General features: G+C 63.3%; 47 protein-coding genes (1 of these 47 cut by a window edge). 26 read left to right on the top strand and 21 right to left on the bottom strand.

Annotated elements, in window-relative coordinates:
* The 7 genes from rimM to MUN81_RS06480 all read right to left on the bottom strand — a co-directional run.
* A protein-coding gene (gene rimM / locus MUN81_RS06450; RefSeq protein WP_245116071.1) for a ribosome maturation factor RimM crosses the window boundary here: on the bottom strand, positions 1-47 show its start. 535 nt of this gene lie to the left of the window's left edge; only the first 47 of its 582 coding nucleotides appear in the window; the start codon lies at positions 45-47; its stop codon lies off the left edge, out of view.
* Positions 48-143: 96 nt separating this feature from the next.
* Positions 144-689: a 30S ribosomal protein S16 gene (locus MUN81_RS06455; RefSeq protein WP_245116073.1), complete on the bottom strand. Its 546-nt coding sequence runs from the start codon at positions 687-689 to the stop codon at positions 144-146.
* A gap of 156 nt (positions 690-845) precedes the next feature.
* Positions 846-1,634 carry an acyl-CoA desaturase gene (locus MUN81_RS06460; RefSeq protein WP_245116075.1) on the bottom strand — a complete coding sequence of 263 codons (789 nt, stop codon included), beginning with the start codon at positions 1,632-1,634 and terminating at the stop codon, positions 846-848.
* Positions 1,635-1,789: 155 nt separating this feature from the next.
* Positions 1,790-2,500: an RluA family pseudouridine synthase gene (locus MUN81_RS06465; RefSeq protein ID WP_245116077.1), complete on the bottom strand. Its 711-nt coding sequence runs from the start codon at positions 2,498-2,500 to the stop codon at positions 1,790-1,792.
* A gap of 269 nt (positions 2,501-2,769) precedes the next feature.
* Positions 2,770-3,585, bottom strand: a complete 816-nt coding sequence (gene panB / locus MUN81_RS06470) for a 3-methyl-2-oxobutanoate hydroxymethyltransferase (RefSeq protein WP_245116079.1) — start codon at positions 3,583-3,585, stop codon at positions 2,770-2,772.
* A gap of 162 nt (positions 3,586-3,747) precedes the next feature.
* Positions 3,748-4,134: a hypothetical protein gene (locus MUN81_RS06475; RefSeq protein WP_245116081.1), complete on the bottom strand. Its 387-nt coding sequence runs from the start codon at positions 4,132-4,134 to the stop codon at positions 3,748-3,750.
* A 125-nt stretch (positions 4,135-4,259) separates the two neighbouring features.
* Positions 4,260-7,031 carry a putative LPS assembly protein LptD gene (locus MUN81_RS06480; RefSeq protein WP_245116083.1) on the bottom strand — a complete coding sequence of 924 codons (2,772 nt, stop codon included), beginning with the start codon at positions 7,029-7,031 and terminating at the stop codon, positions 4,260-4,262.
* 608 nt (positions 7,032-7,639) lie between these two features.
* On the opposite strand from MUN81_RS06480, the gene MUN81_RS06485 reads away from it, so the two are divergent.
* The 4 genes from MUN81_RS06485 to MUN81_RS06500 all read left to right on the top strand — a co-directional run bounded on the left by MUN81_RS06485 (position 7,640) and on the right by MUN81_RS06500 (position 11,667).
* The gene (locus tag MUN81_RS06485) at positions 7,640-8,386 is read left to right on the top strand and encodes an N-acetylmuramoyl-L-alanine amidase (protein WP_245117367.1); all 747 of its coding nucleotides are present in this window, start codon (positions 7,640-7,642) and stop codon (positions 8,384-8,386) included.
* A gap of 118 nt (positions 8,387-8,504) precedes the next feature.
* Positions 8,505-9,500 carry an MlaD family protein gene (locus MUN81_RS06490; protein WP_245116085.1) on the top strand — a complete coding sequence of 332 codons (996 nt, stop codon included), beginning with the start codon at positions 8,505-8,507 and terminating at the stop codon, positions 9,498-9,500.
* Positions 9,501-9,688: 188 nt separating this feature from the next.
* Positions 9,689-11,317: an acyl-CoA carboxylase subunit beta gene (locus MUN81_RS06495; RefSeq protein ID WP_245116087.1), complete on the top strand. Its 1,629-nt coding sequence runs from the start codon at positions 9,689-9,691 to the stop codon at positions 11,315-11,317.
* Positions 11,318-11,364: 47 nt separating this feature from the next.
* Entirely contained in the window at positions 11,365-11,667 is a 303-nt protein-coding gene (locus MUN81_RS06500) for a hypothetical protein (RefSeq protein WP_245116089.1), read from the top strand.
* Between the two features lie 64 nt (positions 11,668-11,731).
* Here MUN81_RS06500 and MUN81_RS06505 read toward each other — a convergent pair whose 3' ends face one another.
* Positions 11,732-12,487 carry a hypothetical protein gene (locus tag MUN81_RS06505; RefSeq protein ID WP_245116091.1) on the bottom strand — a complete coding sequence of 252 codons (756 nt, stop codon included), beginning with the start codon at positions 12,485-12,487 and terminating at the stop codon, positions 11,732-11,734.
* Between the two features lie 230 nt (positions 12,488-12,717).
* Between MUN81_RS06505 and MUN81_RS06510 the strand changes: the two genes are divergently transcribed.
* From MUN81_RS06510 to MUN81_RS06545, 8 genes are all read left to right on the top strand, one after another.
* Positions 12,718-13,134: a hypothetical protein gene (locus MUN81_RS06510; protein WP_245116093.1), complete on the top strand. Its 417-nt coding sequence runs from the start codon at positions 12,718-12,720 to the stop codon at positions 13,132-13,134.
* 16 nt (positions 13,135-13,150) lie between these two features.
* Positions 13,151-13,312, top strand: coding sequence for a hypothetical protein (locus MUN81_RS06515; RefSeq protein ID WP_245116095.1), 162 nt, complete (start codon positions 13,151-13,153; stop codon positions 13,310-13,312).
* Between the two features lie 143 nt (positions 13,313-13,455).
* Positions 13,456-14,313, top strand: a complete 858-nt coding sequence (locus MUN81_RS06520) for an ABC transporter ATP-binding protein (RefSeq protein WP_245116097.1) — start codon at positions 13,456-13,458, stop codon at positions 14,311-14,313.
* On the top strand, positions 14,297-15,076 hold the full coding sequence (locus tag MUN81_RS06525) for a hypothetical protein (protein WP_245116099.1): 780 nt from the start codon (positions 14,297-14,299) through the stop codon (positions 15,074-15,076). The genes MUN81_RS06520 and MUN81_RS06525 overlap by 17 nt, the downstream gene beginning before the upstream one ends.
* 15 nt (positions 15,077-15,091) lie before the next feature.
* Positions 15,092-15,484: a GntR family transcriptional regulator gene (locus tag MUN81_RS06530; RefSeq protein WP_245116101.1), complete on the top strand. Its 393-nt coding sequence runs from the start codon at positions 15,092-15,094 to the stop codon at positions 15,482-15,484.
* A complete protein-coding gene (locus MUN81_RS06535) occupies positions 15,471-16,178 on the top strand; it encodes a hypothetical protein (protein ID WP_245116103.1) in 708 nt (235 codons plus the stop codon). Before MUN81_RS06530 ends, MUN81_RS06535 begins: the two co-directional genes overlap by 14 nt.
* Before the next feature lie 156 nt (positions 16,179-16,334).
* Positions 16,335-18,062: a ubiquinone-dependent pyruvate dehydrogenase gene (poxB, locus tag MUN81_RS06540; RefSeq protein ID WP_245116105.1), complete on the top strand. Its 1,728-nt coding sequence runs from the start codon at positions 16,335-16,337 to the stop codon at positions 18,060-18,062.
* A 141-nt stretch (positions 18,063-18,203) separates the two neighbouring features.
* A complete protein-coding gene (locus MUN81_RS06545) occupies positions 18,204-19,037 on the top strand; it encodes a transglutaminase-like domain-containing protein (protein ID WP_245116107.1) in 834 nt (277 codons plus the stop codon).
* A gap of 171 nt (positions 19,038-19,208) precedes the next feature.
* Here the strand turns inward: MUN81_RS06545 and MUN81_RS06550 are convergent, their stop codons facing one another.
* Together MUN81_RS06550 and MUN81_RS06555 are read right to left on the bottom strand one after the other, a co-directional pair.
* Positions 19,209-19,790: a redoxin domain-containing protein gene (locus tag MUN81_RS06550; protein ID WP_245116109.1), complete on the bottom strand. Its 582-nt coding sequence runs from the start codon at positions 19,788-19,790 to the stop codon at positions 19,209-19,211.
* A gap of 39 nt (positions 19,791-19,829) precedes the next feature.
* Complete coding sequence (locus MUN81_RS06555; RefSeq protein ID WP_245116111.1) at positions 19,830-20,516, bottom strand: 4'-phosphopantetheinyl transferase superfamily protein; 687 nt, start codon at positions 20,514-20,516, stop codon at positions 19,830-19,832.
* 56 nt (positions 20,517-20,572) lie between these two features.
* Between MUN81_RS06555 and MUN81_RS06560 the strand changes: the two genes are divergently transcribed.
* The 6 genes from MUN81_RS06560 to MUN81_RS06585 all read left to right on the top strand — a co-directional run bounded on the left by MUN81_RS06560 (position 20,573) and on the right by MUN81_RS06585 (position 29,371).
* Complete coding sequence (locus MUN81_RS06560; protein ID WP_245116113.1) at positions 20,573-21,511, top strand: WD40 repeat domain-containing protein; 939 nt, start codon at positions 20,573-20,575, stop codon at positions 21,509-21,511.
* 80 nt (positions 21,512-21,591) lie between these two features.
* Complete coding sequence (locus tag MUN81_RS06565; protein WP_245116115.1) at positions 21,592-22,650, top strand: DivIVA domain-containing protein; 1,059 nt, start codon at positions 21,592-21,594, stop codon at positions 22,648-22,650.
* Positions 22,651-22,827: 177 nt separating this feature from the next.
* Entirely contained in the window at positions 22,828-23,205 is a 378-nt protein-coding gene (gene folB / locus MUN81_RS06570) for a dihydroneopterin aldolase (protein ID WP_245116117.1), read from the top strand.
* Between the two features lie 193 nt (positions 23,206-23,398).
* The gene (locus tag MUN81_RS06575) at positions 23,399-23,824 is read left to right on the top strand and encodes a BlaI/MecI/CopY family transcriptional regulator (protein ID WP_245116119.1); all 426 of its coding nucleotides are present in this window, start codon (positions 23,399-23,401) and stop codon (positions 23,822-23,824) included.
* Entirely contained in the window at positions 23,811-26,612 is a 2,802-nt protein-coding gene (locus MUN81_RS06580; protein ID WP_245116121.1) for a M56 family metallopeptidase, read from the top strand. Before MUN81_RS06575 ends, MUN81_RS06580 begins: the two co-directional genes overlap by 14 nt.
* 161 nt (positions 26,613-26,773) lie before the next feature.
* Entirely contained in the window at positions 26,774-29,371 is a 2,598-nt protein-coding gene (locus tag MUN81_RS06585) for a DUF5916 domain-containing protein (protein WP_245116123.1), read from the top strand.
* A gap of 40 nt (positions 29,372-29,411) precedes the next feature.
* Here MUN81_RS06585 and MUN81_RS06590 read toward each other — a convergent pair whose 3' ends face one another.
* The gene (locus MUN81_RS06590) at positions 29,412-31,037 is read right to left on the bottom strand and encodes a S8 family serine peptidase (RefSeq protein WP_245116125.1); all 1,626 of its coding nucleotides are present in this window, start codon (positions 31,035-31,037) and stop codon (positions 29,412-29,414) included.
* A 438-nt stretch (positions 31,038-31,475) separates the two neighbouring features.
* Between MUN81_RS06590 and MUN81_RS06595 the strand changes: the two genes are divergently transcribed.
* Positions 31,476-31,949 (top strand): hypothetical protein, encoded by a 474-nt coding sequence (locus MUN81_RS06595; RefSeq protein ID WP_245116127.1) that lies wholly within the window; start codon positions 31,476-31,478, stop codon positions 31,947-31,949.
* Here the strand turns inward: MUN81_RS06595 and meaB are convergent.
* A complete protein-coding gene (gene meaB / locus MUN81_RS06600; protein WP_245116129.1) occupies positions 31,933-32,946 on the bottom strand; it encodes a methylmalonyl Co-A mutase-associated GTPase MeaB in 1,014 nt (337 codons plus the stop codon). The two genes, MUN81_RS06595 and meaB, sit on opposite strands and share 17 nt — an antisense overlap.
* A 192-nt stretch (positions 32,947-33,138) precedes the next feature.
* Between meaB and MUN81_RS06605 the strand changes: the two genes are divergently transcribed.
* A complete protein-coding gene (locus MUN81_RS06605) occupies positions 33,139-34,584 on the top strand; it encodes a DUF5723 family protein (RefSeq protein ID WP_245116131.1) in 1,446 nt (481 codons plus the stop codon).
* Positions 34,585-34,719: 135 nt separating this feature from the next.
* Here MUN81_RS06605 and MUN81_RS06610 read toward each other — a convergent pair whose 3' ends face one another.
* On the bottom strand, positions 34,720-35,808 hold the full coding sequence (locus tag MUN81_RS06610) for a hypothetical protein (protein WP_245116133.1): 1,089 nt from the start codon (positions 35,806-35,808) through the stop codon (positions 34,720-34,722).
* Between the two features lie 170 nt (positions 35,809-35,978).
* Complete coding sequence (locus MUN81_RS06615) at positions 35,979-36,758, bottom strand: hypothetical protein (RefSeq protein ID WP_245116135.1); 780 nt, start codon at positions 36,756-36,758, stop codon at positions 35,979-35,981.
* Between the two features lie 203 nt (positions 36,759-36,961).
* On the opposite strand from MUN81_RS06615, the gene MUN81_RS06620 reads away from it, so the two are divergent.
* Both MUN81_RS06620 and MUN81_RS06625 read left to right on the top strand, forming a co-directional pair.
* The gene (locus MUN81_RS06620) at positions 36,962-39,433 is read left to right on the top strand and encodes a bifunctional YncE family protein/alkaline phosphatase family protein (RefSeq protein ID WP_245116137.1); all 2,472 of its coding nucleotides are present in this window, start codon (positions 36,962-36,964) and stop codon (positions 39,431-39,433) included.
* Positions 39,434-39,555: 122 nt separating this feature from the next.
* The gene (locus MUN81_RS06625; protein WP_245116139.1) at positions 39,556-40,221 is read left to right on the top strand and encodes a DUF2461 domain-containing protein; all 666 of its coding nucleotides are present in this window, start codon (positions 39,556-39,558) and stop codon (positions 40,219-40,221) included.
* Positions 40,222-40,302: 81 nt separating this feature from the next.
* Here MUN81_RS06625 and MUN81_RS06630 read toward each other — a convergent pair whose 3' ends face one another.
* From MUN81_RS06630 to MUN81_RS06650, 5 genes are all read right to left on the bottom strand, one after another.
* Entirely contained in the window at positions 40,303-40,806 is a 504-nt protein-coding gene (locus MUN81_RS06630) for a DUF6702 family protein (protein ID WP_245116141.1), read from the bottom strand.
* 151 nt (positions 40,807-40,957) lie between these two features.
* Positions 40,958-42,289, bottom strand: coding sequence for an RIP metalloprotease RseP (rseP, locus tag MUN81_RS06635; protein WP_245116143.1), 1,332 nt, complete (start codon positions 42,287-42,289; stop codon positions 40,958-40,960).
* Between the two features lie 145 nt (positions 42,290-42,434).
* Positions 42,435-43,601: a 1-deoxy-D-xylulose-5-phosphate reductoisomerase gene (locus MUN81_RS06640; protein WP_245116145.1), complete on the bottom strand. Its 1,167-nt coding sequence runs from the start codon at positions 43,599-43,601 to the stop codon at positions 42,435-42,437.
* A gap of 48 nt (positions 43,602-43,649) precedes the next feature.
* Positions 43,650-44,360 (bottom strand): GAF domain-containing protein, encoded by a 711-nt coding sequence (locus MUN81_RS06645; RefSeq protein WP_245116147.1) that lies wholly within the window; start codon positions 44,358-44,360, stop codon positions 43,650-43,652.
* A 149-nt stretch (positions 44,361-44,509) separates the two neighbouring features.
* On the bottom strand, positions 44,510-45,220 hold the full coding sequence (locus MUN81_RS06650; protein ID WP_245116149.1) for a GAF domain-containing protein: 711 nt from the start codon (positions 45,218-45,220) through the stop codon (positions 44,510-44,512).
* Positions 45,221-45,327: 107 nt separating this feature from the next.
* Between MUN81_RS06650 and MUN81_RS06655 the strand changes: the two genes are divergently transcribed.
* The 3 genes from MUN81_RS06655 to MUN81_RS06665 all read left to right on the top strand — a co-directional run bounded on the left by MUN81_RS06655 (position 45,328) and on the right by MUN81_RS06665 (position 49,466).
* Positions 45,328-46,494, top strand: a complete 1,167-nt coding sequence (locus MUN81_RS06655; RefSeq protein WP_245116151.1) for a geranylgeranyl reductase family protein — start codon at positions 45,328-45,330, stop codon at positions 46,492-46,494.
* 147 nt (positions 46,495-46,641) lie between these two features.
* Positions 46,642-47,649 carry an SMP-30/gluconolactonase/LRE family protein gene (locus MUN81_RS06660; RefSeq protein ID WP_245116153.1) on the top strand — a complete coding sequence of 336 codons (1,008 nt, stop codon included), beginning with the start codon at positions 46,642-46,644 and terminating at the stop codon, positions 47,647-47,649.
* Positions 47,650-47,921: 272 nt separating this feature from the next.
* On the top strand, positions 47,922-49,466 hold the full coding sequence (locus MUN81_RS06665) for a SulP family inorganic anion transporter (protein WP_245116155.1): 1,545 nt from the start codon (positions 47,922-47,924) through the stop codon (positions 49,464-49,466).
* Positions 49,467-50,256: 790 nt separating this feature from the next.
* Here the strand turns inward: MUN81_RS06665 and MUN81_RS06670 are convergent.
* Together MUN81_RS06670 and gltB are read right to left on the bottom strand one after the other, a co-directional pair.
* Positions 50,257-51,726: a glutamate synthase subunit beta gene (locus MUN81_RS06670; protein ID WP_245116157.1), complete on the bottom strand. Its 1,470-nt coding sequence runs from the start codon at positions 51,724-51,726 to the stop codon at positions 50,257-50,259.
* 233 nt (positions 51,727-51,959) lie between these two features.
* Entirely contained in the window at positions 51,960-56,501 is a 4,542-nt protein-coding gene (gene gltB, locus MUN81_RS06675) for a glutamate synthase large subunit (protein WP_245116159.1), read from the bottom strand.
* A 440-nt stretch (positions 56,502-56,941) separates the two neighbouring features.
* Between gltB and MUN81_RS06680 the strand changes: the two genes are divergently transcribed.
* Positions 56,942-57,502, top strand: coding sequence for an urease accessory protein (locus MUN81_RS06680; RefSeq protein ID WP_245116161.1), 561 nt, complete (start codon positions 56,942-56,944; stop codon positions 57,500-57,502).
* The last annotated feature ends 169 nt before the right edge of the window (positions 57,503-57,671 follow it).

The following is a 57,671-nucleotide window of genomic DNA, read 5'->3' on the forward strand; positions in this document are numbered from 1 at the left end:
TGGGTTTTGAGGATGTAGCCGAGCTGATAGGTTTCGTCGAGGGTCATGGCGAGTGGGAGAGGGGAAACGAAAAAGAGTTTGGGGGTTGCCAGCCGGTCCGGCTCACAACTCCCAAACTCTTACGGTTTTCAGTTGCCTAAAAACTACTCGGCAGCTTCGGCAGCAGCCTCTTCGGCCGGAGCCTCGGTGGCTTCTTCGGCAGCCGGAGCGGGGGCGTTAGCAGCCAGCAAGGCAGCCTGCTTCTGACGCAGCGCTTCGGCGCGAGCCTCTTTCACCTTGGTTTCGGCGGCGAAAGCAGCTTTGCGGGCTTCTTCCTTCGCATCCACCAGGCCAGTGCGCTTGCCTTCGATTTTGGCGTCTTTCTCCGACTTCCAGGCGTCGAAACGCTGGTCGGCCACCTCTTGGGTGATGGCGCCTTTGTCGACACCCAGCTGCAGGTGACGACGGTAGAGCACGCCGCGGTAGCTGAGCATGGCCCGAACGGTGTCGGTGGGCTGAGCACCGGTCATCATCCAGTAGAACGCGCGGTCGGCGTCGTAGTTGATGGTGGCGGGGTTGGTGTTGGGGTTGTAGGTGCCGAGTTTCTCGATGAAACGGCCGTCGCGGGGCGAGCGGCTGTCAGCTACTACGATGTCGTAAGTCGCGGCCTTTTTGCGGCCACGGCGGGCGAGGCGGATTTTAACTGCCATAAACCGGTGGGGTTGTGCGACGCAGCTCGTGCGTCTGATGAAGATTTCCCGAAATTGGGAGTGCAAAGGTAACGCTTGGTCAGCGGATTAGCTAGCAGAGTAACGAAAAAAGCCCTGGCGGTAAGACCAGAGCTTCTTTCGTTACTCTTGTTGAATCTACGCCGCCATGGCTTCGCGCTTGGGCTTGGCCAGCTTCGACATGGTGTTCAGGTTCATGTTTTTGCGCTTCACCTTGATGATGCCCACTTTATTCAGGCCCCAGATGGCCACGTAGGTGGGGTCGAACTCCCACCACTTCACGCCGAAGTTGACGCGCATGGGCAACTTGTGGTGGTTGTTCTGGAACAGCTCGCCGAAAGCCAGAAAGTCCAGCGCCAGGGTGTTCATCGACTTGTCGTTGTTGTCGAAGTTCTGGTAGCCGTATTTGTGGCCGCCCCAGTTCACAATGGCGCCGTGGATAGGACCCATCAGGAAGTGAATGGGCAGCAGCAGGTACTGCCACCACGCCGTGGCGAAATTGATGTAGAACAGCACGTAGGCCGTGCCCCAGCCCACCCGCGAGTACACGGTGCCGCCGAATTTGTCGAGCCAGTTCCATTCCGGAATGTCGCCCTCGAAGCGTTTGGCACCTTCGTGGTTGTTGTTCACCACGTCGTTGTAAATCACCTTGGTCTTCCACATCATGTCGAACGCGTTGTTCGAGAAGTGGGGCGAGTGCGGGTCCAGCTCGGTGTCGGAGTAGGCGTGGTGCATGCGGTGCAGCAGCGCATACGCCCGCGGCGAGAGGAAGCTGCTGCCTTGGCAGAGGTAGGTGAAGGCAAAGAAGAACTTCTCCCAAAACTTGTTCATCGTAAACATCTTGTGCGCCGCGTAGCGGTGCAGGTAAAACGTCTGCGTGAACAGCGATAAATAGTAGTGGGCAACGAAGAAAATGAGGATAGCCATAAGGTGTTCTAAAGCTGAACTGCACGCACAAGCAAAATACCCGCGCTTAGGTTCAGTGGAGGTGACGCAAAATTACGGCCACCGCCAGGGCAGGGGAGGATTCGGTGCCAGAAGGCCAAAATCTTGCACGTAGCGCGAACGGCTCCGTGCGCGGGTTACTTATAGTACTCCCGGGCAGCGTCCCAGTGCGGGGCATCGGGCAGGGGGGCAATCAGCGTCATCGCCTCTTTCGTGACCGGATGCTGCAATTGCAGCTGGCGGGCGTGCAGGGCAATGCTCACGTCGGGCAGCGGGGCAATGAAGCCGTACTTCACGTCGCCCACGATGGGCGTGCCCAGGCCGGTGGCCAGCTGGGTCCGAATCTGGTGGGGGCGGCCCGTCACCGGGTTCACCTGCAGCAGGAAGCGGTTGCCGGCCGGGCCCAGCAACTCATAGCTCAGCTCGGAGCGCAGGCCCTGGCCGTGGGCCGTGGGGTAGGCCTTGGTTACGTTGCGCACGGTGTCTTTCACCAGCCAGTGAATGAGCGTACCGCTTTCGGGCACCGGAGGCTTGCCGGTGAGGGCCCAGTAGGTTTTATGGATTTTGTCGTCCCGAAACATTTCGTTCAGCCGGCTCAAAGCCTTGCTGGTTTTGGCCAGGATGACGATGCCCGACACGGGCCGGTCGATGCGGTGGCACACCCCCACAAAGGCTTCGCCCGGCTTCTTGTATTTGAAGCGCAGGTATTCGGCGGCTTTTTTGGAGAGGGGCTCGTCGCCGGTGGCGTCGCCCTGCACGAGGAGGCCGGCGGGCTTATTGATGACGAGAAGATGATTGTCTTCGAACAGAATTTCTCTGCCTTCGGACCAGAGGTTGGGACGATTCACGCGGCGGGAAGCGGGGGCGGGCGGTTGGGTTTCGCAGGAGCGGGCCGGGGCCCACACGGGGGCTTCCGCACGTCATCAGACCACACTCGCCCGGCGCTCCGCTCTTGCTGAATTATGCGGCGAAGATACGAAGCTCAGCGGGAGTACGCCCGGGTTTCATGCGGGGCACGCTTGGTCTGAAGGCCGTGAAGGACCTTGTCACGTCCGAATAGGTCGGGGCAACGTGATAAGGTCCTTCACGGCGTTCAGGATGACAGACAATAGTCGTTTTAGTACCCTTCTTCCTTGCTTGGAAACTCGCGGCTTTTCACGTCGGCCACGTAGTGCTGCACCGCCTCGGTCATCACGTCGTGCAGCTCGGCATAGCGGCGCAGGAAACGGGGCTTAAACTCTTTGGTGAGGCCCAGCATGTCGTGCACCACCAGCACCTGCCCGTCCACGTCGGGGCCGGCACCGATGCCGATGACGGGAATGGTGAGCTCCTCGGCCACCTGTTTGGCCAGCGAGGCGGGGATTTTCTCCAGCACCAGGCCGAAGCAGCCGATTTCCTGCAGCAGGCGGGCGTCTTCGAGCAGCTTCTGGGCCTCGGCTTCTTCTTTGGCGCGCACGGTGTAGGTGCCGAATTTGTAGATGCTCTGGGGCGTGAGGCCAAGGTGGCCCATCACCGGAATGCCGGCCGTGAGAATGCGAATGATGCTGTCCTTCACCTCGGCGCCGCCTTCCAGCTTCACGCCGTGGCCGCCGCTTTCTTTCATGATGCGGATGGCCGAGCGCAGGGCCTCCGACGAATTACCCTGGTAGGAGCCAAAAGGCATATCCACCACCACAAAGGCGCGCTTCACAGCGCGCACCACGCTTTGGGCGTGGTAAATCATTTGGTCGAGGGTGATGGGCAGGGTGGTTTCGTGGCCGGCCATCACGTTGGAAGCCGAGTCGCCGACGAGCAGGACGTCGACGCCGGCGCCGTCGAGGATTTGGGCCATCGAGTAATCGTAGGCCGTGAGCATGGAGATTTTTTCCCCCCGCTGCTTCATGGCGAGCATCTGGTGGGTGGTGACGAGCTTGACTTCCTTGTGCTGGGACATGGGGGTGGCCGGCCGGGGCCGGGTTGACAGGGGAGGTGAACTGCCGTTTGGCGGGGCAAAGCTGGCAACAATTTCGTTATCCGGCGGCGGCGGCCCAGCAAAAAGCCCCTGGCCGGGGCGCAGGGGCTGAAAAGATGGAGTGCAGATGAAGACGGGCAGCCGCTACTCGGCTTCGTCGAGGGCGGCGGGGTCGGGCGTCAGGTCGGGCTGGGGCAGCGACGACGCTTCCGAGTGCTGGGGCCAGGCCGGAGCCTGCAGCGCGAGCAGGCCCGGCAGGTCGGCCGGGTCCTGCACCATGAGGACGGGCGTGGGGGCCAGCACCTGCTGCTCGAGGGCTTCGGCCAGGGCCACGCCGTCCATGGTGCCCTGCAGGGGGCCGCTGAGTACAATGAGGTCGGGGTGCACGAGGCGGGCAGCCTTGAGGGCGGCGTCGCCGCGGGCTTCGACGCGCACCACTTCGTGGCCGGCGTCGTGCAGGTGGTGCTCAAGGGCAGCGGCTTGTTCGAGGGAATCGGCGGCGAGCAGAACGCGCAGAAAAAAGGGATTCATGGCAGCGGCAGAAAACGGGCAGGAGTCCAAAGCACGCCCTGCCACCTTTCCGGCGCCGCCAATAACGTTCAATCCCAGCCCGGGCCCCGCAAACAGCGGCAATCCCTATCCGAACGAAAACGGGCCTATTGGAACTGCACCGTGCGGTTGCGATTAATCTTTAAATCCTGCAATAAACTGCTCTTGGCCGCAATGGTGAAATTGTAGCCTTTGTATTGCCCAAACGGAATCCAGGTGCCGTTTATCTGCCAGCAGTGCAAATCCCGGAAGAAACTCACGGTGGGGAACGTGACGGCCTGGCTGGTGAAGTCGTAGCCGAAGCTGGTGGTGAGGCGCAGGTTTTCGGTGAGCTTCACCGAGCCATCGGCCCGAATGGTGTTGACGGCCAAAATGGGTGGCCGGCCGTTGGCCCGGATGTATTCCTGCGTGAGCGGGGTGAAGGCCGTGGTGTAGCCGGCGTTGTAGCTCATATTGAGCTCCCACGGAATGTCGAAATCGACGTAGTCGGCGTAGTAGTTGGGCGGGCCCACCGTGCCCAGCGAAGGCGTGTTGGACGGCGCCACGGCCCGCGGCACGGCGCTTTTCTTCTTGCCCGAAGCCGGGTTGAAGGCGTAGTTGGTGGAAAAAACGGCCGACTCCAGGCGCAGCAGCCGGCGCGGGTTGGCCTCGAAGAGGTACTTGTTGATGGTGCGGCCCGAGGCGGTGCGCTGGTAGGGGTCGAAGACGAAGCTGCTGTTGAAGGCGAGCTTTTTGGCCAGCTGGGTGCGGAAGCTCACGCCCAGCTTGGACAGGCGCTGGGTGTCGGCCGCGAAGTTGTAGCTGAGATTCAAATCGAGCCCTTCGATGAGGCTGACCTTGCGGAAGGGGTTGAGGCCGGTGGTGTCGTTTTCATCCCGGATTTTAAGCTCTACCGCGTTCTGCAGCTGAAACGACAGCAGGCTTTGGCGGTTGCTGGTGGGCGCCCCAAACAGGAAGTTGTCGTAGGAATTGAAGGTGTAAGCGTTGAGCGCCCGCGGGTCCGTCACCACGCGGCCAAACTGGTCCACGAAGCCGGTGAGGACGTCCTGCCCCTGCAGGTACACCGGCACGCCCTGCGGAAAATTCTTGTCGCGCCCCAGCGCCGGGGCGTAGGTGTAGGTAAGGCTGGGCGTCACCTTGTGGCGCAGGGCCTGAATCTTGTGGGTGCCTTTGCGCACAATGGTGCCGTAGAACGTGGTGTTGAGGCTGGCCCCGCCCGAGTAGGTGCTCACGCGGTTGAAGCCGTATACCGTGTCGATGCGCACGGCCTGGGCCACGGGGCTGTAGCGGTAGCGCAGGCTCTGGGCGTACCACACCTCGCCGTAGTTCACGGTGGGGCTCAGCTTGAAGTACGGCCCCAGGTTGTAGGAGCCCAGCCCGATGCCGAACTGGTGCTGCACGCCGTTGCGGGAGTTGCGCAGCAGCTTGCCCACGTTGCTGAAGCTAAACGGAATGCGGCTGACGTCGGTGGTGCCGCCCAGCAGGGGCAGGCCGTTGCTCAGCGAGCGGGCGCTCACTTGGTTGCTCAGCTCGTTGCGGGCAATGAGGTTGTAGCTCAGCGTGAACTGCTCGTAGGAGCTGGCGCCGAACTTGCCGCCCGCGCCGGGCTTGATGCCGAACCACTGATAAGGGTATTGCCGGGCCACGCCCACGCTGATGTCGGGCAGCGTGAAGGTCATGGTGCCGTCGGTGCCCTGGCTCTGGCTCAGGCGCACGTCGTAGTTGATAGGCGAGTTCCGAATCTGCTTCGAGTAGCTGATGGTGGAGCTGAACTGCGTCGACACGTTGCGCCGCACGTCGAGGCTGTTGATGCGGTTGTAGCTGCTGGTGCCCGCGTTCACGCTGGCCGAGAAGCGCCCGCCGCCGGGCTTGGGCACCGGCGTGTGGTTCCAGGTAATCCAGAAGGAGTTTTCGGACGGCGGCTTGATGTACTCGGGGCCGGTGCTGAGAGAGCCCGGGTCCAGTATCTGGGCCGTGGGGCGGGTGGTGAAGCGGAAGTTGAAGTTGCCCTGGTACGTGTAGCGCTTCAGGTACGTCACGTCGGCGGTGGCGCCCCAACCGCCGAAGGTTTGGGCATTGCCGGCGTACACGTCGCCCGTGAGGCGCACCCCGATGTAGTCATTCGGGGCGAAGTAGTAGCCCCCGTTGGTGAGGTAGTAGCCGCGGTCGGCCGCCTGCCCAAAGGTGGGAATGAGCACGCCCGAGCCGCGGCTCTTGTTGGGCGTGGGAAAGAAGCCGAACAAAAAGCCCAGCGGCGTGGGCACGTCGCCAATCACCAGGTTGAATGGGCCGGTCACCACCTTGTCGCCCGGAATCACCTTCATTTTCTTGGCCTGAATGTAGAAGTGCGGGTGCTCCAGGTTGCAGGTGGTGTAGCGCCCCATCAGGCCGTTGATGTCGCCGTTGGGCAGGCGCTTGATGACCTGGGCGCCCACGTAGCCTTCGCCCTGCGTGGTCACGGCTTCGGTCACCTTGGCCTTGCGGCTTTTGAAGTTGTAGGCAATGCTGCGGGCCTCGTACTTCTGGCCGTTGTCGGTGAGCAGCGGCCGGCCCACCAGCTTGTTCTTCACCGTGTCCTGCTTGCCTTCGGCCTGCATGGTGTTGTTGCCGTAATTCACCGTGATGAGGGCCGCCTTGAGGTCGGTTTTGCCATACACCACGCTGGCGTTGTCGTAGAGCCGCGCCACCTTCTTGGTCACGTCGAACTGAATGGAGTCTTGGGCCTTGTAGTTGATGGTGGTTTCAATTTGGCCCTTGCGCTTGGCCGCCAGTTGCAAAGAGTCGCCGGAGCGGCTCACCCCGTTCACCAGGCCGGTGGTATCGGTAGGGGTGAGGCCGGGGCGGCGGGTGGTGCCGCCGGGCGCCAGCGTGTCGGGCACGGGCTTGTGCGAGGCCCCGGGAATGCGCGACTGGCCGGCGTTGACGGCGCCGGGTGGGGCGGGCCCACGGGGTCGCGCGGGTCGGGCGAAATGTTGCGCACCGGTGGGGTGGGGGCGCTGCCGGGCCGCTGGCCGGGCTTGGCCTTCGGAATGGGCCGGGCCGGCACCACGGGGGGCGGTCGGGGGTAGCCGGCGTGGCCAGGATGGCCTTGCGCCGGTCTTTGCGAGCTTGAATCTTGGCCTTGCGGGGCGTTTGTGTCTTAGGTGCGGCCGGCGTCACGGTTTGGCTGTGGGCTGGCTCAACTGCACCAAACACCAGCACCGCCAGCAGGGCCCGAAACCAAAAAAGGCGCACCCGTGCACCTTGAAAAAGGGACGGCTGTGCCCGAAAATAGGCGGCGGCAGGGAGGCCAAACCAGGAAGGCAAAGTATAGTAGCGGTTAATTCGTTTACTTTTGGGGCTTCTACAAAGGTAGCAGGTCGCTACCGCCCCTTCAACGAACGACGTGCGGATTATTGTCATCCTGGCCAGTGCCGCCCTCTTGCTGCTGGGCGCCGCAAGTGGGGAGTGGAAAGCAGAGGCCCAGACCACGGCCGACTCCACCCGCGTGGCGCCCGACTCGGCGGCGCTGCCCGACGCCAACGCCCCCTACCGCTACCGCCTGCGCACCGTGGTGCTCGACGCCGGCCACGGCGGCAAAGACCGGGGCTGCGCCGGCGCCAGCGCCCGCGAGGCCGACGTGGCCTTGGGCCTCATCCTGGCCCTGGGCAAGCAGATAGAGCAGAACATGCCCGAGGTGAAGGTGATTTACACCCGCAAAACCAACGTCTTCATTGAACTCGACGAGCGGGCCGCCATTGCCAACCGCAACCACGCCGACCTGTTTATTTCCATTCACTGCAACGCCGGGCCCAGCCAAAGCCACGGCACCGAGGTGTGGACCATGGGCCTGCACAAAACCACCGCCAACCTGGGCGTGGCCCAGCGCGAAAACTCGGTTATTCTGCAGGAAAAGAACTACCAGACGCGCTACAACGGCTTCGACCCTAGCTCGCCGCAGTCGCACATCATGTTTTCGCTGTTTCAGTCGGCCTACATTACCAACAGCCTGCGCTTTGCCCAGCGCGTGGACCGGCAGCTGCGCACCACCGTCAGTCGCCCCAGCCGCGGCGTGAAGCAGGCCGGTTTTCTGGTGCTGTGGAAGTCGACCATGCCCTCGGTGCTCATCGAGTCGGGCTTCCTGACCAACCCCGCCGAGGAGCGGTACCTCAACGACAAAGCCAATCAGTCGTATATGGCCGCGGGCATCTACCGCGCGTTCCGCGAATACAAGCGCGAGCTGGAAGGCGGATAGCGCCCAGGCTACGGTTGAGGTTGGTTTTTGCCCGCCCGTCCGTCCCTGGAGCATCCGGTTCTCGTACGTGACCAAAGTATAGTCCTGTTCCTCAATTCATCACTCAATACCTCTACACGTGTCTAAAGAAATCAAAGTGGCGCTGCTCACCATCGTCGCTGTCGTCGCTCTGGTGTTCGGCTATAATTTCCTGCGGGGCAGCAACCTGCTGTCGAACGACCGCACCTATTATGCCTCCTACCCCAACGCCGAAGGCCTCAACGTGGGCGCCGTGGTGCTGCTCAACGGCATCAAAGTGGGCCAGGTGAAAAACCTGGAGCTCATGCCCGAGCGCGGCAACATTGTGCGCGCCACCCTGGAACTAGTGAAGGGCGTGACCGTGGGCGACTCCACCACGGCGGGCCTGAGCGGCTCGCTGCTGGGCTCGAAGTCCATCACCCTCTTCCTGGGCAAAAACAGCAAAGAATTCAACGGCGGCGAAGAGCTGCGCACCAAGTCGGCCGTGAGCAGCATCGACGCTTTCCAGGCCAAGGCCCTGCCCGTGCTCGACACCGTGGGTGCCACGCTCTCGCACATCAACGGCTTCCTCAACAAAGACGCCCAAACCAACATCCAGAGCACGTTGCGCGGCGCCCGCGCCAGCACCGAGGCCCTGCAGGCGCTCATCGTGGCCAACCAGGCCAACATCAACCTCATCACCCGCAACCTGGCCCAGATGAGCACCGCCCTGAACAAGACCACCGGCAAGCTCGACAAGATTGCCGTGAACTTCTCGCAACTGTCCGACTCGCTCAAAACGGCCCCCGTGGGCCCGGCCCTGCGCCGCCTCAACGCCACGCTGGCCGACGCCCAAACCACCGTGCAAAGCCTCAACACGGCCCTGAACGACCAGAGCGGCTCCATGGGCAAGCTCCTGCACGACTCCACGCTCTACAACAACCTGGCTGCCACCACGGCCAGCTCCAACGAACTGCTCACCGACCTCAAGGCCAACCCCAAGCGCTACGTGCACTTCTCGGTGTTCGGCGGGGGCAAGGATAAGAGCAAAGTGGAAACCACGACGACCAAGCCCAACGGCACGGTGGTGGAAACCGACAAAAAGGTAAAGCAGTAAGCATACCTGTCATCCTGAGCGCAGCGAAGGACCTTATCACGTAATTGCTCAAGCGTGACAAGGTCCTTCGCTGCGCTCAGGATGACAGATAGAGCCGGGACGTCGTTCAAACGCGCCGTACCTTTGAAATCCGCCCCCGGGCGGATTTTTTTGCGCCCTATCCCACCAAAAATCCCACCGCTCTTTTTATGAACGTCGAGTTCAACCGCAACGAAGACCAACTCAAGCAGCTCAGCTTCAACCTTACCCAAAAGCTTCAGAAAGTGGCCCTCGGCGGCGGCCCGAAGCGCATCGAGGCCCACAAGGCCAAGGGCAAGCTCACCGCCCGCGAGCGGATTGAATACCTGCTGGATAAAGGCGCGGCGCAGGTGGAAATTGGTGCTTTCGCGGGCGAAGGCATGTACAAAGAAGAGGGCGGCTGCCCCGGCGGCGGCGTGGTCGTCGTCATCGGCTACGTAGCCGGGCGACAGTGCGTGGTGGTGGCCAACGACGCCACCGTGAAGGCCGGCGCCTGGTTCCCCATCACGGCCAAGAAGAACTTGCGGGCTCAGGAAATCAGCATCGAGAACAAGCTGCCCATCATCTACCTCGTCGATTCGGCCGGCGTGTACCTGCCCATGCAGGACGAAATTTTCCCCGATAAGGAGCATTTCGGCCGCATCTTCCGCAACAACGCGGTGATGAGCAGCATGGGCATCGTACAAATTTCGGCCATTATGGGTCCCTGCGTGGCGGGGGGCGCTTATTTGCCCATCATGTCCGACGAGGCCATGATTGTGAACGGCACGGGCTCGGTGTTTCTGGCCGGCTCGTACCTAGTGAAGTCGGCCATTGGCGAGAGCATCGACAACGAGGCGCTGGGCGGCGCCAGCATGCATTCCGAAATCTCGGGCGTGACGGACTACAAGTTCGACACCGACGAGGAGTGCCTGGAGCACATCCGCAACATCTTCGACAAGATGGGTGGGCAGGCGTCGGCGGGTTTCAGCCGCGTGGCCCCGGCCAAGCCGGCGCAGGACGAGCAGGAAATCTACGGCCTCCTGCCGTCGGACCGGGTGAAGCCCTACGACATGATGGACATTATCAACCGCCTGGTCGACAAATCCGAGTTTGAGCCCTACAAGGACCTCTACGGCCAGACGCTCATCTGCGGGCTGGCGCGCATCGACGGCTGGGCCGTGGGCATCGTGGCCAACCAGCGCAAGATTGTGAAGAGCAAGAAAACCGGCATGCAGATGGGCGGCGTCATCTACTCCGACTCGGCCGACAAGGCGGCGCGCTTCATCATGAACTGTAACCAGAAGCGCATTCCGCTGGTGTTTCTGCACGACGTGTCAGGCTTCATGGTGGGTAGCCAGAGCGAGCAGGGCGGCATCATCAAGGACGGCGCCAAGATGGTGAACGCCATGAGCAACTCGGTGGTGCCCAAGTTCACGGTCATCGTGGGCAACAGCTACGGCGCCGGCAACTACGCCATGTGCGGCAAGGCCTACGACCCGCGCCTCATCGTGGCCTGGCCCACCGCCCAACTGGCCGTCATGAGCGGCGCGGCAGCCGCCAACACCCTGCTGCAAATCCAGGTGGCCTCGCTCAAAGCCAAGGGCGAAGTCATCACCCCCGAAGCCGAAAAGGAGTTGCTCGACCGCATCAAGGCCCGCTACGAGGAACAACTCTCGCCCTACTACGCCGCGGCCCGCCTTTGGGTCGATGCGGTGATTGACCCGCTGGAAACCCGGAAGGTGATTTCCGAAGGCATCGCGGCAGCCAATCATGCGCCGATTGAGAAGGCGTATAATGTGGGGGTTATTCAGGTGTGATATTTTGGAAGACGTCTTTCAGTTGCTACTGACTTTTGAGGACACTTATGGCATCAGAAGAACAAGGCCGAGTTGAAATCACCGCAGCAGAAGCTGCTTATCTGACATTGGAAAGCTGGGCTGCTATTGCTATTGGCAGTGAAATCAACAGCTGCTATTGCGGCTCTTGCGATGGTATAGACGCGGTTTTGGTTGTAGGTGACTATTATTTGAGCTTAAATAGTCATGGCGTCATTGTAAAAGGAACCTGTAAAAACTGTGGCGAAGAATTGCAATCCACATATGGCATCCTTAATCCTCAATTGATTGAAGACGTCCTTACAATGACCCGCGGTAAGCGCATAACGTGAATTCCCTATACCTCCTGCCCGGCTGCAACGGCGCGGACAACACCACTTCTTACCACACCATTTCTTAGGCGGCCCCAATCCCCGCTGCCACGCGCTCAAAAAACGGCATGCGGTACTGCGCCGCAAATTCCCGGATGTGGCTGCGCAGCCGGGTTTCTTCGGCCGCGTCGGTGCCGGCGGCGAAGTGCAACTCCACCAGCCAGATATGCACCTGGAAATAGTCGAGCAGCCAACTGTTGGTTTCCAGGTTGAAAAGGGAGTGCAGGTGCGGGGCGCGGGCGCTGATGAGCCCGGTGCGCAATTCGGCCACGGCCCGGAAGGCGCGCAGCAGTTGGTCAAACACATTGGTTTCGAGCCAGGCCAGCTCGGGGAATTGCTGGTTGGTGAACGTGAGCCAGTCGAGCAGCGCCGAAAACTGGCTGGTAAGAAACAGGGCCTCGGCCACAAAAAAGTGGTAGCCGGCCGGAAACAAGTTGTAGAACGCCGGTAGTGGCCCCTGGGGCACCACTGTATGCGGCACATCACGGGCTTCCTGCCGCACCTGGGCCAGCAGCGAAGCCGGCACCACGCCGTCGGGCGCGTCGTGCCAGGCCGTCACGATTTCGGCAAAGGCCCGGCGGCCGCGGGGGAAGGCGTGCACTTCGGGCGGGACTGGCAGGGCACGCACCACCGCCAGGCGGCGGCGCCAGGCCGGCTCGTCCTGGGCCAGAAACTCGGCCAGAAACAGGGCCGCGTGCCCAAACAACTGCGCCTCGGGCGTGTGCTTGTGTTGCAGGTACACGGCCAATACCTCCCCGAACGCGCCGGTAAGGTGGGCCAAGTCCACGAATGACTCCACGTAGAACTCCTGGCCCGCCGGATGGGTGGCCAGCTGCAGGGCCAGGGGTGCCGCCGCGCCGCCGGGCGCCGACGGCCGCGTGATGCGGCCCAGAAAGTACCCCAGCAGCAGGCGCTCGGGTAGGCCAGCTGCTCCATGGCCAGTAGCTCGGGAATGTCGGTAGTGGCCGGGCGGAGGGCGGTGGGTGGCTGCAGGGCCCGGCCCGAAACCGATTGCCCAAAGGCCGCAAAATCGGCGTGGCCGGCGTAGCGGGCCAGTGTATCGAGGGTGTGCAGGTGGTAGCCGCCGTCTTTCTCAACCAAGCCAAAGAATCGCCGCAAGGTGCTGGGGCTGAGGCGCCGCCCGGCGGTGGCAGCGTTTTGCTGCAGCTCCAGCTCCAGGGCATCGCAGTGGCTGGGGTAGCGCAGGGGCTGGCCAAAGCGGGCCGCCACGGCCTCGCGGAGCGCAGCTTGCAGGGGAGGGGAGAGGCGCGGCACGGTAGATGGATGGTTTATGCAAAGAAAAAGATTTTTTTGACCTTTGCGCTGCCTTGTGGCGCTTCCGGATATTTGAAATCCTATTTCACAAGCCCTTTTTATGTTGAGCAAGTATTGCAAACACGGCCACCAAGTGCTGGGCGATGCCTGTAGCCACTGCGCCCGCCGCGTGCAGATAACCTTGATGGGCGGAAAAAACACCCCGCACCTGGGCCGCGGGCCCAATGCCACCCTCACGGAGTTGCGCACCTTGAAAAGCATGCTGGAGCAGGCGCATATCACCGAAGCGGAGTATGATGAGCGGCGCAACTACATTCTGGCCAGCTTTTAGCGCAAAACCTGATTTTATAAAAGCCCTTTCCTAAACAGGAAGGGGCTTTTTTGTGGGTAAATAAAAATAAAGCTTGCGTGGAATACATGGGTGCTATACGTTTGCAGTGTACTAGAACAATAATACACTAGAGTAACAGCCTCATGGTACGCATCCGCAACCTCCATTTCGGGTACTCCCGCAAGCACCCGCTTTTCCAAGACCTCAGCCTGACGTTGGAGCAAGGCCACATTTACGGCCTGCTGGGCAAGAACGGGGCGGGCAAGTCTACCCTGCTCAAGAACCTGGTAGGGCTGGCGTTTCCGCAGGCCGGCACGTGCGAGGTGCTGGGGCAGCCGGCCGCCAAGCGCCTGCCGGCCGTGCTGGCCAACCTGTTTTTTCTGCCCGAAGAAGTGTACGTGCCGGCCGTGACAGCGGCAAAATTTGTGGCGCACACGGCGGGGTTCTACCCCGCGTTCGACCACGAGGCGCTGGCCCGCTACCTGGCCGAGTTTGAGGTGCCGGCCGATGCCGTGTTGCCGTCGCTCTCGTTTGGGCAGCAGAAGAAATTCATGATTGCCTTCGCGCTGGCCGCCAACACCCGCCTGCTGGTGCTGGACGAGCCCACCAACGGCCTCGACATTCCGAGCAAGGCGCAGTTCCGCAAAATCGTGGCATCGGCCTTCGCCGAGGAGCGCTGCCTCATCATTTCCACCCACCAGGTGCGCGATTTGGAAAGCCTGATTGACACCGTGCTGGTGCTGCACGGCCGGCGCATCGTGCTCAACGCCGACCTGGGCGAGCTGGCCGAGCAACTGGCGTTTGCCACGGTACCGGAGGCCGATGCTGCGGACCTCTACGCCGAGGCGTCGGTGCGGGGCGCGCAGGTTATCCGGCCCAACCGCAGCGGCGTGCCGAGCCGCGTCGACCTAGAACTACTCTTCAACGCCCTGGTGAGCGAAACGCCCGCGCTCACCCAGTATCTCACCCAATCCCAACCCCGTCATGAGCCAGTTCTTTAGTTTTTCGCGTTTTGGGCGCTTGTTCGGCAAGCACACCGCCGAGCACGGGCGCGGCTACCTGCTGGGCACCGGCGTGGTGCTGGGCCTGGTGGCCCTGTGGCTGGGCAGCAACGTGAACGGCAGCGCCGACGAGCCGCTGCCCGTGGGCAACCAGATTGGGGCCTTTGTGGCGGGGCTGGGCATGGCGGGGCTGTTGTTCACGAGCACCGTGTTTGGGGCGTATGGCGACAAGCGCCAGGCCACGGCGGCGCTGATGCTGCCCGCCTCTACCTGGGAAAAATACTTGGTGGGCTGGTGCTACGCGCTGCCGGTGTTTCTGGCGGTGTACGTGGCCGGTTTTTACCTGGTGGATGCCACGGTGCTGCATGTTGCCGCCGGGCCGGGCAAGGTGACCAGGCTCATGCCCCTGTTCTCGCAGAAAGACAAGCTGTATTACCTCCTGATTGGCTATGCCGTGCTGAGCTCGGGGTTTTTGTGGGGCAGCATTTACTTCCAGAAGCAGCAGTTCATTCGCACGGCTTTTGCCGGGCTGCTGGGCGGCGTGGCACTGGCGCTGGCCAACTCGCTGCTGGCGAAAGCGCTGGTTGCGCCCGGGCTCAACATGGTGATGCCGTTCTCGGGTGTCAATTTTCAGGAGGGCGGGGAATGGTACCACGTCACGCTGCCGGCGCACTACAACGGCTGGGTGCCGTGGCTGTTTCTGGCCCTGATGCTGCTGTGCTGGGCGGGTGCCTACGCCCGCCTGAAGGAAAAAGAGGTCTAACCGCGACGAATCATCATGGATTTTAAAGAAAACGAAGCCATTTACCTGCAGATAGCCGGGTACGTGAGCGAGCTGATACTGCGGGGCAAGTGGCCGCCCGACAGCAAGATTCCCTCGGTGCGGGAGCTGGCCGGCGACCTGCAGGTGAACCCCAACACGGTGATGCGCACCTACGAGCTGCTGCAGGGCCAGGAGGTGCTGTATAACAAGCGCGGCATCGGGTTTTTTGTGGCGCCCGCGGCCGTGCAGCAGGTGCAGGCCGCCCGCCGCGAGCGGTTTCTGACCCAGGAGCTGCCGGAGGTGTTCGGCACCATGCTGCTGCTGGGCATTGAGCTGCCCGAAGTGCAGCGCCGCTACGAAGAGTTTAAACAAGCGCATTTACACCCCATTTCCCATGAAAACCAGTAACAAGCTCTTTGTGGCGGGCGTGGCGCTGCTGCTCGGCTCGCTCCTGACCTACAACCTGGCCCTGAGCGCCGAATACCGCACCGGCCACTACAAGCAGCCCTTCTACGGCTACACGGCGCTGCCCCTCGCCAACTTCAGCGAAGTGGCCGTGCCCACGGCCACCCGCTTCAGCATTAAGGTGGTGCGCGGCCCGTTCGCCGTACACCTCAACGAAGACGCCGCCAAGTACGTGCGCATCAGCCAGCAGGGCGCGCGCCTGACGGTGGCCCTGGCTTATCCCGACAAAGAAGAAAACCTAGGCAACCGCGAAACCGTCGTCATTTCCTGCCCGCAGCTTCGGCGCTTCACCACCGATGCCCCGGCCACCGTAGCCGGCCGGCGCCACCCCAACGGCGGCTACGCGGTGCTGGAAAACCTGCTGCAGGACAGCCTGGCGGTGAATGCCACGTCGGGCATGACGGTGCACCTGGTGGGCAGTGCGCTGGCGCATTTGCGGGTGAGCGCGGCCGGCGGCACGCAGCTCAGCCTCGAAAAAAGCAACCGCATCCGGTCTGCGGAGGTGGCCGTGGGCGACCGGTGCTCGCTCACGCAGGAGTGCGGCATCGAGCGTCCGCGCTACCGGTTTGCCGCCACGGCAATCGCGCAATTTGAGGGCGAGGCCGCCCAGTCGCTGGGCGCAAATGGCGCCCGGTAGCCCGTGTGGCAACGTGTGAAGCAACGGGGCGGCAGCCCAAAGTGGCTACCACGGAGGTAAGCAGCTAATTGCCCATGATTTACTGAACAAAAGGCCCGGCCACTCTCGCCGGGCCTTTTGTTTTTGCGTACAGCCCTTGTCCCAACGCCGAAATCTATGCCGAAGAAATCCGTAGCCGAAATCATTGTCGATACCCTGCAGGCCGCCGGCGTCAAGCGCGTGTTTGGCGTGGTGGGCGACTCGCTGAATGGCATCACCGACACCATCCGCACCCGCGAGGGCATGGAATTTATTGCCGTGCGCCACGAGGAAGGCGGCGCCTTCGCGGCCGGCGCCGAGGCCCACCTCACCGGCGACCTGGCCGTGTGCGCCGGTTCCTGCGGGCCGGGCAATACCCATCTCATCAACGGCCTCTTCGACTGCCACCGCAGCCGCGTGCCCGTGCTGGCCCTCGCCGCCCAGATTCCGAGCGTGGAAATCGGTACCGGATATTTCCAGGAAACGCATCCCGAGCGCATTTTCCGGGAATGCAGCCATTTCTGTGAGCTGATTTCGACCCCGGAGCAGGCCGTGCGCACCATCGAAAGTGCCGTGGCCGCCGCCCTGGGCCAGCGCGGCGTGGCCGTGGTGGTGCTGCCCGGCGACGTGGCCTACCTCGAAACCGACGCGCCCGACGTGCGCCTGCCTACCTTGGGCCGCCGCAGCACGGCCAGTCCCGCCGAGGCCGACATCCGGCAGGCGGCTGCGCTGCTGAATGCCGGCGATAAAGTGGCCATTCTGGCCGGCATTGGCTGCGCCGGGGCCCACGCCGAGCTGCTGCTGGCCGCCGAGGCGCTGAAGGCGCCGGTAGTGCAATCGTTGCGCGGCAAGGAGTTCGTGGAGCCCAACAATCCCTACGCCGTGGGCCTGACGGGCCTGTTGGGCATGCCCGCCGGCTACCACGCCCTGATGGACGCCGACACCATCCTGATGCTGGGCACCGACTTTCCCTACCGCCAGTTCTTCCCCGAAGATGCCCGAGTGGTGCAGGTCGACACGCGCCCCGAGCACATTGGCCGCCGCACCCGAGTTGAGATTGGCCTGGTGGGCGACGTGACTGAAACGCTTCGCTCCCTGTTGCCGCATCTCACGCCCCGCGAAGACTCAACCCACTTGGAAGAAGCTCAGCAGCGCCACCGCGACGACCGCGCCCACCTTGCCGAGCTGGCCACCGGCGAGGCCGGCGACACTAGCCTGCACCCGCAGCACGTGGCCCGCTTGCTGGATGAGCTAGCCGCCGAAAACGCTATTTTCACCTGCGACGTGGGTACGCCTACTATCTGGGCGGCCCGCTACCTGAGCATGAACGGCCAGCGCCGGCTCATTGGCTCCTTCGTGCACGGCAGCATGGCCAATGCGGTGTCGCAGGCCTACGGCGCGGCGTTGGTGGAGCCCGGCCGGCAGGTCATTGCCATGTGCGGCGACGGCGGCCTGGCCATGCTGCTGAGCGAGCTGCTGACCATTCGCCAGCACAAGATTCCGGTTAAAATCATTGTGTTTAATAACTCGGCCCTCAGCTTCGTGGAGCTCGAAATGAAAGCTGCCGGCCTGCTCGATTACGGCACGGCGCTCGACAATCCCAATTTTGGCGCCGTGGCAGAAGCCGCCGGCCTGAAAGGCTACCGCGTGCAAGACCCCGGCCAGCTGGAAAGCGTGCTGCGCGAGGCCCTGGCCCACGACGGCCCGGCGCTGGTCGACGCCGTGGTGAAGCGCCAGGAGTTGAGCATGCCGCCCAGCATCGACCGCAAGCAGGCGCAGGGCTTCGGCCTCTATGCCGTGAAGGCCCTGATGAACGGCCGCGGCAGCGAGCTGCTGGAGCTGGCCAAAACGAACCTGTTCCGGTAGGCTGTACCGCCAAGCTGCGCTTGGCCAGGCATAGGGCTAACTCGTGGCCAGGCGCACTTGGCGGTACGTTGCAACGAACCGGCGCGGCGCTTTCTGTGTTAAATTCGGCCCCGCAACCCTAGCGGCGGCCGTTTCGCATCCATGACCAACAAAGAAATTAAAGCCCTCATTTCGCTGCTCGACGACCCGGAAATCGCGCCCCAGATTCAGGACAAAATCCAGAACCTCGGTGAGAGCATCATTCCGTTTCTGGAGGAGTCGTGGGAGGAAACCCTCGACGGCCAGCAGCAGCAGCGCCTGGAGGATTTGATTCACCACCTGCAATTTGAGGGCCTGCAGCAGCGCCTGAAAGTGTGGCGCGAAGCCGGCGCCGCCGACCTGCTGGAGGGCATGTGGCTGCTCAACACGTATCAATATCCCGATGCCGACCTGCAGGCCCTGAACCGCGCCATCGAGCAGCTTCGCTTCGAGGCCTGGACGGCCCTGCGCCCCGAAATGCACCCCGCCGACCAGGTGCAGACCCTGAACTACATCATGTTCCGGGTGCACAAATTCGCGGCCAACACCCAGCATTTTCACTCGCCGGCCAATTCCATGCTGCAGCGCGTGATTGAAACCAAGCGCGGCAACCCGCTTACGCTGTGCGTGATTTACCTGCTGGTGGCCCAGCGGCTCAACCTGCCGGTGTTTGGCGTGAACCTGCCCAACCTGTTCGTGCTCACCTTCCGCCCCGAGCTCAAGGGCGCCGAGCCCTTCTACATCAACTGCTACAACCGCGGCCTGGTGCTCTCGCGTACCGACATCGAGCATTACGTCAGCCAGCTCAACATCTCCTCCAACCCGATGTTCTACGAGCCCTGCTCTAACATCGACATCGTGCGCCGCGCTCTGCGCAACCTGCAAATGAGCTTCGAGAAGCTGCAGGAACCCATGAAAGCCGCCGAGGTGGCCGTGCTGCTCAGTATCCTGGAGTAGCAAGCGGCAGTGCCTCTTATGTCATTGCGAGCGAAACACAGTGAAGCGCGGCAATCCGTCCTGTTCTCAGCGACCAGCTTTCTAATGTGAAAAGCCCCGGCACCATTGCAGTGCCGGGGCTTTCTGGTAATAAGACGTGTTGGGTTTTGACAGGCGGCGCGGAGACCCTCTCTACCGCTTTATCAAGCAGCCGGCGGCGCGCTTGTCTTCCACGCCGGCGGGGCGGCCGGCCAGCACGTTGTCGAGCACCTGCTTGAGGTAGTATTGCTGCACGCTGCCCGCCACCTGGGGGTTGTCATCGATGGCGCCGCGGTAGCGGATGGCAAAGCCGCCGGCAACCGGCTGCAGCACCACGGCTTCGGCGGTTTTGCTCACGCCGAGCAGGCCGGCCACTTGCTGGCTGGCGTCGGTGAGGGTGGGCAGTTCCACTTCGCCGGGGGCGGCGGTGCCGGGCGCATCGAGGTTGATGGGCACGTTGATGAACAGAAACTGCACACCGCGGCCGCGGTAGCTGCTGCTGAGCGAAGCCAGCCGCTCTTGGTAGAGGCGCGAAAAGGCGCAGGCGGGGTTCAGAAATACCACCACCACGGCCTTGTCGCCGGCGTAGCTTTTAAGGGATACGTCGGCGTTGGCGGCGGTTTTGAGGGTGAAGTCGGCCACGGTGGGGCCGGTTTGGGCACGGGCCACGCCCACGGCCAGCGTCACGGCCAGCAGGGCCACGGCGGCGAGTATAGAAATTCGGCGGAAGGACATGGCAATCGGGTTAGCTAAATCAAATGTAAGCGCCGGCAGTTACGCCAGCGGTTCGTGGCAATACGTGAGTACGTAGCCCGGCGACGGCTGTGAATAGCAAATGCAGTGCCGCGTCTCCAATCCGCTCAATACCAGCGTGGCGGGAATTTCGCCGGCTTTCTGCGGCTCAAATTCACCGAGCAAAAGCTGCGTCTTGAAAATGATGCCCCGCTGCGCGGCCAGCTTGTAGAGCGTCTCTTTGGCGCTCCACAGCAGGGTGTAGTGGGCGCTGGCATCGGCAGTGGCCTGGCTGGCGGCTTGGGCTGCGGCCCACTCGTTGGGGGCTAGAAATTTGCTGGCCAGCCGCTGGGCTTTGTCGCGAATTTCTTCCACGTCGACGCCCGCCCGGCCGCCCTGGGCCACAATGGCGGCCACCCAGGTGCCCGAATGGGAGAGCGAAACCGTCAGGTCGGCAGCGGTGCCGTGCAGGTAGGGGCGGCCGGTGGGGTCGTTGTGCACCTGGGTGCCTTCTGAGGCACTCCCGCGGGCTTCGGCCAGCAGCCGATGCAGCAGCACGCGGCCGCCGAGCCACTGCGCCTGGCGCCTGGCGTCGGCAGTAGCGGGCAGCAGCCGCTGGTAGGCCGCGGCCTGGGGCAGCAGCAGCCAGAGTTCGGCCGGCGTTTCGGTGAGGCGCCAAAGGCCCAGCACGGCGGTAGGGGAGAGGTGCTGGAGAGAATGCAGGGGCATAAGCAAGCGGTGGGACGACAAACGCCCTCCGGCAAAGCTACCTTTGCGGTGTCCTTATGTCTGAGATTTTCCGTCCCCCCGTTGCCAAAATTGCTACCCTCGCCGGCCACCGCGACGCGGTGTACGCCCTGACCCTGGGCGCGGGCAGCACCATCTACTCGGGCAGTGCCGACGGCATGGTGGTGGCCTGGGACGCCGCCGAGCCTACCCGCGACGGCGAGCTGCTGGCCCGGGTCGAAAACTCGGTATACGCGCTGCGCCACCTGCCCAGCTTCAACATGCTGGTGCTGGGACACAACTTTCAGGGCATTCAGGCCATCGATTTGGCCGGGCGTAAGCTGGCCTACGCCGCGCCCCTGCCGCCGGTGGCCATTTTCGAAATAGTGGCGTCGGAAAGCCGGCAGCGCCTGTACGTGGCCATGGGCGACGGCACGCTGGCCGTGCTGGCCCTGCCCGATTTCCGCCTCGAAAAGCTCCTGCGCCTCGCCTACAAGAGCCTCCGCTGCCTGGCCGTGCACGAAGGCCGCGGCGAGCTGGCCGTGGGCAGCTCCGACACGCTGACCCGAATTCTCGACTTGGACTCGCTGGAAACCAAATTTACCTTGGGCGAAAGCACCAATTCGGTGTTTTCGGTGGCGTACTCGCCCGATGGCGCGCGGCTACTCACGGCCGGGCGCGATGCCCAGATTCGGACCTGGGACGTGGCCGCTGGCTACGCGCTGGCCGGCACCGTGCCCGCCCACATGTATACCATCAACCACCTGGCCTTTAGCCCGGACGGCCGTTACGCGGCCTCGTGCAGCCTCGACAAGAGCATCAAGCTCTGGGACGCGGCCACGCTGACGCTGCTGCGCGTGCTCGACCGGGTCAGGTCGGCCGGACACGGCACCTCGGTGAACCGGCTGGTTTGGCCGGGCACCGAAAACCGGCTAGTTTCGTGTAGCGACGACCGCAGCCTAGCGGTTTGGCAATTGACAGTTGGCAGTTATCAGTGAACAGTTAGCAGAAAACCTGCTTCGCATTCACTTTATTCTTCTGAATTGTTAACTGCTCACTGATAACTGTTAACTGAAAAATGAAAATCACCGCCCTCGATATCCGCCAGAAAACGTTTGAAAAATCATTTCGCGGGGTTGATAAGGACGAGGTGCAAGCCTTTCTGAATACCATCTCGCAGCAGTGGGAGCGCATGGGCGACGAAAACCGCGAGCTGCGCCTCAAGCTGGAGCACGCCCAGCAGGACGTGCAGAAGATGCGCGAGGTGGAAAGCAGCCTCTACCGCACCCTAAAAACGGCCGAAGACACCAGCAACAACATCACCGAGCAGGCCCAGCGCGATGCCGACCTGCGCATCCGCGAGGCCCAGTTCCAAGCCGAAAGCATCATCAGCGACGCTCGCCAGCGGGCCCGCGAAGTGGTGGACGGCGCCTACCAGCAGGCCGAAAAAACCATCGCCGACATGCAGCGCGAAGTGTCGGGCCTGGGCCAGGAGTGCCAGCGCCTAGAGCAGCAACTCGACACCTTGGTGCGCGACCTGCACCACCTGGCTTCCGACGCTCTCGACAAGGTGGAGAAGGCCCGCAACCGGCCCAAGGGCGGCACGGCGGCCATCCTTTCCCGCGCCGCGCGCGTACACGTGGAGCGGCCCAAAGAACCGGCCGCCGACACCAACCCCGAGCCCACGCCCGCCATGCAAGTCACTTCTGCTTCGTCCGTTTCGCCCGCTGCTGCCGTAGCTGCGGCCACGCCCGCTGCCTTTGCGCCCGACGCCCGCAGCCGCTCCCAGGAGCAGCTGGAAAAGGCCGCCCAGCCCACCGGCTACAACCCCAAGCCCGGCCAGCAGCCCGACCCCAACACGGCCCCAACCCCCGACATTGAGCGCCCCGCCGCGCCCGCCGAAAACCCCGGCATTTCGCCTGCGCCCAACATCGAGCAGCCGGCGCCTTCGCAGGTGCCTCAGCCCGGTGCCCCGCGTGTGGACCCTATGGCGCCCGACATTCAACCCATTGGCCCCGACCGCCCGGAAATTAACCAGCCGTCGCCCGTGACGCACCCCGGCCAGCCCGGCATGGCTGCCGTCGCACCCGAACCGGCCGTGGCTGAGGTCGAGAAGTCTTTCTTCGACGAAATCTAGACCACGAATTTTTCGGGTTCGACTGATTCTGTCGCCGTCATTTTCTGAAGAAAGCCTGTCTGCGGACGGGCTTTCTTTTTTTGTGGCTGACCTTTGCCGGCAGGGACGAAGAATGGTGCGCTATTCCGCAAGCCACTACCCCGCCAACTCACAATTCACCATTTCACCACTCACCGCATGGGCCAGATTGCACTCGAAGGCATGGAGTTTTTTGCCTTTCACGGCTACTACGACGAGGAGCAGAAAATCGGCAATAAGTACGGCGTCGACCTCTACATCAGCACCGACCTGCTGGCGGCGGGCGCCTCCGACAAGCTGCAGCAAACCGTGAACTACGAAGTGCTCTACCGCTTAGTGGCCGAAGAAATGCGGGCCCCGGCCCGGCTGCTGGAACACGTGGCCCACCGCGTGCTCGACCGCATCATGGCCGAGCTGCCGCACGTGCGCAAAGTGAAGGTGAGCGTGAGCAAGTTTAACCCGCCGTTGGGGGGGATTTGCCACCGCGCCCGCGTGACGTTGGCCAAGCGGCGCTCCGCAACAGGCGTTGCCGAATAGTGGAACCCCGCGTCGCTCGTTCGTTTTTTAATTCTGGAAGATAAAATTTAATACCTTGTCTAACAAGGTATTAAATTAAAATTGGGTGGTTGTACGAATTATTTCGTAGTATTTGTTTGCAACTACGAAGCTATTCGTAACACCTTTGCTTTGTACTACGAAATAATTCGTAGTGCTCTCACGTTTCAAGAGCATGAGCAAAGCACCGCCCCCCAAACCTACGGATTCCGAACTGGAAATCCTGCACGTGCTCTGGCAGCACGGACCCGCCACCGTGCGGGCCATCAACGACAGCCTCAGCCAGCGCCGCCAGGCGGAAGTGGGCTACACCACCACGCTCAAAATCCTGCAGCTGATGCTGGAAAAGGGGCTGGTGCGGCGCGACGACGCCGACCGCAGCCACGTGTACCGGGCCGCGGTGCGCGAACAGGAAACCCAGGGCCTGCTCCTCGACAAATTCGTGGACGCCACCTTCGGCGGCTCGGCCCTGAAGCTGGTGATGCAGGCCCTGGGCAGCCGCCAGACTTCGGCCGACGAACTGGCCCAGATTCGCCGCTTGCTGAACGACATTGAAATCCAAAATTCCACCCCTAACCCCGACGACGATGACCGCGCTTGAGAATTTCGTTTCGCCCGCGCTGACGCGGGCGCTGGGCTGGACGCTGCTGCACTCGCTGTGGCAGGGGGCACTGGTGGCGGCCGTACTGGCCGGCGCGCTCCTGCTGCTGCGCCGCCAGCGGGCCGAGGTGCGCTACGCGGCCTCGGCAGGAGCGTTGGGCATGATGGTGGCGCTGGCTGGCATCACGTTTGGGCTGTATTTCCAGGCCGGTTCGGCGAAAAGTGAAAAGGACTGGCCCGCTGCCGTCAAGGTTTCGCAGTTGCCCTTGCGGCAGGCGGAAGCTCCGACCCGGGTAAGCGCCGCCGCTGCCCCGATATCGATTCTGGAGGCCGGCGGCGCCCGTGGCACGGCGCTAGTTGCTGCCCCGCTGGCGGCCGCAGGTGTGGCCCCGGCGGTTTCGGCGAATTGGCTGGTGGCCGGCCTGCGCTATTTCGACAAGCACCTGCCGCTGCTGGTGCTGGGCTGGCTGCTGGGCCTGCTGGCCATGAGCCTGCGCATGCTGGGCGGCCTACTGTATGTGCAGCGCCTGAAGCGCTACCGGGTGCGGGCCGTGAGCGCGGCCTGGCACGAGCGGCTGGCCGCCATTTCGGCCCGTAGCGGCCTGCGGCGGCCGGTGGCGCTGCTGGAGTCGGCGCTGGTGCAGGTGCCGCTGGTGGTGGGCCACGTACGCCCCGTGATACTGCTGCCGCTGGGTGCGGTGGCGGGCCTGTCGGTGGCACATCTGGAGGCCATTCTGGCCCATGAGCTGGCGCACGTGCTGCGCCGCGACTACCTCGTGAACCTGCTGCAAACGGTGGCCGAAGCGTTGTTTTTCTACCATCCGGCGGTGTGGTTTATGGGTAGGTGCGTGCGCACCGAGCGCGAAAACTGCTGCGACGACACGGCCACGGCCCTGTGCGGCGGCGACTCCCTGCGGCTGGCCCGCGCCCTCACGGCCCTGGCCGAATGGAGCCAGAGCGCCGTGGTGCCCACCGCGCCGCGCTTGGCGCTGGCGGCCATGGGCAGCCGGGGCGCCCTGCTGAACCGGGTGCGTCGCCTGGTGCAGCGCCGCCCGGCTGCGCCCACGCTGGCCGAGGGCTTCATGGCCGGGGCGCTGGTGCTGGGTGGCCTGGGGCTGCTGGGCGGCAGCGTGGCCCTGGCCGGCCCGTTGGCCCGGCCCGTCGCTTCGGCCGCCGATTGGCAGACCGGACCCGTCTCGCCCCAAACTGCCGCCGACACCACCAAGCGCGTGAAGAACACTGCTACCACGACAACGACCACCACAGCTACCGTCAACCAGTCAACTGAGGATGGCCGCGAAATCACCGTGACCCAGAACGTCGACGCTTCCGACCAGGACCGGCCGCGGCGCCGCGCCAGCCGCAGCCCGCAGTCCTTCGCCCCGCTGCCGTACGTTGGCAATCCCGGCACGGTGGTCATCACCAAAGACAAAAAGGGCCGGGTGACCGACCTCGTGGTGAACGGCCAGCGCATCGAAACCGAAACCGGCAAGAGCAAGCTCAAAATCAAGGCCAAGAAGGACCGCGACGACCAGGACCAGCTGGTGCAGATTGTGTCGATGCCGTCGGCACCCGACGCGCGGGCCTTTGCGTACCGCAGCGACGCCGATGCCCAGCGGCAGCTGTTCGAGCGCAGCGCCGGGGCCGGCCAAACCTTTCGGTACCAGATGCAGGAACTGGAGCCCCTGCGCAACCAGTCGTTTCAGCCGCTGACGCTGAATGGCAACCGGAGCTTCCAGCGGTTGAAGCTGGCCCCCGGCGGCTCGCTGAGCCGCAGCTACCGCCTGCAGCCGGGCACGGCGCTGGGCCCGCTGCAGGATGGCGACGGCCAGCGCGAAGCCCTGCGCAGCGCCGAGCGCGCCCTGCGCGATGCCAGCACCGCCAAGGGCCTGAGCGCCGAGCAGCGCAAGCGCATCAACCAGAGCCTGAGCAAGGTGCAGGCCCAGCTCCGGCAGCTCGACGAGGCTTCTTCGACCCGACGCCTGCGCCTGAGCGGGGCCGACGACCAGGAGCTGGCCCAGCAGCTGCGTGACCGTGAGCAGGAGCTGCAAGACCAGCAAATGGCCCTGGTGGACCGGCAACGGGAAAAGCATGACCGGCAGCAGGAGATACTCGACCGCCAGGAAGACGAGCGGGTGCGCCGCGAGGAAGTGCGCGAGCGCATTTGGGAAGAAAAAAGGGAGCGCGCTGACCGGGAACGGGAGCAGGCTGACCGCCGCCGCGAGCAGGACGACGCCCTGGTGGACCAGCTGCTGAAAGACGGCCTGATTAAGGACAAAGACAATTTCCAGCTTCGGCTCACGGCCAGCAGCCTCACCGTGAACGGCAAAGAGCAGCCGCAGAAGGTGTTTCAGAAATACCTAAAGCTGTACGAAGCCACCCACCCCGGCCGCAAAATGGGCCCCACCGGGTCGATGACAATCAACCGCAACGGTAGCCAGTCGACGTTCCGCGACAGCGACGGCTCGCGCGCACCGCGCCCGCCCCGGCCGCCCCGCGCCCCGCAGGCCCCCGGCGCGATGATGGCGCCGCCGGCCCCCATGGCCCCGCCGGCACCCATGTCGCCCCCGCCGCCGCCCGCGCCACCCCGCGTCGACTCGGAGGCGTTGCGAAGCGAGCTGCGCAAAGACGGCCTGATTGGCGCCGACGACAAAAGCTTTCAGCTGCAGCTCAACGCGGCGGGCCTGACGGTGAACGGCAAGGCCCAATCGGCCGAGGCGGCTGCGAAATACCGCAAGCTGCTGGGCCACGAAAAGGGCACGTATAACATGACGTTTTCCAACGATTAGGTCGTTACCACTCAGTAACAACGAGCCGGCTTCCCGCGCGGGAAGCCGGCTCGTTGCTGTCTGGAGAGTGGGCAATACCGAATTATTCGCTTGAAATAAGCAACTCTCGGCCCCGGGCCCGCATCTCTTGGCCTCCCCGAGCCAAATAATCGGGGTTATCTATGCTTCGTTTTTTACTGTGTGGTTGGTTGGTGTTGTGGGGGGGCGTTGCTCTGGGCCAGGAAAAACCAGCGCCGGCTGCTACCTCGGCCACTACCCCCGCGCCCAAGCGCCAGTTGCAGGCCATGCGCATCAGCACCCCGCCCAAGCTCGACGGCGTGCTCGACGAGGCCGTGTGGCAGTCGGCACCCGTGGCCACGCAGTTTACCGAGCTGGAACCCACGCCGGGCCGCCCCGAAAAATACCCCACCGAGGTGCGCGTGCTCTACGACGACAACGCCATTTACGTGGGCGCCACGATGCACGACATGGCGCAGGACTCGATTTTGCGCGAGCTCAGCAACCGCGACAACATTGGCAATTCGGACTGGTTCGGGGTGTTTGTGGATACGTATAATGACCACCTCAACGGCTACGAGTTCATCGTGACCTCGGGCGGGGTGCAGGTTGACATGCGCCAGTCGCCGGCCAACGGCGAAGATGGCTCCTGGAACGCCGTGTGGGACTCGCGCACCGCCCTGCACGGCACCGACTGGGTAGCCGAGCTGCGCATTCCGTACTCCGCCATTCGCTTCAGCAAAGCCCCGGAGCAGGTGTGGGGGCTCAATTTTGGGCGGCAGCGGCGGGCCAGCCGGCAGAAGTTTTTCTGGAACGAGGTGAAGCCCCAGGTGAGCGGCTTTGTGAACCAGTGGGGCGAGCTGACCGGGCTGAAGGACCTGAAGCCGCCGCTGCGCCTCTCGCTCACGCCCTACGTGAGCGCCTACGTCAACCATTACCCCTTCAACGAGCAGGGCAAGCAGAACACCACCACCAGCTTCAACGGCGGGGCCGACGTGAAGTGGGGCATCAACGAAAGCTTCACCCTCGATGCCACGCTGGTGCCCGACTTCGGGCAGGTGCAGAGCGACAACCAGGTGCTCAACCTCTCGCCCTTCGAGGTGCAGTACAACGAAAACCGGGCGTTTTTCACCGAAGGCACCGAGCTGTTCAACAAAGGCAATCTGTTTTATTCCCGAAGGGTAGGGGCCACGCCCATTGGCTTTGGTGGCGTGAGCGGGCAGCTGCGCACCGGTGCCCGGCAGTTGGACGGCAGCCGCACGGGCGGCGAATTCATTGTGCAGAACCCGGGCGTGACGCGCCTGCTCAATGCCACCAAGGTATCGGGCCGTACCAGCAAGGGGCTGGGCATTGGCGTGTTCAATGCCATCAGCAACGACGTGTACGCCACGGTGCAGGACAGCACCAGCGGCGCCCGCCGCGACGTGCTGACCCAGCCGTTTTCTAACTACAACATCGTGGTGCTGGACCAGAGCCTAAAGAATAATTCCTACGTCTCGCTCATCAACACCAACGTGACGCGCGCCGGCCAGACCTACGACGCCAACGTGACCAGTGCTTTGTTTCGCCTCGCCAACCAGAAGAATACCTACGCCGTGAACGGGGGCGTGGTGTATTCGAACCGCCGCGGCAAGGTCTTTGGCCGCAACGAGGAAGTAGCTGACCGCGACGGCTACAAGTACTACGTGGGCTTCAACAAAATCTCGGGCAACTTCACCTGGGGCGCCGACCACGGCATCGAGTCGCACAGCTACAACCCCAACGACCTGGGCCTGCTCTTCGGCAACAACAACATCTCGCAGAGCCTCTACGCCAACTACCGCATCTACAAGCCGTTTTGGAAGGTGAACCGGCTGAGCACCTACGCCAGCCTGAGCTACTCGCTGCTGGAGCAACCCGCGCTGTACCAGGACCTGGGATTTTACGCGGGCGGCAACACCACCTTCACCAAGAAATTTCTCAGCGTGGGAGTCGATTTTTCGGCCATCCCCACCACCCGCGACTACTACGACCCGCGCCGCGCGCCCCTGGGCCGCTACTACGTGCGCAAGCCCGCCAACACCGGCCTGAGCGGCTTCATCTCTTCTGATTATCGCAAGAAATTCGCTTACGACATCAGTGGCGGTGTGCGGCTGTTTGCCGCCGACGGCAACCGTACCGGCCGCTACTCCATGTCGCTCACCCTGAGCCCGCGCTACCGCGTGAACAACCAGCTCAGCTTCATCTACGCGCTGAGCATGGAGCGCAACCAGAACCAGATTGGCTACGCCGGCGGCCTCGACGGCAGCCTGCCCTACGACAACGGCTTCCTCACCAGCTTCGGCGGCGATGCGGGCGACGTGCTGCTGGGCCGCCGCAATGTGACCACCTTCACCAATACGGCCTCCGGCACCTACACCTTCACCAACCGCATGTCGTTCAACATCCGGCTGCGCCACTACGTGAGCAACGTGCACTACCGCGACTTCTCGCGCCTGCACCCCGACGGCCTGGAAACGCCCGAGCCCGCCTACGCCCGCAACCGCGACAACACCTTCAACGCCTTCAACATCGACGCCGTGTACTCGTGGTGGTTTGCGCCGGGCTCGCAGGTCAGCATCGTGTGGAAAAACGCCAGCGCGTCTTTCTTTGAAGCCAACGCCGCCACCCCGCTCTACTTCGACAACCTGAACAACACCATCAACACGCCGCACAACAACAACGTGTCCATCAAGGTGCTGTACTACCTGGACTACCTGGCGCTGCGGCCCCGGCGCAGCTAGTCCGCGTGCCCCGGATGCCCGCTCAGGCAATGCCGGGGACTTATTTCAGGGTCGTCATTTTATCAGCCAGCTTCACGGCTTCGTAGAGGTTCACGATGCCGCCGGTGCGCGAGAGCGTGGCAAAATCGACCAGCTGCTTGGTGCCGGGCTTGTACACCTGCGTGTGGTACGGCACCGCCGACTGCATGATGACCTGCTTGAGCTGCGTGGCGGTGAGCTGCGGAAAGTAGGCCTTGAGCACCGCCGCCACCCCAGCCACCACCGGCGCCGCCATGCTCGTGCCGCTGAAGGTGGAGTAGGTGTTGGCCGGCGTGGAGGAATAAATATCCACGCCCGGCGCAAACAGGTCCACCGTCTGCTGGCCGTAGTTGGAGAAGGTGGCCGTCAGGGCCGGGGTGTTGAGGCGGCTGCTGGCGCCCACGGTCAGCTGGTTCGGAATGTCCTGGCCGTTGAGGTAGCGGTAGGAGGGGAAGTTCTGCTCCTTGTCGGTGTTGAGGCTGCTGTTGCCGGCGGCGTGCACCAGCAGCACGCCCTTCTGGTCGGCATACTGCATGGCCGCGTCCACCAGCTCCTTATTCGGCGAAAAGTCCTTGCCGAAGCTCATGCTGATAATCTGTGCGCCGTTGTCGACGGCGTAGCGAATGGCGTTGGCCACGTCCTTGTCGCGCTCGTCGCCGCTGGGCGTGGAGCGCACGCTCATGATGCGCACCGTGGCCGGGGCCACGCCGTCGGCCCCGAGCTGGTTGCCGCGCACCCCCGCAATGATGCCCGCGCAGTGCGTGCCGTGGCTGGCGTCGGGCCCCTGCGAGTCGGGGTTGCCGTAGCCGGTTTCGGTGAGGTTGTTCACGTCGTCGCCCACCAGCGGGCGCGGGTCGTAGGCCGGGTTGAGGCTTTTTTCGACGCGGTTGCGAGAGCGTTCCAATGCATGGTTCAGCGACTTCAGCGCCTCGTCGGCACTGTCGAACTGGTTACGCCGCAAAAAGGCGTACAGCGACGGCGCGCTCGGCACGTCGGGCCGCGTTACCATGGCCCGCCGCAGCACGGCCGTGTCCAGCACCTCCACGTTCAGGGCCTGCTTTATTTTCTGAAAGGAAAACGTGTTGCTGGCGAAGGCCTCCTTCAGGTAGGCCAACTCCTTGTTTTCGGCGTCCAGGTCTTTCTCAAAGGACTTTTTGGCCCGCAGGTACTGGTCGAATTTCGCCTGGTCTTCGGGCGAGAGCTTTTTGCGCTTGGCGCCTTCAAACTGGGCCCGGTACTGCGCCACGATGCGCGTTTGCTCCAGCGTTTCCACGGCAATGTTCTGGCCGTCTTTGCCGCCGAGGAAGTTCCAGCCGCGCACGTCGTCCACGTAGCCGTTTTTGTCGTCGTCGAGGCCGTTGCCGGCCACTTCGGAGGGCTTGCGCCACAAGATGGGCTTCAGGTCCTGGTGGGTCGAGTCGATGCCCGAGTCAATGACGGCCACGAGCACCGGCGCGGGGGTGCGGTTGGCCAGCAGTTCCCGGTAGGCGCGGTCGGCGCTGATGCCGGGCACGCCGTCGGCCTGCAGGTCGAGGTGCTGCCAGCGGCGCATGGCTTCGCCGGTCTGGGCGCGGCTGCTAAAGGCCGTGAGCGTGAGCAGGCCCAGCAGGGCCAAGTGAGAATAGGACGAACGAGTAGCAAACGCCATAAAAACCAGAACGAGCGTGGTGAGAAAGGAAAATCAGGGCCGATACTACGACGTGGCGAAGCTATTGGCAAACAACCGCAAGGGCAGGCCCAAAAAGTAACCGCGAAGCAAGTGCCCAATGGGCCACACGCATCTTCCTTAAAAAGACGCTTTCCAGGCAAATACAGCCAGAAAAGGCGAGGAATCGCCACAGAATTTCGCTCACCTGCGGCCGTAAGCGGACAACTGCCCGGAAGCGGACAGATTTTTATTAGCCAGCAAAACTTGACGGCTAGATAATTTATTGTAATTCAATAGATTAAAAGTTTGGCACGCGAATAGAATTACCCTAATTACCCTTGGGCGGCAGTTGCTCAAAACCGGACATGAGCCACTGCTGGCTTCGGCTTCTCAGGGGCCGTCTTTTAACTCTCTTTCACAATTTTTTCTGCAAAAACCATGAAAACCCTCTTCAGCTTCTGCCCCGTTCAATTTGCCACCCGTATTTCGGCCGCTACGCCCAGCGCCGGCCTCGTGCTCGCTGGCGCTATGGTTCTGCTCGGCATGGGCGTGGCCCAGCCCGCTGCTGCCCAAACGCTGGCCCAGGAGCCGGTGCAGGTGAGCCAGCCCGATAGCGAAAGCCTGCGCGTTCGCATCAGCAACCCCGCCCAAAAGTCCATCGTGCTGCGCGTGGTGCACCTCGATAACGGCCGCTGGGTGCTGAACGAAACCCACAAGGTGCCCGCCTACGGCACGCGCCTGCGCTTCAACGATTTGCCCACGGGCCGCTACGCCGTGATGCTGCAGGTGGGCCCCGAGCGCTACCGCTACACCGTGGACGTGGACGGCCAAAAGCCCGGCGCCTCCACCATTGCCGTGCGCGAGCTCACCACGCGCCGCGTCGAAAACGTGGTGGCTAGCGCGGGGATGTAGGGCCCGCGCCGCCGCCCGTCAGGTCCAGCAGCTCCGTGGCCGCTGCGAAGGGGGTTACCCTTCCGGCGGCCACGTCGGCTTGCAGGGCCGGCAGGCGGGCGCGCACGGCGGCATCGGCGTAAAAGCGCGTTTCCAGTTCTTGGGCGATGCTTTGGTGCAGCCACTGCAGCTGCTGCTGTTGGCGCCGCCGCTGGAAGTAGCCCGATGGCTGCGTGGCCGCGGCGTAGGTTTCGATGGCCTGCCACACCTCGGCCAGCCCGGTGCCGCTCACGGCCGAGGTGAGCAGCACCGGCGGCACCTGCCCCGATGGCGCCGCCGGAAACAGGTGCAGCGCGCTCTGGTAATCGACTTTGGCGCGGCGGGCGGCTTGCTCGTTGCCTTGGTCGGCTTTGGTGATGCACAAGGCGTCGGCCATTTCCATGATGCCGCGCTTCATGCCCTGCAGCTCGTCGCCGGCGCCGGCCAGCAGCAGCAGCAGGAAAAAATCGACCATGCCGTGCACGGCGGTTTCGGACTGGCCCACGCCCACGGTTTCGACGAAAATGACGTCGTGGCCGGCGGCTTCGCACAGCAGCATGGCCTCGCGGGTGGCGCGGGCCACGCCGCCCAAACTGCTGCCGGCCGGAGAGGGCCGAACGAACGCAGCCGCGTGCGCCGACAGCCAGGGCATGCGGGTCTTATCGCCCAGAATGCTGCCGCCGCCGCGCTGGCTGCTGGGGTCCACGGCCAGCACGGCCAGTTTTTTGCCTTGGGTTTCGACCAAATAACGTCCTAGCGCCTCAATGAACGTGCTTTTGCCCACGCCCGGCACGCCCGTGATGCCCACGCGCAGGCTGCGCCCGGTGTGCGGCAGCAGGGCCTGCAGCACCTCCTGGCCCAGGAGCTGGTCGGCGGGTAAGGTGCTTTCGACCAGCGTGATGGCGCGGCCCAGCACCGTGCGGGAGCCGGCCAGGATGCCAGCGGCGTATTCGGCGGCGGAAAGACGTTTGGGAGGCAAAATATTGACGGGTAGGCGCTAGCTTGCGGCAGCAAAGAACGGACGTTTCGGCAGTCTGCGCTAGCAAACGGCAATAGTCGACCCGTTGGCCGGGTTGGGCGACTGCGGTGGGCGGCACGGGGTGGAGGCAGGTTCTTTGCGGCTGCCCTTCTCCTCCCACCTTCCAATCATTCACCTTTTCCTGCCTTCTGAATGAAAGCATCTTTCCACCACTTGTTGCTGGCCCTGGGGCTGGCCTTGCCGGGCACCGCCATGGCCCAAACCGAATTGGGTAATTTCTCGGCCGTGGGCCGGGGCGGGGTCATCAACACCTTTGCGCAGGGCTATCAGGCCATCGGCATCAACCCCGCCAACCTGGGCCGGTCCGGGGCGCCGCTCGTGTCGTTCACCCTCGCCGAGTTTGGGGCGGGCGCCGCGTCACGCACCCTGACCAAAGACATTTTTAAAAATATCATCACCAGCGACAGCCAGCCGCTCACACCCGGCCAGCGCACCGAGCTGGTGAATGCCCTCTCGGGGCCCGACGTGCTCAATGTGAACCTCGACGGCACCACGCTGGGACTGGCGGTGAACCTGCCCAATGGCCTGGGCGGCATTGCCATCAGCAACCGCCTGCGCAACAGCCTGCACCTGGGGCTGAACCCGAACGCGGCCGACATTCTGGTGAACGGCCAGAACGCGGCCATCGTGAAGCAGTATTACCCCACGCCCAACACCGGCACTACGCCCACGCCCACTAACCCCAACGCCCCGCTGGTGTCGACGGTGCTCGACGGCACGTCCATTCAGCTGGCGTCGACCAGCGAATACAGCATTTCCTACGGCGTGGAGGTGCTGAGCAAAGACGCCTTGCACGTGTCGGTGGGGGCGGGCTACCGCTACATTCAGGGGCTGGGCATTGTGGACGTGCGCGCCGAAAGTGGCAGCCTCTACGCCTTCACGGCCCTGTCGCCGGTGTTTGATATTGATTACGGCGCTTTGTCGGCCAACCCCAACTTCAACAGCGTGCGGGAGTCGGGCCTGTTCAAATCGGTGGGCAGCGGCAATGGCTTCGATTTGGGCGTGGCCGTGGAAGTGGGCAAGGGCCTGCGTTTCGGGGCTTCGGTCACCGACCTCGGCAACATGACCTGGACGGGCAACGTGGTGACAGCCAACGACCAGCGGCTGCAGCAGCTGCAGTCGCAGGGCGCCACCACCTACGACATTTTCAGCAGCCTCGCCGACCAGTTCGACACCGACAAGCAAACCCTGTTCACCTACGAAGCGGCCAAGGAGCGCAAGGCTGCCCTGCCGAGCAAGTTCCGCTTCGGGGCGGGCATGCGCGTGAGCAACCTGCTGGAAGTGGGCCTCGACGTGACCACGCCCCTCAACAAAGTGGCCGGCAACCTCACCGCCCCCTTCGTGGGCCTGGGCGTCGACTTCAAGCCCGTGAGTGGTATACGGCTGAGCAGCGGCGTGAGCGCCGGCGCCGGCTACGGCACCAACCTGCCCCTGGGCGTCACGTTCGTAACCTCGGTGTGGGAGGCTGGCATCAGCACGCGCGACGTGCTGGGGCTGTACAGCGACAAGTCGCCGTACTACTCAGTGGCAACGGGCATCCTGCGCTTCCGCTTTGGCGGCAACAAGGAAGAGCAGTAGCAACACCACTAAATAGCACGTCATGCTGAGCGCAGCCGAAGCATCTCTACCACGATACTAAAATCAATTAGTTGCGCGGTAGAGATGCTTCGGCTGCGCTCAGCATGACGGTTTTTTACAAAACAAACTCAGCTTCTACGGCACCACCACAAAGGCCGGCAGGCCCAGCTTGCTGCGGCGGCCACCCAGCTTCAGGCCCTCGTCCACGTACTTGCAGTCGGTGCCCAGGGCGTTGGGCTGCTCGATGACGCCGAGGTTGGGGTTGTCTTCGCGGGCCACGTAGATGCGGCCGTCGGGGCCCAGCTGAAGGGCGCCGATTTTGCGGTTGGCCGACTTGCCCACCAGTGTTTTGGCTTTGGTTTTGAGGTCGAACTGCCAGATTTCGGTTTGGCCGCCGCCCACGCCGTTGCAGGTGCCGTACACTTTCGAGCCGTCGGGCGAAAATTCCACGCCGTAAGCTTCGGCGTAAGGCCCGAAGCTGCGCGGGTTGCTCACCTTGCCGGTGCTGCGGTCAAAATCGTAGATTTCAAACTTGTTGGTTTCGCGCCAGAGCGCGGCGGCCAGGTGCTTGCCATCGGGCGAGAACTTGAGCGCGCCGATGGCGTTGCGGCCGGGGCCAGCGTTCATGCTACCCACGTTGCTCATGAGGGGTTTGGCGGCCACGCCGTCGGCGGTCACGAGGTAGCTCACGAAGGCGTTGGAGTTCCAGCGGTGGGCCACCACCCAGGTGTCGCGGCCGTTGGCGTGGCGCACGGCGGCCAGCTTTTCGGCCACGGGCTGCACCAGCAGCAGGTTCACGCGGGGCAGGTCGCCGAAGCCATCGTCGCGGGTCATGTCCACCACCGAATAGCGCAGGCCATTGGGCGTGCCCTGCGGCGCCACCGTGAAAATGTAGAACACGTTGCCCGAGCCGGGGTCGGGCACGATGAGGGCCGACTGGGTGCTGCTGCCGCTGCCCATCAGCTTGCGGCCGTTGGGCATGGGCTGGTGCTTGCGGTTCCACACGGTTTCGCCGTTGGTGTAGAAGAGCAGTTCTCCTTTGGATGTGGTGGCCACGGCACAGCCCTCGTAGGTGCTCATCTTGCCGTCGTTCAGCGGCTTGGGCGTGCCGTCGGCGAAGGTGAGGCCGGCTTGCTGGCCGAAATACCACAGGTCGGTAGGCCGCTGAGCCTGGGCGACAAAAGTGAAAAACAACGAGGAAAGCGCAAGCAAAAGGCGTTTCATGGGCAGGGGTAATCGGGTTGGTTTCGCGGCTAAACGAAAAAACCGTGCCCAATGGTGCGGAATAGCAGAGCGACGTGGGAGCGAGGCTTGCCCCCGCCCGTCGTTGAACGAACTCGGTAATGCGGTGCCAATAGCCGGGCGGGGGCAAGCCCCGCCCCCACGTCGTTTGTCTACCGCGCCGCCGTCAGTGCCTCCGTCCGCAGCAAGTCGTGGTGATGCTCGAAGTAGGAAAAGCCCGGCATCAGGCTGCGCCAAAAGGCCAGGTTTGGGCTGTTGCGACGCTTGGCCAATTCGGTTTCGGTTATCGGAAAGGGGAAGATATGCACCGGAATGACGGCCTGCCCACCGGCCCGCGCCGCCACGGCCAGCAGGTACACTTCCTCAATGCCGGCGTCGGTGATGGGCATGCAGCCAATCGTGACCTCGCCGCCGTGAATAAAAATGTCGCCGCCGGGGTTGGGCTCGCCCAGGGCGCGGTCGGCGGCGTTGGGGTAGTTCAGGCCCAGCGAGAGGTAGTAATTGCTTTTGGGGTTGAAGCGGTCGATTTCATAGAAGCCTTCGGGCACCTGCAGGTCGCCGGCCCGGCGCTTGGGCCCCAGCGTGCCCGAAGTAGCGGCCAGCGGGTAGGCCTCAAACAGCTGAAACGGGCCGCTGCCCGGGGTGCGGGCCCACACCTCCAGCTCGGCCCGGCTTTTCAGCAGCCGGATAAAGATTTCGAGCTTTTTCGGGTCGAGCGAATGCGCGCGCAGCTTTGTGGCCAGCTCGGGTCCGATGGCCGCTTGCGCCATGCGCACCCTCGGAAAACGCAGCTGCTCCTTCCAGAACGGGGCCGGGCTTTTGCCAATCAAACTATCGGCGGGCGCGGTGCTGGCGGGCGCGGCACAGCCCTGGGCAAACAACTGAAAGAAGGACAGCACAAACAACCCGCAGCACGACAAACGACGCAGCATAAAACCCAAACCGAAATGGTGAAAGATGGGCTTACAACGGGATTCAGGTGTTTCTATTTTGTGCGGTGTGCTAAAAGTGATTTTTATTCCCTTTGACTCGCTTTTCCTTAGCAGAAGGGCGGGGGAGAAGCGCCCACCACCGCGCCCTTGCCGCTACCTTCGCAGTAGCCAGCGCAGCCAGGCCACTGCGCGGCCTTTGCCCAATGATTTCTGTCAATAAATTCCGCCGCCAGGCGCCGTTGCTGCCGTTTCTGGCGCTGCTGGGCTGCACCGGCAGCCCCGGCACCAAGCCCGCGCCCGAAGCGCCCGGCGTGCTGCCCGGCCCCATCGCCGGCACCAACCAAATCCGCCTGCCTAACGGTTGGAAGCTCAGCCCCGCCGGCACCGCCACGCCCCTCGGCGACCTGCCCCTCAACCTGCAAATCAGCCCCGATGGCCGCCTGGCCGCCGTGGTGAACGCCGGCTGGGGCGAAAATTCGGTGCAGCTGCTTGATGCCGCCACCGGCCATTTGCTGGACACCCGCGTGGTGCCGACCGCCTGGGCCGGACTGGCCTTCGGGCCCGACGGCCGCACGCTCTACGCCTCGGGTGGGCAGTCAAACCGCATCCACAGCTTTCGGGTGGAAGGCCAGAAACTGCAGCCCGACAGCGCCCTGGTGCTGGGGGAGAAGTGGCCGAAGCAGAAAATTGGCGTGGCGGGCCTGGCCGTGGATGGCCGCCGCCAGCAGCTCTACGCCGTGACGCGCGAAGACAATTCGCTCTACACCCTCGACCTGAAAACGCGCAAAGTCCTGCGCACGCTCAAGCTGCCGGCCGAAGCCTACGGCGCCCTGCTCAGCCCCGATGGGGCGCGGCTGTACATTAGCCTGTGGGGCGGCCACGCCGTGGCCGTGTACGATGTGGAGAAACAGCAACTGCTCGCGTCCATCCCGGTTGAAAGCCACCCCAACGACCTGGCCCTGACCCGCGACGGTCGCCGCCTCTTCGTGGCCAATGCCAACAGCAACTCGGTGTCAATAATCGACACCCGCGCCGGCCGCGTGACGGAAACGCTCAACACGGCCCTTTTTCCGAACTCGCCCGCTGGCAGCACGCCCGACGGCGTGGCCCTGAGCTCCGACGACACCCAACTCTTCATTGCTAACGCCGACAACAACTGCTTGGCCGTGTTCGACGTGCGCGACCCGGCGGCCAGCCGGCCCCTGGGTTTCGTGCCCACGGGCTGGTACCCCACGGCCGTGCGCGTGGCGGGCGCGCAGCTGCTGGTGGTAAATGGCAAAGGCAGCACCTCGCTGGCCAACCCCAACGGCCCCAACCCCATCCGCGACGTGGGCGAGAAAGGGGCCGGCTACATCGGCGGGCTGCTGAAAAGCTCGCTCTCGCGCCTGCCCGTGCCCGACGCGGCTGCCCTGGCCACGTTTTCGGCCCAGGTATACGCCAACACGCCTTTCTCCAAAAACCGCGAAGCCGCGCCCGAGGTGCCGGCTGGCAACCCCGTGCCCCAGCGCGTGGGCGATGCTTCGCCCATCAAGCACGTCTTCTACATCATCAAGGAAAACCGCACATACGACCAGGTGCTCGGCGACTTGCCGGCCGGCAACGGTGACGCCAGCCTGTGCCTGTTCCCGGAAAAGGTGACGCCCAACCACCACGCCCTCACGCGGGAGTTTGTGCTACTCGATAATTTTTATGTAGATGCCGAGGTGAGCGCCGATGGCCACAACTGGAGCACGGCCGCTTATGCCACCGATTTTGTGGAGAAAACCTGGCCCAGCAACTACAGCGGCCGCGGCGGCGAGTACGACTTCGAGGGCAATAAAGGCGAAGTGGCCGAGCCCAAGGACGGTTTTCTGTGGGACTACTGCCTGCGGGCCGGGCGCACGTTCCGGTCCTATGGCGAGTTTGTGTTTCAGGGCAAGCCCACCACGCCCTCCATTGCCGCCAACTACTGCAAAGAGTACCCCGGCTTCAACATGAAAGTGAAGGACGTGGACCGCGAGAAGGTGTGGGAAGCCGATTTCGACCGCCTCGTGGCCGCCAATAAGCTGCCCAACCTCAGCGTCATCCGCCTGCCCAACGACCACACCTACGGCGCCCGCAAGGGCGAGCTACACCCCTGGTCCTACGCCGCCGACAACGACCTGGCCCTGGGCCGCCTGATAGAGCACCTGTCCAAAAGCCCGGTCTGGAAGGAATCGGTGGTGATGATAGTGGAAGACGACGCCCAGAACGGCCCCGACCACGTCGATGCCCACCGCTCCACGGCCTATCTCGTGGGCCCCTACGTGCGGCGCCACGCCGTGGTACACACCGCCTACACCACTTCGGGCATGCTGCGCACGCTGGAGCTCATCCTCGGCCTGCCGCCCATGAGCCAGTACGACGCCGCCGCGCTGCCGCTTTGGGCCTGCTTCACGGCCAAGCCCAACCTGAAGCCCTACGCCCTGCGCCCCGCCACTACCCCGCAGGACGTGCGCAACACCGCCTTCAACGCCCCCGCCCGCCGCGCCCTCAAGTTCGACATGACCCGCGAAGACGCCGCCCCCGACCTGGCTTTCAACGAGAACATCTGGCAGGCCATTCGGGGCGAGCACAGCCGTATGCCGGCCCCGCGCCGCGCCGCCTTTTTGCGCGAGGCCAAGGCTGAGCGGGAGGAGGAAGAGGACGAGGAGTAGCAATGGGGTGCGAGGCTTGCCCCCGCCCGCCGTTCGCGCCAATTCACCCATGCCGTTCGACAACGGGCGGGGCCAAGCCCCGCACCCCACTGCGCACGCGCAAATAAGCATTCTCACTATCCATGCAAATCAAGCCCCTTTTCACCTTCCTCTCCGGCCTCGCCAAGCACAATGAGCGGCCCTGGTTTCAGGAGCGCAAGGCCACCTATGACCAGCTGCGTGCCCAGTTTGTAGAAGACGCCGAGTACTGGTTTCAGGAGCTGCAGAAGCTCGACCCGGCGCTGGCTGGGCCCGATGGCCGCAAAAGCATCTTCCGCATCTATCGCGACGTGCGCTTCAGCAACAACAAGGACCCGTACAAAACGCACTTTTCGGTGTACTTCACCGCGAGCGGGAAAGACGTCGAAACGTCGGGTTACTACCTGCAGTTGGGGCCTAACGGCAGCACCCTCATTGCCGGCGGCATGTACCAGCCCGACAAAGCCCAACTGGCGGCCATCCGTCAGGAAATCGACTACAACGCTGACGAGCTGAAAGCCCTGCTGGCCGCGCCCGACTTCCAGCGCTACTTCGGCCCGCTGGGCGGCGACCGGCTCAAAAAAGCCCCCGCCGGTTACCCCGTCGACCACCCCGAAATTGAGCTGCTCAAGCACAAGAGCTTCGTGGCCACGCATCAAATGGCGGATGCCGACGTGCTCAGCCACGCCGATTTTCGGGCCTACGTGCTGGAGGTGTTTCGGGCCGTGGTGCCGTTCTGCCAGTTCCTGCGCCACTCACTGGAAGCATAATGTACCGCCAAGCTGCGCTTGGCCTCGCGCGGCTTTGTATGTTTTTCTGATGCAGGGCCAAGCGCAGCTTGGCGGTACGGGCTACCAGCTCAGCACCTCCTGCTCGTGGCCAGCGCGGAAGAGTGCGCTCAGCTTTTTGCCGTTGGCCTCCACGTTCACGATGTTCATCTCGTCGCCAAACACTTCCAGCATCATGCCCTGGCGCAGCTGTATCCCGGGCTGCGGGCCGGGCAGCGGCACTTTGCAAAACAGCCAGTAGCCGTCGTTCTCGGCCTGCATGCCCAGCACCTGCAGCGGCAGCGCCGCGCCCGCCGTGGTGCGCACTTGCAGGGTACGCTGCATATAGGCCGAAGCCAGCGCCAGCGGGCGCGGGCCGGCATCGGTCAGGTTCACGGGCGTAGGCTGGCCTTTGGAAATGGCCTTTTCAAAGTCGTCGGTAAACACCTTCACCGACAGCTCCAGCTGCTGCTTGGCCGCGTTGTAGCGCAGCTCCGTGATGGTGCTGTGGTAGGCGTGCAGCGCCGGGGCAGCGCCGGCCAGCGGCAGAAGCAGTACTAAAGCGGCGAGGGTGGCAAGCAGGCGCATGGGCGAGTAGGGAGAAGAGGAGTTAGTGTGTTCTATTGTCATCCTGAGCGCAGCGAAGGACCTTATCACGCCCGCAACAGTTGAATTACTGTGCTTCGTTCGGCGGTGATAAGGTCCTTCGCTGCGCTCAGGATGACAGAGGTTGAAACTGTTAGTTAAACAGTTTCATCACTTGCTTAAACACGATGACGTAGGCCATCAGGGCCAGAATCAGGACTGTGCCCACGCGCTGGGCGCCTTCCAGAAAGGCATCGGAAGGCTTGCGGCGCAGAATCATTTCGTAGAGCAGGAACACCACGTGGCCGCCGTCGAGGGCCGGAATGGGCAGCAGGTTCATGAAGGCCAGCACCATGCTCAGGCCGCCGGCCAGGCCCCAGAAGTGTTGCCAATCCCAGGTGCCGCCGAATTGCTGAGCAATTTCCACCGGCCCGCCCAGGCTTTCGGAAGCCGAAATCTCGCCCCGGCCAATCTTGGCGAAAGCGCGGGCCTGCAGGCCAATCACGCCAAAGGCCTTCTTCACGCCCACCGGAAGAGCCTCGGCCACCGAGTACTGGCGGGTACCCACTTTCAGGGTCGACTTGCGCTCGAAGCCGATGCGGCCCGACTCCGTGACCGGGATGTTCAGCGTGAGGGTCTGGCCGCCGCGCTGCACCACGGTGGGCACGGTCTTGCCCTTGTTGGCGAGCAGCACGGCCTGCAACTCGTCGAAGAACTGCACCGGCCGCCCGGCCACGGTCGTGATGACGTCGCCGGCCAGCAGGCCCGCTTTGGAGGCGTTGCCGCCGGGCGTCACGCGGTCCACGGCGAAGGTTTCGCGGGGGCGCACCAGCAGGCTGTCCTCGTTTTGCTTGCTGAACTTGTCGAGGAAGTTTTTCGGGATTTTGAGGTCTTCCAGCTGCCCGTTGCGCTCCACGGTGTAGTAGGAATTGTCGCCCATGATGACGTCGGGCTTGAACACGTCGTCGAACTCGGTGAACGGGCGGCCGTTGATTTTCACAATCTTGTCGCCGGTGCGGAAGCCGATTTCGCGGCCCAGCCCGTTGGGGATGATGCCATAGCGGGCCTCCGAGGCCGGCAGGTAGGTCTCGCCGTAGTGCGCCGTCATGGCCGCGAAAATGGCAATGCCCAGAATCACGTTCATGATGATGCCGCCGAGCATCACCAGCAGGCGCTGCCAGGCCGGCTTGCCGCGGAATTCGTCAGGCTGCGGCGGGCCGGCCAGGGCCGAGGCGTCCTGCGTCTCGTCTATCATGCCGTGAATCTGCACGTAGCCGCCCAGCGGGAACCAGCCGATGCCGTATTCCGTCTCGCCAATCTTCTTTTTTACCAACGCGAAGTTGGCCACGTTGGGCATCGGAAACAGGAAGTCGAAGAAGATGTAGAACTTATCGACCCGGATTTTAAACAGCTTGGCGAAGGCGAAATGGCCGAATTCGTGCAAGCCGACAAGGATGGAAAGTGCCAGCACAAGCTGGCCAATCATGGTGAGGATAGCCAAGGGGGATTTTTTATTTATCTGTCATCCTGAGCGAAGCGAAGGACCTTATCACGCTCGCGCTACACGGGGGAGTAAATCTGGCGAAGGCAGCCGTGATAAGATGCTTTCTTCGTCAGCATGACAACGATTTTTAAACCAGGGTTTCCGCCAGCCGCCGCGTTTCGGCGTCGGTGGCCACCAGGTCGGCCAAAATTGGCTCGGCAAGGTACGATACCCGTGCCAGGCACTCGGCCACCAGGTCCGACATCTGCCGGAAGCCCACCTGCTCCCGCAAAAATGCGGCCACGGCCACTTCGTTGGCCGCGTTGAGCACGCAGGGCGCGTTGCCGCCCCGCCGCATGGCCCCAAAGGCCAGCTCCAGATTGGGGAACGCCACGCGGTCGGGGGCCTCGAAGGTGAGGGTGGGGTAGTCGAGGAAGGAGAAGCGGGGGAAGGTATTGGCCAACCGCTGGGGGTAGCCGAGGGCATATTGAATGGGCAGCTTCATGTCGGGCAGGCCCAGTTGAGCTTTCAACGAGCCGTCTTCGAACTGCACCAGCGAGTGCACGATGCTTTGCGGGTGCACCACCACGTCAATCTGCTCATTGGTCAGGCCGAACAGCCACTTGGCTTCAATCACCTCCAGGCCCTTGTTCATGAGCGAAGCCGAGTCGATGGTGATTTTGGCGCCCATGTCCCAGTTGGGATGTTTCAGGGCCTGGGCTTTGGTCACAGCTTCCATCTCGCGGGCCGAGCGGCCGCGGAACGGCCCGCCCGATGCCGTGAGAATGATTTTCTCGATGGGATTCTGTTCTTCGCCCACCAGGCACTGGAAAATGGCCGAGTGTTCCGAGTCGACAGGCAGCAGGCGCACGCGGTGCTGCTTGATAAGGCCCGTAATCAGCTCGCCGGCCACCACCAGGGTTTCCTTGTTGGCCAGGGCAATGTCTTTGCCGGCCCGGATGGCGGCCACCGTGGGCAGCAGGCCCGCGTACCCCACCAGCGCGGTGAGCACGATGTCGATTTCGGGGCGCGTCACCACTTCGGCCAGGGCCGCGGCGCCGGCCAGCACTTCGGTTTCGGGCTGGTTGGCTAGGGCGGCTTTCAGGGGCTGGTAGGCGCTTTCATCGCCGATAACCACCACGGCGGGCCGAAACTCCTGCGCCTGTTGGGCCAGCAACTCCCACTGCCGCTGCGCGCTCAGCACCGCCACCCGGAACCGGCCCGGCTGCTGCCGCACCACTTCCAGCGCCTGCGTGCCAATGGAACCCGTGGCGCCCAGCAACGCCAGTGTTTTTACCTCGTTTTTTTCAATCATTATGCTACGGACACGGAAACGAAGCAAAAGTACACCGCCTTCGCCGCCCTACGCCCGCTTGAGGGTGGCGGCCACGAACTGGTCCACCACGTCGGCAATGGCCTTCACCTCGGCCACCACGGCATCGGTGAGGTGGGCGGGGCGGCCGGCGGGGGCGGTGCGCTCGGCCAGCGCGCTCAGGCGGGCCAGCTGGCTGCCAATGGCGCGGTACACGGGCTCCCAGAGCACGGCGGTACGGTCGGCGTGGGCGCCCAGGGTGCGGCGCAGCTCCAGCAGGCGCATGACCAAGCCCGCCAGGGTGGCCAGCATGGTGCGCTCAATGGACGAAAACTGGCGGGGCGGGCCGTCGTACACGCACAGCGAGCCGAGGTTGAAGCCGTCGGGCGTGCGCAGGTTGTGGCCGGCGTAGAAATGCAGGCCCAACTGCTGCACCAGCGAGGTGTCGACGCCGGGAATGGTGGCTTGGGCCAGGTCTTCAAACACGGCGGTATCGTCCTGCAGAATGGTGGCCGAGCAGATGCTTTGCTCGCGCGGCACCCGCTCGATGGACACGGGCAGGTTGTAGGGCGCTTTCACCAGCACCTGGTTTTGCTCCACAATGGAGAGCATGGCGTTGGAGACGCCGAAGAGCCGGGCGGTGGCGGCCACCACGTCGTCGAGTACTTTTTCGCTGCGCGCATCGAGCAGCTGGTAGCGGTCGAGGGCGTCGAGGCGGGCCGCGTCATTGGCCGGAATCAGGGAACTGGAGTTGTCAACCAAAACAAGTAGGGAAGAAGAGCCGGCCAGCAAGAGCCAACCGCTACAGACCGTGTGGCTATGCGCGCATACGGCCGAGCTGGCGGCCTTGCTTGTACCGTTAGCGGCCAGCCAGGGTTGCGCGGGGCCGGGTCCGGTCGCCGCGGCTCGGCTTAGGGCCGCCGCAGGGTAGCCACCAGAAACTGGTCGATGATGCCCACAATGGCGCCGGCTTCTTGCGCCACGGCGGGCGACAGCTGCCGGGAGGGACTATCGGGCATCACCCGCTCGGCCAGGGCGCCTAAGCGGCCCAGCTGCTCGCTAATGGCGCGGTACACCAGTTCCCAGAGCGACACGGTGGCGCCGGCGTGCGCGCCCAGCACGCGGCGCAGCTCCAGCAGGCGCGTCACCAGCCCGGCCAAGTGGCCCAGCAAGGAACGTTCGCTGGAGGTGAAGCGACGGGGCGGGCCATCGAGCAGGCACAAGGCGCCGATGCTGTGGCCGTCGGGGGTGCGCAGGGTGTGGCCGGCGTAGAATCGCAGCCCCATCCGGCGTACCAGGGAAATGTCGACGCCGGGCGCGCTGGACTGTTCAAGGTTTTCGAAGACGGTGGTGTCGTCCCGCAAAATGGTGGCCGAACACAGGCTTTGTTCGCGGGGCACGCGCTCAATGGGCTCGGGCAGGTTGTAGGGCGCCTTCACCAGCACGGTGTCCTTTTCTACAATAGAAATCAGGGCGTTGGACACGCGAAAAAGGCGAGCGGTGGTGGCCACCACGTCGTCCAGGATTTTTTCGCTGCGCGCGTCCAGCAACTGGTAGCGGTCAAGGGCGCGCAAACGGGCGTCGTCGTTGGCCGGAATCAGGGAGGCGAGGAGAGGGTTCACGTCCGGCGGGGTAGGAAAGGTGGTAGAAAGCAAGCAAGTAAGCAGAAAACGTGGCATGTGGCCGCAGGGTTCGGCCCGGCCGGAGGCCGCTTGTTACCTTTGAAGGCGTGTTGGCACCTGCTTCCCTTGCTTCTGATTACGACGTGGCCATCATTGGGGCCGGGCCGGCGGGTGCGGCCTGCGCCCTGGCCTTGCGCACCAGTGGCTTGCGCGTGGCCCTGCTCGACAAGGCCCAGTTCCCGCGCGACAAAGTGTGCGGCGACGCCATTCCCGGCCACGCCCTGAAGGCCCTGCGCCAGCTCGACCCCGCTTTTGCCGAGGCGCTGTGGCAGCTGCAGCCGCTCGACGCCGTGCGGCAGTCGCGCCTCGTGGCGCCCAACGGCGACAGCCTCTGGATGCGCTGGAAGCTGCCCAGCTTCAACAGCCCCCGCGAAACCTTCGACGCCGCGCTGCTGGAGCTGGTGCGCCTGCACACCCCCACCACCATTCTCGAAAACACCATCCTCAAAAGCCTGCACGTGGCCCCCGAGGCCGTGCACCTGCACCTGGCCGAAGGCGCCGAACTCACCTGCCAGGTGGTCATCGGCTGCGACGGGGCCAACTCGGTGGTGCGCCGCCAGCTGCTGCCCATGCCCCTCGACCGCGCCCACCACTGCGCCGGCGTGCGGGCTTATTTCGAAAACATCAAAGATGCCGAGGCCGGCCTCACGGAATATTTCTTCACGAAGGATTACCTGCAGGGCTACCTCTGGATTTTTCCGGTGGGCCACGGCCGCTACAATGTGGGCCTGGGCATGCTCTCCGAAACCGTGGCCAAGCACAAAGTCGACCTCAAGCAGGTGCTGCCCGAGCTGCTGGCCACGCACCCCGCCCTGGCCGGCCGCTTCGACGACGCCCGGCAGCTGGGCGCCATTCAGGGCTTTGGGCTGCCGCTGGGGGGCGGGCGCACGGTGCCCGTGAGCGGCGCGCGCTTTCTGCTGTGCGGCGACGCGGCCTCGCTCATCGACCCCATTCAGGGCCACGGCATCGACACGGCGATGCAAAGCGGCATACTGGCCGCCAAGCAGGTGCTGGCCTGCTTCGGAAAGCAGGAGTTTAGCGCCCACTTTATGCGGAGCTACGACGCGCAGGTAGCGCACAGCATCAGCCGCAAGCTGGCCAAAAGTTACCGGATGATGCGCTTCCTGAGCAACAAGCCGTGGCTGGTGAACGCGGGCGTGCGCCTGGCCCGGGTGCCCGGCCTGAAGCCCTGGGTGCAGAAAGCCATAGGGTAGTGAGGCGCAGCTTGGGCTGAGGCAGAGCGGCGGTTTTTAATGCGATTTTAATTCGTTTCAGCTGAAAATAAGCCGTTTCGGGCAGCCGCGCACGGTCGAGCTTCGTACAAGCAGGCACTTCCTCCACTCCTTCATTTCCTGCTTGTGATGGTTAACCGTTTCTTTCCGGCTGCGGCCGGCTTTGCCCCGCTGCCCCATTTGGCGCGCCTGACGGCTGCCGCCCTCGGTTTTCTGGCCCTGCTGCCAGGCTGTTCCAAAGACGACGAGCCCACCACGCCGGCCGTCACCAACCCCGCCCGCATCAGCGTGCCGCAGGCCGGCGTCTACCCCGAAGGCATTCAGTGGGACGAGGCCAGCAAGCGCTTCTACGTGAGCTCTCGCGCCAAAGGCACCGTGGGCACCGTGCGCGACGACAGCACCTATACTGAGTTCGGCAAAGACAGCCGCCTGATTTCTACCATTGGCCTCAACCTCGACGCCTCGCGTTCGCGCCTGCTGGCCGCCGTGTCCGACAACAACTTCAATCCCAGCGTGCAGAACCAGCCCACGCTGCGCAAGCTAGCTGCCCTGGCCATCTTCAACAGCAGCACCGGCGCCCTCACCAGCTACGTGGACCTGGGTGGCCTGCGCCCCGCGGGCATGCACTTCGCCAACGACATTGCCGTGGACAAAGACGGCAACGCCTACATCACCGACAGCATGTCGCCCATCATCTACAAAGTGGATTTGCAGGGCAATGCCACGGTTTTTCTGGAAAACAGCCAGCTCAGCGGTGGCACCGGCTTCGGCCTGAACGGCATCGTGTACCACCCCGACGGCTACCTGCTCACGGCCAAAACCAGCGACGGAACGCTGTACAAAGTGCCCATCAGCAACCCCGCCGGCTTTACCACCGTCACCAAGACGCAAAGCCTCGTGGGCGCCGACGGCCTGCTGCTGTTCGACAACAACACGCTGCTCGTGGTGGCCGGCAGCCAGGGCACCGTATTCCGCATGGCCAGCACCGATGCCTGGGTTAGCACCACGGCCACCGGCAGCTTCGCCACGGGTGCCGTGAGTGCCACCACCATCACCAAGCGCGGCTCCGATGCCTACGTGCTGTACCCGTACAGCGCCACGGCCCCGCGGTTCCGGATTGTGAAGGTGAATTTTTAGGTTGAGCTACAGAAGCGTGTCCTCCTGAGTTCCGCGAGTGGCCTTCTCACATCTGGACAATTCGTTCAAACGTGAGAAGGCCTTTTGCTGCGTTCGGGAGGACGGCTTTCTGCCTTCCAGGCAGCTTGGCATACCTTTGCGGGCACTTCCACCTTCCTTCCCCCGCATTATCTTCCAGCTCACCCCACCCTGAGAATTGGCTCGAAACCCTCGCGCCGCCGCTTCCTCGCCGGAAGCGTGCGGCTTTTCTTTTGCCTTTTTCTCCGCTATTGATGTCTTCGCTGTCCGCTTATTTCTCCCAATACAAACTCAATCCTAAAAACGAAATTCTGGCCGGCCTGACTACCGCGCTGGCCCTGGTGCCGGAGGTGGTGGCCTTCGCGCTGCTGGCCCACATCAGCCCGCTGGTGGGCATTGGGTCGGCATTTGTTATCTGCCTTATCACGAGTGTGTTCGGCGGCCGGCCGGGCATGATTTCCGGCGCGGCCGGCTCGGTGGCCGTCGTTATTGTGGCGCTGGTGGAGCAGCACGGGGCCGAGTACCTGTTTCTGGCCGTGGCCCTGATGGGCCTGGTTCAAATTGCCATCGGGCTGCTGAAGCTGGGCAAATTCATCCGGCTGGTGCCGCAGCCGGTGGTGTATGGCTTTGTGAATGGTCTGGCCGTCATTATCTTCATGGCGCAGCTGGAACAATTTAAGGTGCGCGACGCGGCCGGGGCCGAGCACTGGCTTACGGGCAACGCGCTGCTGCTGATGGCCGGTCTGGTGGCCCTCACCATGGCCATCGTGCATTTTCTGCCGAAGCTCACGAAGGCGGTGCCGGCCTCGCTGGTGGCCATTGTCGTCACGTCGACGCTGGTGATTTTCGGCGGGCTGCAAACCAAGGCGGTGGGCGACATTGCCTCCATCGCGGGCGGGCTGCCCACGCTGCACCTGCCGCAGGTGCCCTTCACCTGGGCCACCTTCGCGCTGGTGCTGCCCTACGCCGTCATCATGGCGCTGGTGGGCCTCACCGAAAGCCTGCTCACCCTCACCGTGGTCGACGAAATGACCGACACCCGCGGCCGCGGCAACCAGGACTGCGTGGCCCAGGGCCTGGCCAACGTGGCCTCGGGCCTGACCGGCGGCATGGGCGGCTGCGCCATGATTGGCCAGACGATGGTCAACCTCGAATCCAGGGGGCGCGGGCGGCTGTCGGGCGTAGTAGCGGCGGTGGCGCTGGCCTTGTTCGTGGTGGTGGGCGCGCCCGTCATTGAGCGGCTGCCGCTGGCCGCGCTGGTGGGCGTGATGTTCATGGTGGTCATCGGCACGTTCGAGTGGGCCAGCCTGCGCATCCTGCGCCGCATGCCCCGCACCGATGTGCTGGTGATGCTGCTCGTCACACTCGTCACGGCCGTGTCGCAGAACCTGGCGCTGGCCGTGCTGCTGGGCGTCATCGTGTCGGCCCTGGCCTTTGCCTGGGAAAACGCCAAGCGCATCCGCGCCCGCCACCACCTCGACGCAGCCGGCGCGAAGCACTACGAAATCTACGGCCCGCTCTTCTTCGGCTCGGTGCAGGCCTTCGGCGAGAAGTTCGACGTGGCCACCGACCCCGCCGAAGTCATCATCGACTTCCGCGAAAGCCGCGTGGCCGACATGTCCGCCATCGACGCCCTGCACAAGCTCACCGAGCGCTACCACCGCGCCGGCAAAACCCTGCACCTGCGCCACCTCAGCCCCGATTGCCGCCAGCTGCTCAGCAACGCCGGGGCGCTTATTGATGTGAACGTGGAGGAAGACCCACTGTATGTCGTGGCAGGGGAGGAGCGGGTGGGTTGAGAACAAGCGCAAAAAAAAATTCCGCAACCCTGTTTGGTAACTAATTGTTGGTCGGCCGTGTATATTTACAGCAGAGTCGTAAAAAATAAGGCAGCCGGGCACACGGCCCAACTGCCTTACCAACTACCGGAGTAGCTGCGTGAGCAGGAAAAGGCCAACAGCCTTACCCACCCCGCTAGCTACTCCAATCAAAACAGCTTTGCAGACCGTTTGAAGTAGTTTTTTCGCGCTGTCCTTTTTCATCTTTGCCAAGAAGTAAAGGGTTGCTTCATAACCCCCACACTTCTCGAAGCCCGACTGTTCCTAGGCAGCCGGGCTTCTCTTTTTACAAAGAGTGCCGTTGGGCTAGGGGACATACCAAACGCGAGTGTTTCAAAGATACGGGCGTTAGTCAGCGGTAATGCTTATTTGTCGGAATAAAAAGTCATGCTAAAAAAGCCACTAATACACATACTGTTCTACCTGGCTGGCTATTTATCTTTTTATATAGCAGGTAAAATGGAGCCAACTAGTTTAGCGGGACCAGGGCTTGATATACCTGTTTTAGCAGTGTTTTTTATTTTGGTTCTTTATCTATTCGTGAAAAATATACTGACAGCTTATGAAGCAGTAAGCACCAAAGTAGCCATTGCGGCTATTCATGTAATAGGTACTTGTATAATGCTGTGGGTGCTTACGCTTCCAACATCATATTATCGCTGAGATGGCCACGAAGCAGGTGAAACGGTCCGTACTAACCATTGCTTATTCCTGTCACAGCACTGGACTCGCGTTTATTATTAATGAGTCCTCACGCAAACATCCCCACCGCATTCTTGCTCGGTAGCGCGGTCTTGCCGGTCAGCAGCAAATCCACTTGCCGGGCGGCTTCGCGGCCTTCCGAGATGGCCCAGACGACCAGCGACTGGCCGCGACGCATGTCGCCGGCCACGAAGACGTTGGGCTGGTTCGTGACGAAGGCTTTGTCGTTGGCCAGCACGTTGCCGCGCGGGTCGAGGTCAATTTCCAGCTCGCTGAGGAGGCCGTCCACGCGGGGGCCGGTGAAGCCCAGGGCCAGCAGCACGCGCTGGCAGGGGATTTCGCGGTCGGAATTGGTCACCTCCTCGAAGCGGATGCGGCGGCCCATGACGTCGGTTTCCCAGGTCACGTCGCTCACGCGCAGGGCCCGGAGCCGGCCGGCCTCATCGGCCAGGAATTCCTTGGTGTTGATGCCCCAATAGCGGTGGCAGCCTTCTTCGTGCGAGGTGCTGCTGCGGAAAATGTGCGGCTCCAGCGGCCAGGGCGTGTGGGCGGGGCGCTCTTGGCCGGGCTGGTGCATGAGGGCAAACTGCGTGACGGAGCGCGCCCGCTGGCGGTTGGCCGTGCCCACGCAGTCGGAGCCCGTGTCGCCGCTGCCGATGACCACCACGTCCTCACCTTCCACCCAGAGGGGCGCGTCGGGCAGGTCCAGCTCGCTCACCCGGCGGTTATGCTGGGTGAGGTAGTCCATGGCGAAGTGGATGCCGGGCAGCTCGCGGCCGGGAATGTTGAGGTCGCGCGGCACGCTGGCCCCGCCGGCCAGCACCACGGCGTGAAAGTTGCGGGTGAGCTGGGCAAACGACACGTCGCGACCGATTTCGGTGTTGCAGCGGAAGCTGATGCCGTCCTCTTTCAGCAGGTCGATGCGGCGGTCGATTACCCATTTATCGAGCTTGAAATCGGGGATGCCGTAGCGGAGCAGGCCGCCGGGCCGGTCGTCGCGCTCGAACACGGTGACGGTGTGGCCGGCCCGCGCCAGCTGCGCCGCCGCCGCCAGCCCGGCCGGACCGGAGCCTACCACGGCCACCGTCTTGCCCGATTTCAGGAGCGGGGCCGTGGGCTGCACGTATCCCTTGGCGAAGGCAATTTCGATGATGTGTTTCTCAATTTCCTCAATGGCCACCGGACTGCTGTGGATGCTGAGCACGCAGGCCGCCTCGCACGGCGCGGGGCAGATGCGGCCGGTGAACTCGGGGAAGTTGTTGGTGGCGCTGAGAATCTGATAGGCATCTTCCCACTTTTCCTCGCGCACGGCGTCGTTGAATTCGGGAATGATGTTGCCCAGCGGGCAGCCCGAATGGCAAAACGGAATGCCGCAATCCATGCAGCGGGCCGCCTGCTGGGTGAGCTGCCCTTCAGAATAAGTGCCGACGAATTCGTGGTTGTGGGCCACGCGCTCCTGCGGCGCGGCCTTGGGCGGCAGCTCGCGGGTAAATTCTTTGAAACCGGTGGGGTTGGCCATGGTGGTTGTTTTTTTGAAATGATTTGGGGGGCGGCGCGCACGGAGCACCTCACCCCCTGACCCCCTCTCCTTGGGGAGAGGGGGCACCGGCTATGCCCTTATAGCACATGCTTTAGCTTGTGCCCGTGGGGACTCGTTTGACGCTGCACAAGCTAAAGCATGTGCTACATGACTCGTCTGGCTCCCCTCTCCCTAAGGAGAGGGGTTGGGGGTGAGGTGACCCCGGTCGGCCTTTACCCCACCGTCGCATACCGCGCCTTCGCCAGCACTTTCTTGTACTCGCTCGGAAACACCTTCACGAATTTCCCGGCTTCCTCCGCCCAGTTGCCCAGCAGGAAGGCCGCTACCTGGCTGCCCGTCAGCTCCGCGTGCTGCCGGAGCAGCGCCTGAATCTGGTCTTCGTCGTCGGCATCGAGCGGGTCGAGCTCCACCATTTCAGGGTTGCAGTTCTGCGGAAATAAACCGTTGGGGTCGTATACCCAGGCGATGCCGCCGCTCATGCCGGCGGCGAAGTTGCGGCCCGTCTGGCCCAGGATGAGGGCGCGGCCGCCGGTCATGTACTCGCAGCCGTGGTCGCCCACGCCTTCGACTACGGCGGTGGCGCCGGAATTGCGCACCGCGAACCGCTCACCGGCCTGGCCGCGCACGAACAGCGCGCCGGAGGTAGCCCCATACAGCGCCACGTTGCCGATGATGATGTTTTGCTCGGGCACGAAATGGGCAGCGGGGGAGGGGAAGATGGCTAGCTGCGCTCCGCTCAGGCCCTTGCCCACGTAGTCGTTGGCCTCGCCTTCCAAGGCAAAGTTCAAGCCCCGCACGCTAAACGCGCCGAAGCTCTGCCCCGCCGAGCCACGGAAGCGGTAGTTGATGGTGTTGTCGGGCAGACCGGCGGTATGGTAGCGCTTGGCAATCTCATTGGAAAGCAGCGTGCCGATGGTGCGGTCGATGTTCTGCACCTCGAACTCGGCGAAAACGGGCGTCTGCTCATTCAGGGCCGGCTGGGCGTGTTCGAGCAGCTGCCAGTCCAGGATGCCGCGGATGCCGTGGTCCTGCACCTCGCTGTGGTAGAGGGTGCCGCCGGAGATGTTCACGGCGGGGTGCAGCATGTCGGCAAGGTCGAGGTGGCGGGCTTTCCAGTGGGTGATGCCTTCGCGCACTTTCAGGAATTCGGGGCGGCCCACCATCTCATTTATGGTGCGGAAACCCAGCTCGGCCATGATTTCGCGCAGCTCCTCGGCCAGGAAGCGGAACAGGTTCACGATGTGCTCGGGCTGGCCGGTGAAGAGCTTGCGCAGCTCGGGGTCCTGGGTGGCAACGCCCACGGGGCAGGTGTTGAGGTGGCATTTGCGCATCATCACGCAGCCGCCGGCCACCAGCGCGGCGGTGGCGATGCCCCATTCTTCGGCCCCCAACAGGGCGGCCACGGCCAGGTCGCGGCCGGTTTTTAGCTGGCCGTCGGCCTGCAGGACTACGCGGCTGCGGAGCTGGTTGCGCACCAGCGTTTGGTGGGCTTCGGCCAGGCCCAGTTCCCAGGGCAGGCCAGCGTGCTTGATGGAGCTGATGGGCGAGGCGCCGGTGCCGCCGTCGTAGCCGGCAATGAGGATGACATCGGCGTGGGCCTTGGCGACACCGGCCGCGATGGTACCCACTCCGGCCTTGCTCACCAGCTTCACGTTGATGCGGGCGGCGCGGTTGGCGTTTTTCAGGTCGAAGATGAGCTGGGCTAGGTCTTCGATGGAGTAGATGTCGTGGTGGGGTGGGGGCGAAATCAGGCCGACGCCGGGCGTGGCGTGGCGCACTTTGGCAATCCACTCGTCCACCTTGTGGCCGGGAAGCTGGCCGCCCTCGCCGGGCTTGGCGCCCTGGGCCATCTTGATTTGCAGTTCGTCGGCGTTGGTCAGGTAGTGGGCCGTAACGCCGAAGCGCGCCGAGGCCACCTGCTTGATGGCCGAGCGCATGGAATCGCCGTTTTCCATGACTTCGTAGCGCAGCGGGTCTTCGCCACCCTCGCCGGTGTTGCTCTTGCCGCCGATGCGATTCATGGCAATGGCCAGGGTGCTGTGCGCCTCGTGCGAAATCGAGCCAAATGACATGGCCCCGGTCGCAAAGCGCTTCATGATGCCCTCCGCCGGCTCCACTTCGTCCAGCGAAATCGAGTCGCGGTGGTGGGCGAAATCCAGCAGACCGCGCAGGGTGAACATGCGCTCCGGCTGCTCATTAATCAGCTTAGCGTAGCGCTGGTAGGTAGAGTAGTTGTTGGTGCGCGTCGCCAGCTGCAGCAGGTGCACGGTTTCGGGGTTGAACATGTGGGCCTCGCCGCGCCGCCGCCAGTGGTAGAGGCCGCCGTCGGGCAGCAAAGTTTGCTCCTCGGGCGTGGTCGATTTGAAGCCCTGAAAGTGCTTGTAAAGCGTTTCGCGGGCTATTTCATCCAGCCCAAGCCCGCCGATGCGCGTCACCGCGCCGCAGAAATAGGCATCTACCACGGCCTGGTTCAGCCCCAGAATCTCGAACACCTGCGCGCCGTGGTAGCTCTGCAAAGTCGAAATTCCCATCTTCGAGAAAATCTTCAATAGGCCGTCGCACACGGCTTTAATGTAATTATAATTCAGCTGCTCATGGTCGAGCGTGGTGTTGAACTGGTTCGCCTCGTGCATGGTCCGGATGGTGGCCAGCGCCAGATACGGGTTGATGGCCGTAGCCCCAAACGACAGCAGACAGGCGAAATGGTGCACTTCCCACACGTCGCCGGCCTCCACCACCAGGCCCACCGTGCCCCGGCAGCCGAGCTTGATGAGGTGGTGATGCACCGCCGAAACCGCCAGCAGCGACGGAATGGGCGCGTGCAGCGAATCCACGCCGCGGTCCGACAAAATCAGGACTTCGTAGCCGTCGTTCACCGCATCCTCGGCGTAGCGGCAGAGGCGGGCGAGGCCGCGTTCCAGTGCGCCGGGCTGCTCGTCGGCCTTGAAGTAGGTCAGCAAGGTCTTGGCGTTGAACAGGCCCGTATCGATGCTGCGCAGCTTCTCCAGCTCCAGGTTGCTGAGGATGGGCTGCCGCAGCGCCACGCAGTGGCAGTGGTGCTTGTCCTCATCCAGAATGTTGCCGTTGTTGCCCAGGAAGGTGGCCAGGCTCATCACCAGCCGCTCCCGTATGGGGTCGATGGGCGGGTTGGTAACCTGCGCGAAAAACTGCTTGAAGTAGCTGCTCAGGTGCTGCGGCTGGTCCGATAGCACGGCCAGCGGCACGTCCACGCCCATCGAGCCGATGGGCTCCTTGCCCTTCAGCGCCATCGGGGTGATGAGCACGTCGATGTCCTCGCGGGTGTAGCCGAACACTTGGTGGTACTTGAACACCGAATCGGCGGCCAACTCCGTGAATACCTGGCGCGGCTCGGGCAATTCTTCCAGCCGAATCTGGTACTCATTCAACCACGCGCCGTAGGGCTGGCGGCCGGCGGCCTGGGCCTTCAATTCGGCATCGGTGATGATGCGGCCGGCTTCGGTGTCCACGAGCAGCATTTTGCCGGGCTGCAGGCGGCCCTTCTGCACCACCGTGGCGGGGTCAATGCCCAGCACGCCCGCCTCGGAGGCCACCAGCACGCGGCCGTCGGTGGTTTCGAGGTAGCGCAGGGGGCGCAGGCCGTTACGGTCCAGCATGGCGCCGATGAGCTTGCCATCGGTGAAGAGCAGGGCGGCCGGGCCATCCCAGGGCTCCATAAACGTGGCGTGGAACTCGTAGAAAGCCTTTTTGAGCGGGTCCATCTGGGTGTTGCCGTCCCAGGCTTCTGGCACCAGCATCATCATCACGTGCGGCAGCGGGCGGCCCGAGTGCAGCAGGATTTCCACCACGTTATCCAGACAGGCCGAATCCGACTGCCCGGCATCGACCACCGGCAGCAGCATGTCCATTTCCTCGGCCGAGAAGTACGGCGACACGTAGCTGCGCAGCCCCGCATAAAACCAGTTCAGATTGCCCCGCAGCGTGTTAATCTCGCCATTATGCGCCAAAAACCGGAAGGGCTGCGCCAGTTTCCAGCTCGGAAACGTGTTGGTCGAAAAACGCGAATGCACCAACCCAAACGCCGACGTCACCCGCTCGTCGCTGAGGTCGGGAAAGTAGCCGCGCACCTGGTAAGTGGTCAGCTGGCCCTTGTACACAATGGTTTTGCACGAGAGCGAAGCGAAGTAAAACACGTCCATCGCGGCCGTCACCGTCTCGCGCACCGTCTTGAAAATCAGACGACGCAGCACGTAGAGCTTGCGCTCGAAATCATCCGGATTGGTAATGCCCGCCGGGCGGCCGAAAAATGCCTGCTCCATCACCGGCTCGGCGGCCAGCGCCGTGGGTCCGATGCCGGTCGGGTTCACCGGCACGGGCCGGTAGCCCAGCAGGGGAAACCCCAGCCGCGCCGCCGCGCCGTTGATGACCTCGCGGCAGGCTTCGCGCAGCTTTTCGTCCTTCGGCAAATAGGCAAAGCCCACGCCGTAGCTGCCCGGCTCGGGCAGGCGAATATTCAGGGCCACGCACTCTTCTAGTAGAAACCAGTGCGGAATCTGGATGAGCAGGCCGGCGCCGTCGCCGGAATCGGCATCGCAGCCGCAGGCGCCGCGGTGCTCCATGTTTTCCAGCATGGTCAGCGCGTCGGTGATGGTCTGGTGCGTTTTGCGGCCGTTGAGGTAGGTGATGAAACCGGTCCCGCAGGCATCGTGCTCAAATTCGGGGCGGTACAGGCCCTGCGGAGCGTCGGTGGATGGTATCGGGGCGTTGAAAGTCATGGGGGAGGAGCCGCCATTCAGCGGGAATATTGGCAGGGGCCGGCGTAAAAGCAGCCAACGGCACGCAGTCATTTACAAGAAACGTCCCGCCGCTGGCGGGCAAAATGATTGTATCAGATGCTTTACTATTTCCACTTTGTAGTATTGGCTAGTAAATTATTGGTAATTAATGGGTTGAGTATGCTGTTTGTACAATGTCAAAACCCGCCGACAGCACATCACATAGCTTTTAATTGCCCTTTGCCAAGCAGCACCGGATTCCAAGTTACGGGCGCTTTTTCCAGATTCAGCAGCTAATCCAAGAAGTTTAGGTTACTTTTTCGAAAAAAACCAACCTGCCTCAAAATCCAGGTGCCCCAAACGTTTCCAATAGCTTTATCCTCTCGAATCCCCACCAAATGCAAGGCCTATTGCCCATTTTATTCGCTTCCGTGGCCGGAATGGGCCATGCTTTCGAACCCGACCACCTGCTGGCCGTGGGCAACCTCATTTCCCGCCGCGACACCCTTGCCGAAGCCCTGCGCGAAGGCATCTATTGGGGCCTGGGCCACACCACCACGCTGGTCGTAGTGGGCGCTATCATCCTGCTGGGCCGCGTCACTTTCCTCACGTCCGGCTACTTCGAAGCCGCCGTGGGACTCATGCTCATCGTTATGGGCATCAGTCGATTGCTGGAGCAGCGCCGGCCACCAGCCAAGGTGCGGCCCGGTGCATCACCTTCCCGCGCCGCCTACGCTGTTGGCCTGCTCCACGGCCTAGCCGGCAGCGGCGCGCTGGTGCTGCTGGTAATGAGCGAAATCCGCGACCCGTGGCTGAGCGTGGGCTACTTCGCGGTATTCGGCATCGGCTCCATTCTGGGCATGTTCATCGTGGCCGGGCTGTGCAGCGTGCCATTCACCAAGCGCATGAAAATCAGCCGGACGTTGAAAACGGCCACGATTACACTTTCTTCGCTCGTCTGTATTCTCTATGGTGGGTGGATGATTTATGGAAACTTGTGATGGTGAGAATACTTCGCCACGCGCCAACCTCACCCTCGGCCCCTCTCCAAAAAAGAGGGGGAACCCGTTCAATTCCTTACGTCAGGCTCCCCTCTCTTTTGGAGAGGGGCTGGGGGTGAGGTTGGCGCGTGGCGAGACGTGTCCCTCTGCATGACGTCCTTTACCGCTC

Origin of the sequence: Hymenobacter sp. 5317J-9, from assembly GCF_022921075.1 — a bacterium.
Lineage (GTDB): Bacteria > Bacteroidota > Bacteroidia > Cytophagales > Hymenobacteraceae > Hymenobacter.

Excerpts from the sequence above, each read along its gene's own strand:
- MUN81_RS06455 (WP_245116073.1), bottom strand. The coding sequence starts at position 689 with ATGGCAGTTAAAATCCGCCTCGCCCGCCGTGGCCGCAAAAAGGCCGCG.
- MUN81_RS06460 (WP_245116075.1), bottom strand. The coding sequence starts at position 1,634 with ATGGCTATCCTCATTTTCTTCGTTGCCCACTACTATTTATCGCTGTTC.
- panB (WP_245116079.1), bottom strand. The coding sequence starts at position 3,585 with ATGTCCCAGCACAAGGAAGTCAAGCTCGTCACCACCCACCAGATGCTC.
- MUN81_RS06475 (WP_245116081.1), bottom strand. The coding sequence starts at position 4,134 with ATGAATCCCTTTTTTCTGCGCGTTCTGCTCGCCGCCGATTCCCTCGAA.
- MUN81_RS06495 (WP_245116087.1), top strand. The coding sequence starts at position 9,689 with ATGAACGTCGAGTTCAACCGCAACGAAGACCAACTCAAGCAGCTCAGC.
- MUN81_RS06500 (WP_245116089.1), top strand. The coding sequence starts at position 11,365 with ATGGCATCAGAAGAACAAGGCCGAGTTGAAATCACCGCAGCAGAAGCT.
- MUN81_RS06520 (WP_245116097.1), top strand. The coding sequence starts at position 13,456 with ATGGTACGCATCCGCAACCTCCATTTCGGGTACTCCCGCAAGCACCCG.
- MUN81_RS06525 (WP_245116099.1), top strand. The coding sequence starts at position 14,297 with ATGAGCCAGTTCTTTAGTTTTTCGCGTTTTGGGCGCTTGTTCGGCAAG.
- MUN81_RS06530 (WP_245116101.1), top strand. The coding sequence starts at position 15,092 with ATGGATTTTAAAGAAAACGAAGCCATTTACCTGCAGATAGCCGGGTAC.
- MUN81_RS06535 (WP_245116103.1), top strand. The coding sequence starts at position 15,471 with ATGAAAACCAGTAACAAGCTCTTTGTGGCGGGCGTGGCGCTGCTGCTC.
- poxB (WP_245116105.1), top strand. The coding sequence starts at position 16,335 with ATGCCGAAGAAATCCGTAGCCGAAATCATTGTCGATACCCTGCAGGCC.
- MUN81_RS06545 (WP_245116107.1), top strand. The coding sequence starts at position 18,204 with ATGACCAACAAAGAAATTAAAGCCCTCATTTCGCTGCTCGACGACCCG.
- MUN81_RS06550 (WP_245116109.1), bottom strand. The coding sequence starts at position 19,790 with ATGTCCTTCCGCCGAATTTCTATACTCGCCGCCGTGGCCCTGCTGGCC.
- MUN81_RS06555 (WP_245116111.1), bottom strand. The coding sequence starts at position 20,516 with ATGCCCCTGCATTCTCTCCAGCACCTCTCCCCTACCGCCGTGCTGGGC.
- MUN81_RS06560 (WP_245116113.1), top strand. The coding sequence starts at position 20,573 with ATGTCTGAGATTTTCCGTCCCCCCGTTGCCAAAATTGCTACCCTCGCC.
- MUN81_RS06565 (WP_245116115.1), top strand. The coding sequence starts at position 21,592 with ATGAAAATCACCGCCCTCGATATCCGCCAGAAAACGTTTGAAAAATCA.
- folB (WP_245116117.1), top strand. The coding sequence starts at position 22,828 with ATGGGCCAGATTGCACTCGAAGGCATGGAGTTTTTTGCCTTTCACGGC.
- MUN81_RS06575 (WP_245116119.1), top strand. The coding sequence starts at position 23,399 with ATGAGCAAAGCACCGCCCCCCAAACCTACGGATTCCGAACTGGAAATC.
- MUN81_RS06580 (WP_245116121.1), top strand. The coding sequence starts at position 23,811 with ATGACCGCGCTTGAGAATTTCGTTTCGCCCGCGCTGACGCGGGCGCTG.
- MUN81_RS06585 (WP_245116123.1), top strand. The coding sequence starts at position 26,774 with ATGCTTCGTTTTTTACTGTGTGGTTGGTTGGTGTTGTGGGGGGGCGTT.
- MUN81_RS06590 (WP_245116125.1), bottom strand. The coding sequence starts at position 31,037 with ATGGCGTTTGCTACTCGTTCGTCCTATTCTCACTTGGCCCTGCTGGGC.
- MUN81_RS06595 (WP_245116127.1), top strand. The coding sequence starts at position 31,476 with ATGAAAACCCTCTTCAGCTTCTGCCCCGTTCAATTTGCCACCCGTATT.
- MUN81_RS06605 (WP_245116131.1), top strand. The coding sequence starts at position 33,139 with ATGAAAGCATCTTTCCACCACTTGTTGCTGGCCCTGGGGCTGGCCTTG.
- MUN81_RS06610 (WP_245116133.1), bottom strand. The coding sequence starts at position 35,808 with ATGAAACGCCTTTTGCTTGCGCTTTCCTCGTTGTTTTTCACTTTTGTC.
- MUN81_RS06615 (WP_245116135.1), bottom strand. The coding sequence starts at position 36,758 with ATGCTGCGTCGTTTGTCGTGCTGCGGGTTGTTTGTGCTGTCCTTCTTT.
- MUN81_RS06620 (WP_245116137.1), top strand. The coding sequence starts at position 36,962 with ATGATTTCTGTCAATAAATTCCGCCGCCAGGCGCCGTTGCTGCCGTTT.
- MUN81_RS06625 (WP_245116139.1), top strand. The coding sequence starts at position 39,556 with ATGCAAATCAAGCCCCTTTTCACCTTCCTCTCCGGCCTCGCCAAGCAC.
- MUN81_RS06630 (WP_245116141.1), bottom strand. The coding sequence starts at position 40,806 with ATGCGCCTGCTTGCCACCCTCGCCGCTTTAGTACTGCTTCTGCCGCTG.
- rseP (WP_245116143.1), bottom strand. The coding sequence starts at position 42,289 with ATGATTGGCCAGCTTGTGCTGGCACTTTCCATCCTTGTCGGCTTGCAC.
- MUN81_RS06640 (WP_245116145.1), bottom strand. The coding sequence starts at position 43,601 with ATGATTGAAAAAAACGAGGTAAAAACACTGGCGTTGCTGGGCGCCACG.
- MUN81_RS06660 (WP_245116153.1), top strand. The coding sequence starts at position 46,642 with ATGGTTAACCGTTTCTTTCCGGCTGCGGCCGGCTTTGCCCCGCTGCCC.
- MUN81_RS06665 (WP_245116155.1), top strand. The coding sequence starts at position 47,922 with ATGTCTTCGCTGTCCGCTTATTTCTCCCAATACAAACTCAATCCTAAA.
- MUN81_RS06670 (WP_245116157.1), bottom strand. The coding sequence starts at position 51,726 with ATGGCCAACCCCACCGGTTTCAAAGAATTTACCCGCGAGCTGCCGCCC.
- gltB (WP_245116159.1), bottom strand. The coding sequence starts at position 56,501 with ATGACTTTCAACGCCCCGATACCATCCACCGACGCTCCGCAGGGCCTG.
- MUN81_RS06680 (WP_245116161.1), top strand. The coding sequence starts at position 56,942 with ATGGGCCATGCTTTCGAACCCGACCACCTGCTGGCCGTGGGCAACCTC.